Here is a 40761-nt window from a genome sequence, read left to right as displayed (position 1 = left end):
CTAGAGCATTTTGCTTTTGAAATTATTCAATTTCAAAAGCGGCGCTGCCATCATTTCGCGTCCAGAACGCGGTCTGGACGCTCATTCGGCGCGGGCGTCCGCTCCCGCGGCCGCCAGAGCGGTTGCCGTTTTCAACAGCAAACCGCTCTATCCCTGACATTTCCGCTTCAGGGTTTCGGCCACGGTTCTGCCGAGCTCATGGCAGGCCTTGAGCACGTCACGATCCGGCTGCCAGGCGCATTTCACGGGCTCCGCGGGCATTGTCATACCCATGGAGGCCAACTGCTCCTGAAGATATTTGGGGGCCTCGCCCGACCAGCCATACGAGCCGAAAGCGCCGCCCACGCGGTTTTGCGGGCGCAAGCCTTTCATATACGCCAACTGGGCGGCCACCAGGGGCAGCACGCCGTTGTTGTGGGTGGGGGAGCCGGCCAGCACCGCGCCGCAATCCGCGAGCTCGGTCATCACGGCGCTGTGGTGGTTGTGTTTTACGGACATGAGCCGCGTGGGCACGCCGTTTTCCTCCAGGCCGCTGCAGACTGCATAGGCCATGCTTTCCGTGGACTGCCACATGGTATCGTAAAATATCAGGGCGCGCTGCTGCGGCTTCTGCTCGGCCATGCGGCGATAGAAGTCCACAATGAAGCGCACGGCCTTGGCGCCTCTGTGGATCAGGCCGTGATCCGGGGCGATCATGTCGATGTCGAGCTTTTCCAGGATGGGCAGGGCTTTCAGCACCATGGGCGAATACGGCAGAACAATGTTGTAGTAGTATTCTTTGATACGCTTCTCAAATTCGGCGTCATCGCCGAAGTCGTCGGTAAAGCGGGCGCTGCTTGCAATGTTCTGCCCGAAAATATCGTTGCTGATCAGGAGCTTGTCTTCCGGGATATAGCTTACCATGCTGTCGGGCCAGTGCAGCATGCGGGTCTCCTGGAAGACGATATTGCGGCTGCCGATATTCAGGGTTTCACCGCTTTTTACGGCCTGCACGGGCCAGTTTTTGCCTGCGAAATATCCGGCAAAGGACTTGAGGCCCGCCTGAGAAACGAAGATTTTTTCGGGTTTGACGCGCTCCACAACCTCAGCCAGAGCACCGGAGTGATCCAGCTCCATGTGGTTGCACACAATGTAATCCACTTTTTCAGGCTCAAGGGTCTTGGCCAGACGGCAGAGCAGCGTGCCCGCGCAGCCGGGAGCCACGGTATCCACGAGGACATTTTTTTGATCCTTGATCAGATAGGCGTTGTATGTGCTCCCGTCCGGCGAGCGGGAGTAGCCGTGGAAATCGCGGTGATCATAGTCAACGAAGCCAACCCAGTAGATATTTTTTTTGATTTCAACAGGTTGCATGTGCAGTCTCCCTGGAACAGATTACTGTCGAGAAGGTATGCCTCAACTGTAACGTTACTCCGCTCGAAAGTTACATTGCGCTCAAAGGCACAGGTGGCGCGTCGCTACGCTTTTTCACAAAAAGCCCCGCCTTCCCGGAATACCGGCAGGGCGGGGAAGGAAAAAAGGTCGGAAAATCAGGGGTTGCCTCTCAATTGCTTCTTGCTTTCGCCGTAGCTTGGCGAGCTTTACGGATAAAGACAACAATGGGCCTGCACAGAGCTTTGTCAAAGAAATCGCTGTCGTTATCCGTAGCATTCCCGCTCTTTCAGCCGGGACAAGCCTTTGTCGCAACGGCTGAAGCGAGTGCCATAGCTCTGCTCAGAGACAGCCCCTAGGCCGGACTGAATTGATCCTTGCTCACGCCGCAGACAGGGCAGACCCAATCGTCGGGCAGTTGATCGAAAGGCACATTGTCATGTTCAGCCGGATCATATTCATAACCACAGACACTGCAGACATACTTTTCCATGGGGTTCTCCTTGGGGCATGGCGCGGAAGGCCCGCGCCTCATTCTTTTCAGGCGAATATACGCCGCAGGCCGCCGGCGCGCATGCCGCGCCCGGGGCCCTCCACAGCGCAGGCGCTAGTTTTCGGCCTTCCACAAGCCGTGCAGGTTACAGTATTCGCGGGCTGTCACCCTGTTGGCGTCAAGTTTGAAGAAGGCCTCAGGCTCCTCGCCGGGGCGCAGGAACCTGGTATAGCTGCGATCGTCGGCCAGAAGCTCGATCCATTCAATGTAGTGTTTTTCTTCCATGGGATGCGGGGCGCTGCCGATTTTGACCCTGTAGCCGCCGTCCACCCGCTCAATCACCGGCACATGCTTTTCCAGCGCGCCGTCGGTGGCGCCTTCCTTCATCAGTTTCATGGGTTCGCCACAGCAGGACATCTCTGCGCCGCCGCCATGCAGGACTTCCACAATATTGCCGCAATGGGTGCATTTATAAATTTCAAGATGTTTAGGCATGGTCTTCCTCACTTGTCCCGGCCCGTTGGGGGGGGCAAATATTTTAAGCTATGTGGGCGGGCACATGCCCGCTGAGCGTGTTTTTCCGAAAAGCGGCTCCCGGCAGGCGCGGGAACTTTTTCGCCCTTTTCGGAATCGACTCTCAGTGTGTAAAAAATCCCTTGCGTTGTAAAGCTTTTTTTATGCCTGGAGCGTTTTGCTACTTTCATGAGCAAAATGCTCTAGGGCTGGTCTGCCGGAGACGGCAGAGCCGGAGCCGCGGGGCTCATGGGCGGCGCGTTCAGCCCAAGGGGCTCTCCACTGCGCTTTTCAGGGGCATCTTGTTGCGCGGCGGGCGGTTCGGCGGCAATGGCCGCTGCGTGCGGCCGCTGTTTGCGGCGCACGCCCAGGACATTGGGCAGCAGGGCCTTGATGTTGCCCGTGACCAGAAAATCCGCGGCGCTGCGTCCGGCCAATTCGCGCCTGAGCGAGGCGGAGCGCACCAGCAGCCCGGCCTGGGCTCCGCCTTCCACATACATGACGGTGCGCACGTTGAGCGGCAGATGCAGCAACTGCTGCGCAAAAGTGTAGGCTTCCACCGGCTCCCGGCAGTGCAGAAAAAGGATCTGGCCGTCGCCGTCCTGGGCCACGGCCGAAATGGAATAGAGCGGGCCGCCGGGCGACCACAGGATGCGGCGCTCGGCATTGATCATCCGGTAGTTCTGGATCACCAGGCTGTACTGATCAATACGTTGCCGCCAGAGAGGATCGTCCCGATCCAGAATGGCGGCGGCAGGCAGGCGCGCGTCATCGGGACCGGCCACGAAAAAGGCCCCGAAGCGCCGCACCAGACGCTTGTTGTTGACGTGCTCCCCGTGGCGCATATAGCCTGTGCTGGTGCTGCCGTCAGGCAGATACATGCTGGCGTTGATGGCCGCTGTGAGATCGTACTGCTCGCCCCAGTCATGCAGGGCGCGGGCCGGGCGGCCGTCCCGGGACGCGGCGCAGAGCAGGAAGTCAAAGCGGGCCGGATCAATGCGCAGGGCGCTCAGGCGGGTCTCGTTTTCATTAAGCTGGAATTCCCCGAAGCTCAGGCCCGGCTCAAGCTCGATCCAGGCGGCCCGCCCTTTGGGGTCAATGCCTTTCTGGCCCGGCTCCTGAGCCGCGTCCGACATGGTCTTGAAAGCGGGCTTTGCCGGGGGCGGCGCGTACTCCTGCACGGCAAGGTTTTGTGCCTGACCGGGGGATGCGTCCGCCGGGACCGCGCCGGGATTCCCGGCAGGCAAAGCGGCGGTCTGCGGCGAAGGTTGAGGCTCGGCCGCCGCAATCGTAAAGAAGCAGCACAACAGGAGCAGGGCAGCGTCCCGGCATGCGGCGGCGAATCGGCGCAAGACTCCGCGGCCTTGCGCGGGGCTCGGCGGCTTTACGGCGGAAAGGCTGGCATCCCCGTATCTTGAGGATGGTATGCGACGCGCTTGCATGTCCTTCACTTACGACTAGGACTGGCGTTTGGCAAGAACTCCGGCACAAAGCAGCTTGACATATCAGGTTATCTTGATATATTGGAACCCTCACAGCAGACGGGGCTTTCCGCGCCTGCGGCCCGTTGCAGCGAGCTCATGGTCACAGCGGACGACGGCCGGTTCAAGGCGCGTGCGGGGTGGCCTTGCAGCAGGGCGCTTCACGCCGGAAACGGCTTGAGCGCCCGGCAAGGCGTGCAGGCAAATCAGTGCCGTAAACTACGGGCAGGCGGGCATACAAGCGTTGCATCCTGCAAGGGGGAACCATGCATATAGGCAAGCAGATCCAGGCGGCCAAAGCGCCTTTTTTTTCTTTGGAATTTTTTCCCCCTTCCGATGCGGCGCAGATGCCGGGCTTTTACAGGACGGTGGAGCAACTGCGCGCGCTGGAGCCGCTTTTTGTGTCCGTGACCTACGGCGCGGGCGGGGCGCGTCAACAGAATACCCTGGCCGTTACGGCGGAGCTTGCCCGGCGCGGTTTTACGGCTATGGCCCACTTGACCTGCGTGGGGGCCGAGCCCGAAGGCATTGCCGGATTTTTGCGGGATCTGCGCGCCGCGGGCGTCGACAACGTGCTGGCGCTGCGCGGCGATCCGCCTGTGGGCGCGACCTGGGACTGGAAGGCCGGGCATTTCCGCCATGCCGCGGATCTGGTGGCCTTTGCGCGCGAGCAGGAGCCGGATATGGGCATCGGCGTGGCCGCCTACCCCGCGCCACATCCCGAATCCCCGTCGTTTTCCGCGGATCGTGAGTATACCGCTGAAAAAGTGCGCGCCGGGGCCGATTTCGCCGTGACCCAGCTTTTCTTTGACGTGCGCGAATATGAAGCCCTGGTGGAAAATCTGCACGCGCACGGCCTGGATGTGCCGGTGCTGCCGGGCATTTTGCCTATTCAGAGTTTTGACTCGCTGCGCCGCGTGCTTTCACTCTGCGGGGCCAATATTCCCGGCAGGCTCTATCTGGATCTGGAGGAGGCAAACCGCAAGGGCGGGGCCGCTGCTGTGCGCGACGCGGGGCTGGATTTCGCCGTGCGTCAGATCTGCCGCCTACTGGACTGCGGCGCTCCGGGCATTCATCTCTATACCTTGAACAAGGGCGATCTCTGCCTGCAGATTGCTGAGGAAGTGGGACTGTAGAGCGTTTAGAGCATTTTCTCTTTGAAAATGCTCTGCTGACGCGAAAGCGGCAGCCGCCGCAACGCGGCGTACATTCAGGCGAAAACCGCGTTTTTCGCCTGAATGCCACCTTTGACTTTCATAAAAAGTCAAAGGTAATCTGCTCCAGGGCCTGCCTCTCTTGTCATTTGGTAAAAAAACAAAAAAAAGTCTAAAGTTTTTACGTTGAGGGACGAAAATACCAACAGGGACGGAAAAAGCCATGACCGACGCCAGCACCTCACAGAAACGCATGATGCTGCACTGTTACGAGCAGCAGTTGCTGGCGGCGCGTCGTCTGGCCCGCTTCCGGGTACAGCGGCGTCTGGCGGAGGGCAGAGACCCCCGAGAGCCGGATCCGGCGATCAAGCGCCGCGTCTATGTGGAAAAAGTGGCGCAGGAGCTCTTTGACACCCTGATTTTTACCGGCAGCGACAACCCCGTGGTGGAGGAAATCCGCCGGGAGCTGGGCAAAACCGTAGGCCAGGACGTGCAGTTTGCCTACCCGCCGGGCGGAAAACTCTGCATCGTGGGCAAAGGTCCCGAAGGCCCGCGCCCTTTGTCGGAAGAGGAGCAACGCCGCACGCGCCACGCCCTTTGGCGGATTACGCGCCAGAAGGTCGACCAGAGCATGCTGGATGAGCCCGCCAGGGACTGAGCCGGCGGGGAGCGGCCGTGACGGCGCACAGTCCGAAAGCGGCACTGCGGAAAAAGCGCAAGGTCCGGGCCTGCGGATGCATGGCAGATATTGCGGAGAAAATCGTATGGAAATCAAATGCAACAGCAGTCCGCTGCTTGATCCGTATGCCGGCACGGAAAAAACCGGCCAGGCCCGCTCGCGCCCTGCGACGGAAAATGCCGCCGACGCCGCCAGGGGCGATACGGTCAGTGTCTCGCAGGACGCGCTTTTGCTCACGGAGGCCCGCCGCGCGGCCCAGAATGCGCCGGACGTGCGGGCCGACAAGGTCGAAGCCCTGCGCATTCAGGTGGCCGACGGCGCCTACAAGCCTGACAGCAGGCTGATTGCGGCCGGACTGATCCGCGAGGAGCCCGGCCTGTTCCGGCTGTAAGCCGTTTTTGCCGCCTGACCGGTGGGAACGGGCAGAGCAACATCCCCTTGCCGGACGATATTTCTTGTGTCGCAAACCGCGCCGCGCCCGAATCACATGGGACGGAGCGGTTTTTTGTATGAAAAAAGTCGTGAAGGTCATCCCCGGCCGGAACAGGCTCTGTGCGCAGTCGGCTGCTGAGCGCCATATCCGGCGGAAGCATGGGGCGCACCCGGTCAGGGCCGCGCATCAGCTTGGAGCGCTTGCGCCTTTGCCTGGGCAAGAGGCTCCTGCCCCCCTTTGTTTTTTCGGCAAGCCCGTGTACCATGACCTTGCCGCGGCGTGTTGCGCCGCGGAGGAGAGCGCATGTCTTTTCTGGCGTATGTGACTGTGCCGCATGAGGCCGAGGCCCGCGCCCTGGCCCGCCTGCTGGTGGAAAGCCGCCTGGCCGCGGGCGTGAATCTGCTGCCCGGAGTCATCTCCGTCTACCGCTGGCAGGGCAAGGTATGCGAGGCCGGGGAATGGCTTTTGCTGGCCCAGGTCAGCCGCGCGGCCTTTCCGGAGTTCTGCGCGGTCGTGCGGCGCGCGCACAGCTATGAAGTGCCCTGTATTGCGGCCCTGCCCCTGGAGGCCGGGCACCAGCCCTTTTTGCGCTGGATTGAGGAAAACAGCCTGCCGCCCGCGGAATAGCGCGCCGCGCGGATCTACAGCGAGGAATCCATGGCCATTTATATTTCAGGCTCCCTGGCTTTTGACCGCATCATGACCTTTCCCGGCAATTTTCAGGATCATATCCTGATGGACAAGCTGCACATGCTCAACGTCAGCTTCATGGTGGACGGCATGGACGAGCGCCGCGGCGGCTGCGCGGGCAATATCGCCTATTCCCTGGCCCTGCTGGGGGAAAAGCCGGTCATCGTGGCCGCGGCCGGGCGCGACTTCGTGGCCTATGCCGAAGCCCTGAGCAAACTGGGCCTGCCTCTGGACGGCATCCGCCGCGACGCGGACGTGTTCACGGCCCTCTGCTACATCACCACGGACATGAACAGCAACCAGATTACGGGTTTTTATCCGGGCGCCATGAGCCTGCCTGCGGACTACAAGTTTCCCGGCCTTGACCCGGATCGGGATCTGGCCATCGTCTCGCCCGGCAATGTGGAGGACATGCGCCGCCTGCCCGCGTTCTACCGCGAGAAGGGCGTGCCCTACATCTATGATCCGGGCCAGCAACTGCCCGTGCTTTCCGGCCGGGATTTGCTGGCCGCCGTGGAAGGCTCGCTGGCCTGCATCACCAATGATTACGAGCTGAACATGATCTGCAAGGCCACGGGCAAAACCGAGGATGAACTGCTGGGCCGCACGCTCTGGCTGGTCACCACCCTGGGCGCGGAAGGCGCGCTGGTGCGCGGGGCCGACGGCACTGAGCTGCGCATCCCCCCGGTGCCGCCCCAGCGGGTCGTTGACCCCACAGGCGCGGGCGACGCCCACCGCGCGGGCCTGCTTCTGGGCCTGGCGCGTGGTCTGTCCATGCCCGATGCGGCCAGGCTCGGCTCGGTGAGCGCCAGCTTTGCCCTGGAAAAAATGGGCACCCAGGAACACAACTTCACCCCGGCCCAATTCCGGGAGCGCTACGAGAGCGTGTTCGGGCCGTTCCCCCAGAGTCTGCCGGCTTAGAGCGTTTTGCTCATGAAATGAGCTAAACGCTCTGGCGACAGCGTTCGCTGGCGCCCGCGCATACGGGATACGACCATGCTGTATATATTTTTGATGGTTCTGGCAGGCGGAATGATCGCCGCGCAGTCGCCGATTAACGCGGCGCTCAGCCGTACTGTGGGCGTGCTGGAAAGCAGTCTGCTGTCTTTTGCGGGCGGCACGCTTTTTCTGGCTCTGGCGGTACTCTGCTTTGGCCGCGGCCATCTGCTGCGCGTGGCCGAGACGCCGCCCTGGCAGTGGATCGGCGGCATTCTGGGCGCAATCATGGTCTTGTGCACGATCCTCGCCGTGCCGCGCATCGGCGTGCTGGCCACAGTGCTGGCCATGATTTTTGGCAATCTCGTGGTGGCTGCCGTGATCGACAATTTCGGCTGGTTCGGCCTTGCGGTGACGCCTTTCGGCTGGCGACGCCTGCTCGGCTTTGCGCTGGTGCTGGCCGGGCTGCTGCTGACGCTCCGGCGCTGACAGAAGCCTAAAGCATTTTTTGATTGAACATATTCATTTTCAATCAAAAAACGCTCTAAAGGGCAGGCAGCAGCAAGGTCTCCAGCTCGCAGTCCACAGGCACTTCGCGCGAGCTGAATACCTTGTCCACCCGCACCGTGCCCGCGGGCGCGTTGCGCAAGGGCTTCACATGGCGCGCTTCCGCGTACAGGATGCGCGCCCTGGCCGCGTCGCGCTGCCAGCTTTTGCAGGCGGCCAGAGCTCCGGCCTGATCCAGAGTGCGTTCGGGCACGTCCTGGCCGCCGTGGGCCCGGCGGATGATCACATGCGCGCCGGGTCCGTTCTCGGCATGCAGCCAGATGTCATGAGGCGCGGCCAGCCTGAGCGCCGCCAGATTGCCCTTTGCGTCGCGGCCGCGCAACAAGGCGAAGCCGTCGGCGCTCACAAAGAGCTGCACATTTTTAGGCAGAGTCCTGCCCGGCGTCGGGGCGGGCGTTTTGCCCGCGCTTTGCGTCTTGGCGCCCGGCATTGCAGCGTCGTGACTTCCCGGCAGGAGTTCGCGGCGCGCGCGGCGCAGGGCCGCGGCTTCTTCTTCCAGAGCCGCTCGCCGGGCCGCCAGATGTTCCAGGCCCCGCTGCCCTCGCCGGGCGCGATGAAAAAGCGCTTCCATTTCCTCGCGTACCGTGCGGCGAGGGTCCAGGCGGATTTGCCGCATGGCGGCCTGCCCCGCCTCGCGGGTCGCTTCTTCCGGGCCTGCGCTTGCCGCGCCCACCGGAACGTTGAGGCTCGCAGCGCGCAGATCCGCGGGCCAGCGCCAGAGATTTTCACGCAGGGCCAGCGCGTCTGCCCTGGCCGCCAGCATGGCCCCAAGGCGCTTCTCTTCCTCATCCAATTTGCACAGCAAACGCGCGAGCTTGCGGCTGCGGCGGTCCAGAGGCAGGGCCGCTGCGGCTGCGTTTTCCTGCGCCAGACGTTCCAGCACAAGGCTTTGCCCGGCCCGTTCCAGCAAGTCCAGAATCCGGCAGCCCTGGACCGCGCTCGGAGGCATGTGCGGCGGGAAGGCTGTGCCCTGCGCATTTTCAGGCGCTCCGCTTTCCGCGCAGAGCGGCTCCAGACCTTCCCGCAACGCCGGGGGCAAAGGCCAGGCGCTTACGGCGCGAACGCTCATTGCTGCCGGGCCTGGGCCGCTCTCGCCGCCTTTCTTGTGGAAGGGCGCGCCATAAAGAAAAATATCGCCGCCGCCCGCGCGCAGATCCTCCAGCAGGGCCCATTGTTCAAGCTTTTCAAGATGCGTCAGCGTGCGGCGCAGGGCAGGCGTGAGTACCGGCCATTGCCGCCAGTTCGCGCAGGCTTCGTCCAGATTTTCCGGCGCGGGCCAGGCGGGGCGATCTTCTGCCGGGCTTTCCTGCGCTTCGAGGAAATGCAAGGACGGCCCCTCGCGCAGATCCAAAAGCAGCCAGAGAGATGTGCCGGACGCAGCGCCCTCGCCGTGTCTGCCGCCAGAGGCGTCGCCCAGGAGCAGCCAGAGCCGGCGCGCGCAGAATTGCGTCACGCAGGCCGCTATGCGGCGCTCCGCCGCGTATTTGCGCAGGCGCATGATCCGGGCTGTGGGCGCGTGCCCGGCGCTGATCCGTTTTTCGGTCAGGAAGCAGAAGGGTTCCTTGCGGCCGAAGCGCAGGCAGAGCTGGCATTTGCGGCCCGCCTTGAAAAGGGTCAGGGTCAGCAGGCCCGGCGCGGGCTCCTGAAGTTTTTCCAGGCGCGCGCCGGTGAGCCGGGGCACAAGATCTTCGCAGAAGCGGCGGAAAAGATGGGCGTCCATGCGGCGACACTACAGGGGAAGAGGCCGGGCGGCAACAGCGGCATGATCTGTTTTTGCCGCGGCATTGATCATGAAAAATTCCGCCTGAACAGCAGGGTGAGCATCGAGGGATAAGAATTGCAGGCTTACGGAACGGCGCAGCTCAAGGATAGCGCAAAACAGCACGGATCCGGGCTGCGCCGTTTTGCTGATACGATCCGGATGGCAAAAGGCGCGTGTGGCGAGCTCGCTCTAGAGCATTTTGCTTTTGAAATTATTCAATTTCAAAGCGGCGAAAGCGGCGCTGCCATCATTTCGCGTCCAGAACGCGGTCTGGACGCTCATTGCTTCAGCCGTTGCGACGAAGGAAGCTACGGATGAAGACAGCAACTGGTTACTGCGACAGCCAGCCAACGCAACCGCTGTCGCTATCCGTAGGCAAGCAAAGCTTGCTAACGGCTACCGCCGGCTCTGGCGCCAGCGAACGCTGCCGCCAGAGCGTTTAGCTCATTTCATGAGCAAAACGCTCTAATCGCCGCGAAGGTGTTCGTCCTCTTCCTGCTTGGCCTTGCAATTGATGCACAAACGCGTCACGGGCCGGGCTTTGAGGCGCGGGATGCTTATTTCTTCGCCGCACTCCTCGCAGATGCCGTATGTGCCATCGTCAATGCGCTGCAAGGCGGCCTGAATTTTGCGGATCAGGCGGCGTTCGCGGTCGCGGATGCGCAGGGTGAAGGCGCGATCGGACTCGGCCGTGGCCCGATCCGCCGGGTCGGCGAAGACCTCATTGCTGTCGGTAAGCTCCTCCAGCGTGGAGTCGCCCTTTTGTTGGGCTTCCTCCAGCATCTCGGAAAGGAGCTTGCGAAAAAATTCAAGGTCGTTATGATCCATATATAAGCCCTCCAGCCGGTACGATAGCAGTTGAAACATGCCGTTCAGACTGTATCCTTATTTCTGAGCTGTAATAGTCCCATATAGCTTCAAGCCTTGCCTTTGTAAAGATCCTGGCCGTTCTGAAGGATGCGCTTTCAGAGTGAAATTTCTTTTACAACCATGTAAAATTACAATGAATTTTTTAAGAAAAGCATCGCAAAGGCGAAGCCCTCGCCGTTCTGACACGGGCAGTCCGTCACAACCGGCGGCCGCAATCAGCCTTGACACAACGCTGCGCGCTCCGGGCGCCTGTTTCCCGCGCCTGTAGAGCCGCCCGCATTTCGGCCCGGATTTCCGAACGCACCTCTTCCCAGGCGGGCTCGCGCCAGAGATCGGCGTGGCCTTGAGGGCGTCGGGGCATGACTGCCAACTCCCGGCCGTCGTCGCGCCAGCGCGCGCGCAGCATGACAGGCGCGGCCACAGCCACGGCCTTGGGCGCATAGGAAGCCGTCAGGGCGGCAGCCTCTTCCAGCACGGGCGGCGGCCAGGTTGCGCCGTCGCGGGCCAGGGCCAGAGGGCCGGGCAGATTCGTGAGCGTGATCAGCGCGTCCCCAGGCCTTGCGGCTGCGGCCAGGCGCTGATTGTCCGCACTGTTGCGGCCCACGCTGAGCCAATACTCGCCTTGGGGCGCGCTACGCCAGAACTGCCGCCCCAGATTGGCCAGGGCGAAATCCGCCGCTTCGGGCTGCGCGCGGCGAGTGAGCACGGGCCAGTAACGCCGGGCGTTTTCCCTTTCCGTAAGACGGCAGCCGCCGCCGGGCGTGGGGATTGTTTTCAGGCCGTACTGCGCGGCCAGGGCCAGTTGTTCGCTGCGTCCCCGCCCGGAAATACCCAGCAGGCGCGAGCGATCCACCAGGCCCTCCACCTCGGCCGGAATAGGAGGCAAATGCTGCGCGCAGAGCGGGCGCAGCAGCACATCACTTACGCCCGCGTCGCGCATGATCACATGCAACGTATCGCGCCGCTGCGACATGGGGCGCTGCCCGAGCACCTCGCCCGTGGCCAGCACGCGCCCGCCCACAGCCTGCATGTACAGGCGGGCCCGCCGCAGGAGCAGAATTTTGCAGTCCACGCAAGGGTTCATGACCTTGCCGAAACCGTAAACGGGCCTGCGGCGCAGCAGGGCCGCGAAATCCTCGCTCACATCCAGGCTGCAAATGTCCAGGCCGTAGAGTTCCTGCCAGTTTGCCACGGCCGCCGCGTCGCCGAAAAAGGGCGAGGTACAGTGCAGGCAGCGCACCGCAAGCCCCTGGCTTTGCAGGAGCCTGGCGGCCAGGATGCTGTCCAGGCCGCCGGAAAAGAGCACAATGGCGTCAGGGGTGTCAGTCATGCAGGGCGTTGTACGCGAAGGGAGAGGCAAAGGGCAAGACCCTGACGGCAGTCTGCCCTTACGCCGGACGCGTCCGTAAAAATCCATTCACGGGCCGGGAGACGTTGATTTTCTGCTCTTGATACTTATCTCTGACAGATTAGCCCGCAAAGACGGGCGGCCCGCGGGCCGCCAGGGAATTGCACGCAACAAGGCCGGCGCGCGCGAAAAGCCCGGAAAAGCCGGAGAGCCGGCAAAAGCCGCTTCGCTGCGAGGGATTCACCTTTAGGATGATTTTCTAAAAAATTCGTTTTGAATTTCAGATGGTTGCAATATCATTTTTAGAGCGGTTTGCTGTTGAAAACGGCAACCGCTCTGGCGGCCGCGGAGCGGACGCCCGCGCCGAATGAGCCTGAAAACCACGCTTTTCAGGCGCTTGTCCCGCTTGCGGGGAAATGATGGCAGCGCCGCTTTTGAATATTGAATAATTTCAAAAGCAAAATGCTCTAGTGAAGGCGTGAAAGTCTCCCCGCTGCGGCCTTGTTGCCTTGCGTCGCAGCCTTTGCTAGTATGGTGCGCTTGAATATCTCTTACCCGGAGCAACACGAACATGGCCAAAAAGCCTGCCCTGACCCCTGAAGACGCCCGTGCCGAAGCGTTGGGCACCGCCTTGTCCACCATTGAGCGCAAATACGGCAAGGGCGCGGTGATGAAACTCTCCGACGAGGCTCATGTCAGCGTGCCCGTGATTCCCACGGGTTCCATCGGCCTGGACCTGGCCCTTGGCGTGGGCGGGATTCCGCGCGGACGCATCTCCGAAATTTTCGGGCCCGAGTCCTCGGGCAAAACCACCCTGACCCTGCATATTATTGCCGAATGTCAGAAAATGGGCGGCACCTGCGCGTTTGTGGACGCCGAGCACGCCCTGGACGTGGGCTACGCCAGGCGCCTGGGCGTGAATACCGACGAGCTGCTCATTTCCCAGCCGGATTACGGCGAGCAGGCTCTGGACATCGCGGACATGCTGGTGCGATCGGGCGCCGTGGATCTGGTGGTTGTGGATTCGGTGGCCGCCCTGATCCCCCAGGCCGAGCTGGAGGGCGACATGGGCGAAACCCAGGTCGGCGGTCACGCCCGGCTCATGTCCCATGCCATGCGTCGCCTGACCGGCACCATTCACAAGTCCCGCACCTCGGTGATCTTCATCAACCAGATCCGCATGAAGATCGGCGTGCAGGGCTACGGCAGCCCGGAAACCACCACCGGCGGCAACGCGCTCAAGTTCTATTCCTCGGTGCGTTTGGACATCCGCCGCATTCAGACCCTGAAGGACAAAGAGGAATCTTTCGGCTCGCGCACCAAGGTCAAAGTGGTCAAGAACAAGATGGCTCCGCCGTTCCGCAGCGCTGTTTTCGACATTCTCTACGGCCAGGGCATCTCGCGTTCAGGCGAGTTGCTGGATCTGGGCATTGAGGCCAAGATCATCGAGCAGAGCGGCTCCTGGTTCGCCTTCGGGGCCGAAAAGCTGGGCCAGGGCCGGGAAAAGGTGCGCGCCCTGCTGGACGAAAATGCAGATCTGCGCAATCAGATCGAAGCAAAGGTCATTGATTTTCTGGGCATGCACCCCAAGGAATTCGTGCCCACCTCCGAGGATCTGAAAGAAAGCGCGGCTGCCGCTGACGCGGCCTTGCCGGGCACGCCTGAGTACGAGTAATTGCCCGGGCCGGAAAGCGCGCTTTCCGGCCCATGCTCCTTCCTGAAATCCTGACGGGTTTCGGGACAATCCCCTTCCGGCGGAGCAGCCGGCGCGGGCCGCGGGCCCGGGTGACCGCTCCGGCCGGACCCAGCTTTGCCAAGGAGCCCCTTATGCTCACCGCCACGGAAATCCGCCGCCGCTACCTGGACTTTTTTCACCGCCACCAGCACGAAATCGTGCCTTCCGGCCCGCTGATCCCGCCCGATGATCCCAGCCTGCTGTTTACCAACGCGGGCATGGTGCAGTTCAAAAAGCTCTTTCTGGGAGAGGAAAAACGCGCCTACAGCCGGGCGGCAAGCTGCCAGAAATGCCTGCGCGTGTCCGGCAAGCACAATGACCTGGAAAATGTGGGCCGCACCGCGCGCCACCATACCTTTTTTGAAATGCTGGGCAATTTTTCCTTTGGCGATTACTTCAAGCGCGAGGCCATTGCCTGGGCCTGGGAATTTGTCACTGAAGAACTGCAATTGCCCAGGGAAAAGCTTTGGGTCACGGTCTTTCGCGAGGATGACGAGGCTGCCGCCCTCTGGCGGGAGATCGCGCAGCTCCCGCCGGAGCGCATCGTGCGCATGGGCGAAAAGGACAATTTCTGGACCATGGGCGATACAGGCCCCTGCGGCCCCTGCTCGGAAATCTACATCGATCAGGGCGAGGACATGGCCTGCGGGCCGGACTGCGGCATCGGCAAGTGCGACTGCGACCGTTTTCTGGAAATCTGGAATCTGGTCTTCACCCAGTTCGACCAGGCGGCCGACGGCAGCCGCGCGCTGCTGGCCGCGCCCAATATCGACACGGGCATGGGGCTGGAGCGCATCGCCGCCGTCTGTCAGGGCAAACGCTCCAATTTCGACTGTGATCTGTTTCAGGAAATCATTCAGTATGCGGCCGGGCTCGCGGGCGTGACCTACAGCTTCAGCGCGCCGGACGCCAACGACGTGGACACGGCCTTGCGCGTGATTGCCGATCACAGCCGGGCCGCGGCTTTTCTGATTGCCGACGGCGTGCTGCCCTCCAACGAGAGCCGGGGCTATGTGCTGCGCCGCCTGATCCGGCGGGCCCTGCGCTTTGCCACGCTCATGGGCGTGCACGAGCCCTTTCTGCACAAAGTGGCCCGCAAGGTCACGGAAGTCATGGCGGATGCCTATCCCGAACTGTCGGCCAACGCGGCCTTCATTGAGCGCGCGGTTTTCGAGGAAGAGCAGCGCTTCTCCCTGACGCTGGAAAAGGGCCTGCATCTGCTGGACGAGGAATTGCAGCGGCTCGCGGCCGCGGGGCTGACGCAGATCCCCGGCGATTTCTGTTTCAGGCTGTATGATACCTACGGTTTCCCCCTGGATATCGTCACGGACGTGGCGGGCCGGCGCGGCTTCACTGCCGACGCGTCCGGCTTTGAGGATTATATGCGCGAGCAGCGCCAGCGGGCCCGCGATCATCAGAAAAAAGGCGGTCTGCTGGGGCAGGGCGCGGGCGAGGGCGGCGAAGCGGCCAAAGCTCTGGCGCGTTTGGCTGCCGATGGCCTGCAAAGCCGTTTTGTGGGGTATGAAAGCCTTACGGCCGAGAGCCGGATCATTGCGCTTTTGGATCTCCACGGCCAACCCGCAACCATGCTGGGCGAAGGGCAGAAGGGTTTCGTGGTGACCGCCCAAACTCCCTTTTACGGCGAGGGCGGCGGCCAGGCCGGAGATCTTGGCCTGCTCTCCTCCGCGTCGGGCCAGGCCAGGGTGCTGACGGCCCGCAAACCCGCGCCGGAGCTCATTGTGCTTGAAGTTGAAACCTTCCGGGGCGAACTGCACGCGGATCAGGAAGCGCGCCTTGCCGTGGATGAAGACAGCCGCCAGGCCACGGCCCGCAACCATACCTGCACGCATCTGCTGCACGCGGCCCTGCGCCGGGTGCTGGGCAGTCACGTCAGGCAGGCCGGTTCTCTGGTGGACAGCCACCGCCTGCGCTTTGACTTTTCGCACATCGCGGCTCTGAAGCCCGAGGAACTGGCCGCGGTGGAGCGCGACGTAAACCGCGCCATTCTGGCGGATCTGCCGGTGACGGCGCGGGAAATGCCGCGCGAGCAGGCCCTGGCCGCGGGGGCTATGGCCCTGTTCGGCGAAAAATACGGCGAGACCGTGCGCGTGCTCAGCGTGGGCGCGGAGGATGCCCCGGAATCCGTGGAACTTTGCGGCGGCACGCATTTGAGCCGCACCGGCCAGGCCGGTTCCTTCCTGATCCTGGCGGAAAGCGGCGTGGCCGCCGGAACCCGCCGCATTGAGGCCGTCACCGGCTGGAACGCCTATGGGCTGGCCGTGGAGCAGCGCGCGGAGCTGAGCGATCTTGCCGCCCTGCTCAAAGCCCGTCCCGGTCAGTTGCGTGAGCGCCTGCAAAGCCTGCAAACGGATCTCAAAAAATTGCGCAAAGCCTCGGAAAAAGCCGCGGCCGCTCCGGCCACGGGCGCGGATCTGCTGCGGCAGATCGAGGAAATCAACGGCGTGCGCGTGCTGGCCGCGCGTCTGGAAAATGTGCCGATCAAAGCCCTGCGCGAGATCATGGACGACGTGCGCTCGCGGCTGACGTCGGGGGTGGCCTGCCTTGCCAGCGTCGAAGACGGCAAAGTGGGTTTGTTGCTCCATGTTTCCAGGGATCTGCACGGGCGTTTCACGGCCCCCGCTCTGATCAGGGAAGTGGCCGCGCCAGTGGGCGGCGCGGGCGGCGGACGCCCGGATCTGGCCCAGGCCGGAGGCAACAGGGTCGAGGGCCTGGATCAGGCCTTTGCCGCGTTGAAGGCCTTGATCGGCAACTAGCAGCAAGCAAAATATATATTGTTTCACCGGAGCCGGCGCGTGTGTCGCGCGCTGCGCTTCGCAACCCCAGGATACCCTCAGGATACCCTTATGATAGGCATTTCCAAATTGTACTGCGGGCAGGTAGAGCCTTCGGACGCGCTGCGCTACGGCCGCGAATCCGGCAAACTGCCTTCGCATCTGCTGCAGTTTTCCAGGGACAAAAAGCCGGTCATTGTCTGGAACATGACGCAGCGCTGCAATCTGAAGTGCGTGCATTGCTATGCGCATGCCGTGGAAGTGGACGGCACGGACGACATCAACACCGGGCAGGCCAGGGCCATGATCGACGATCTGGCGGCCTTCGGCGCGCCGGTGATGCTTTTTTCCGGCGGCGAACCTCTGGTGCGCAACGATCTGGTGGAGCTGGCCAGCCACGCCACAGCCAGGGGCATGCGCGCGGTGATCTCCACCAACGGCACGCTGATCACCCCGCAGAAGGCGCGCGAGCTCAAGGCGGTGGGCCTCTCCTATGTGGGCATTTCGCTGGACGGCATGGAAGAAGTGCACGATCATTTCCGCTGCGTGCCCGGCGCGTTCAAAAAGGCCTTGCAGGGCATTGCCAATTGTCAGGCCGAAGGCCTGAAAGTGGGCCTGCGTTTTACCATCAACAAGCGCAATGTGGCGGAAATCCCCGGCATCTTCCGTCTGCTCAGGGAATTGGAAGTGCCGCGGGCCTGCTTCTATCATCTGGTGTATTCGGGCCGGGGCTCGGCATTGATCAAGGAAGATCTGGATCATGCCGAAACCCGCGCCGTGCTGGATCTGATCATGGATGAAACCCGCGCGCTTTTTGAGGCGGGGCATCCCAAGGAAATATTGACCGTGGACAATCACGCCGACGGCCCCTACGTCTGGATGCGCCTGAAGCGCGAGGATCCCAAACGGGCCGAGGAAGTTTTTGAGTTGTTGCAGTACAACGAGGGCAATAATTCGGGCCGGGGCATCGGCTGTATTTCCTGGGACGGCAAGGTACACGCGGATCAGTTCTGGCGCGGGCATGTCTTCGGCAACGTGCTGGAGCGGCCTTTCTCGCAGATCTGGGATGACCCGTCCATTGAGCTGCTGCACAAACTCAAGAACAAGAAGGCCCATGTGAAGGGCCGCTGCGCCAAATGCCGCTACCTCAACATCTGCGGCGGCAACTTCCGGGCCCGGGCCGAAGCCTTTTACGGGGACGAATGGGCGCAGGATCCGGCCTGCTATCTTACCGATGAAGAGATCGGCCTGTAGGCATCCGGCCATCAGCTCCCTCAAGGAAGTGTGGATTATGACGACTCCATTCCATCGCGGCCGCCGCCTGCGCCGGACCCCGGAACTCCGCAATCTGGTGCGCCAGACCGGGCCTTTGCCGGCGGAAGACCTGATCATGCCCTACTTTGTGGTGGAAAGCGAAGACAAATCCTTCCGCAAAGAAGTCCCTTCCATGCCCGGCCAGTTCCAGCTCTCTCTGGGCGAGCTGGAAAAACAGGTGGAAAAGGCCGTGGACACAGGCCTTGCGGCCGTTCTGCTTTTCGGCATTCCGGCCAAAAAGGACGAAAAGGCCAGCGGCGCCTATGCCGAGCAGGGCATTGTGCAGCAGGCCGTGCGGCGTCTCAAGAAACGCTGGCCCAGGCTTCTGGTGATCACCGATGTCTGCCTGTGCGAGTACATGAGCCACGGCCACTGCGGCGTGCTGATGCCGGACGGCGCGGTGCTCAATGATCCCACCCTGCCCCTGCTGGCCAGAACCGCGCTCAGCCATGCGGCCGCCGGGGCGGACATGGTGGCCCCCTCCGACATGATGGACGGGCGCGTGGCGGCCATCCGTCAGGCTCTGGACGAAGGCGGTTTCAGCATGACGCCCATCATGTCCTATGCCGTGAAGTACGCTTCCGCCTATTACGGGCCCTTCCGCGACGCGGCGGAGTCGGCTCCGGCCGCCGGGGATCGCAAATCCTATCAGATGGATCCGGGCAACGCCCGCGAGGCCCTGATTGAAGCGCGCGCGGATCTCGCCGAAGGCGCGGATGCGCTGATCGTCAAGCCCGCCGGGCCGTATTCCGACATCATCCGCCTGGTGCGCGAGCATGTGGACGTGCCGCTCTGCGCGTATCAGGTCAGCGGCGAGTACGCCATGATCCGCGCGGCCGGGCTCAATGGCTGGATCGACGAGCGCGCGGTCATGCTGGAATCCTTGCTCGGCCTCAGGCGCGCGGGCGCGGATATGCTGATTACCTATTTCGCCGAGGAAATACTTCGGCAAAGGCTGGCGCGCTGATGCACGAACATGATCGCCTCGGCGGGCATCCGGGCACAGGGCCGCGCGTTCTGGAGGACGGCAGCCCGGCCTGCCGTCTGGTGGCTTGGGAAGTGACGCGCTCCTGCAATCTGGCCTGCAAACACTGCCGGGCCGAGGCCCATCCCGATCCCTATCCCGGCGAGCTGTCCACACGCGAGGCAAAGGCGCTGATCGATACGTTCCCGCAGGTGGGCAATCCGATCATCATCTTCACCGGCGGGGATCCCATGATCCGGCCGGACGTTTACGAGCTGGTGGCCTATACCCATGCCAGGGGCCTGATCTGCGCCTTTTCGCCCAACGGCACGCTGATCACTCCTGAAAACGCCAAAAAACTCAAGGCCGCCGGTGTTGATCGCTGCTCCATTTCCATTGACGGGGCCGACGCCGCAAGTCATGACGCCTTCCGGGGCGTGCCCGGCGCGTTTGACGCCAGCCTGCGCGGCATCGGCTATCTCAAGGATGCGGGCCTGCCCTTTCAGATCAACACCACCGTGACCCGCAACAATCTCGCCAGTTTCAGGAAGATTTTCGATCTCTGCGAGCGCATTGGGGCCGCGGCCTGGCATATCTTTCTGCTGGTCCCCATGGGTCGGGCCTCAGGCCTTGCGGATCAGGTGATCACGGCCCAGGAATATGAAGACGTGCTGCACTGGCTCTATGATTTCCGCAAGGGCACAAGCATGCACCTGAAGGCCACCTGCGCGCCGCATTACTACCGGATCATGCGCCAGCGCGCGCATGAGGAGGGCATTGCCGTCACGCCGGAAACATTCGGCATGGACGCCATGACCCGCGGCTGCCTGGGAGGCACGGGCTTTTGCTTCATCAGCCATACGGGTCAGGTGCAGCCCTGCGGCTATCTGGAACTTGATTGCGGCAATGTGCGCGAAACGCCTTTTCCGCAAATCTGGCGCGAGAGCGCGTATTTCCGGCAATTCCGCGATCAGTCCTGTTACAAGGGCAAGTGCGGCGTGTGCGAGTTTCACAAGGTCTGCGGCGGCTGCCGCGCCAGGGCGCAGAGCATGGACGGGGATCACATGGGGCAGGAGCCCTTGTGCACATACATACCCGCCAGATTGCGCTGAAGAGCCGCAGGCCGGCCAGAAATACGGCACTCTCGCCGGCCCTGCCGACCGGCGCAGGCATGCGGGCCTGGTTGAGAGCATTTTCAAAGAGAAAATGCTCTAGGATCGGCAAGAACGCAACAACAGCAACGCAGGACCGCAGAATGCAAGAGCACCCTCCCGCCGCGCAGGGCCAGTTGGACAGCCTGGACAGGCAATTGCTGGACATTATTCAGACGGACTTTCCTCTTGATCCGCGCCCGTACGCGGTACTGGGGCAGCGCTTGGGCATTTCCGAGGAGCAGGCCCTGGAACGCGTGCGGGCCTTGCGCGTCAAAAAAATCATCCGCCGCCTGGGGGCCAATTTCCAGTCTGCCAAACTGGGCTTCGTGTCCACGCTCTGCGCCGCCAAAGTGCCTGATGCAAAGCTGGAAACATTCATCAGCGAGGTCAATGCCCAGCCGGGTGTGACGCACAATTATTTGCGCGATCACAGCTACAATGTCTGGTTTACGCTGATCAGCCCCTCGCGCGAGCAGGCGCGGAAAATTCTGGACCAGATCAGCGCGCGCACCGGCATCGTCATTCTTGACCTGCCCGCCACAAAATTCTTTAAAATCCGCGTGGACTTCCGTATGCAGGAAGAAGAGTAGAGCAGTTTCACTGTGAAACTGCCCTGCCGACGCCAGCGCGCCGGCAACGCTCCCGGCGGCAACGGGCAGAGCGAAGCCGTGCCCGCAGCGGGCGCATGTGCCGACAGCTTCGCCAGGCCCTTTTGCGCGCCCTGCGTTTACTTTTCGGAAAAGAGAACCAGGGCAATCAGCTCCAGATCGTCTGGCCCGTCATTGAGCAGGGCATGTTCTTCGCCGTCACGGCACACGGTCACGTCGCCGGCCCTGACCGTGGTTTGAGTGCCGTTGTCGTCGTACAGGCCCTGGCCTTTGAGGATGAAAAAAACCTCAAAGTCGCCGTTGTGGCGGTGCCTGCCCACCGCGTCGCCGGGCCGCAGCAGCACATGATTGTACAAGCGCCCGTGATTCTCAAGCTCATCCGCGTTCAGGAGCTTGGTGAAATGGGCCATACCCGGCCCGCCGAACATGATTTTATCCAGTTTTTCCCGTTGATCTGCGCGACGGATCATCTCTTTCTCCTTTGTTGTGTCAGGGTTTGGACGCGCTCCAGGCCGGATCCGCTTTGCCGCAAAAAATGCCCTACGCGGTCTGCGACATCTCCTTTTCTGCCGCCTCCCCGGCCGTGCTTTGTCTGTCCGGATCAGCGCTTTTTCCGGCGGGGGCGTCCGCGGTTTTGCGGCGCATGGGCCTGCGCGGCGGGCGTCTGCCCCCGGCGCGGCGATCGGGCGCGACCCTGGCAGGGCGGCCAGACCGGGGCATCTCCCTGACATGCACGTCCAGTTGCGGGAAAGCCACTTCAATCTTGTGCTCTCTGAACTGCCTGTCGATTTCCAGGCGGATTTCCGAGGTCGTGGAGAGGCCCACGTCATAATCACGCACCCAGAAGCGCAAGGTGAAGTTCAGGCTGCTGGCCGCGAAATCGTCAAACGTCACTGACGGCGTGGGGTATTTGAGCACATTCTCGTGCGCGTTGGCAATGGCAAGCATCAGCTTCATGACCAGGGCCGTGTTGGAGCCATAAGCCACGCCCACCACAATGTCGCGCCGCACCGTGCGGCTGTTGCGCGTCCAGTTGATCAGGCGGTTGGACACAAATTCGGAATTGGGCACATAAATGAGGGCGTTGTCAAAGGTTTCGACCGTGGTGGCGCGCACGCTGATTTTGCGCACCTTGCCGGTGATCGGGCCCACTTCCACCACGTCTCCGGCCTGTAGCGTGCGGCTGAAAATCAGGATCAGGCCGGAAAGAAAGTTGTTGACGATGGTCTGCATGCCGAAGCCGATGCCCACGGAAAGGCCGCCGGCCACAATGGCCAGATTGCTCAGTTCCATGCCCAGGGCCCGCAGCGCGAACAGGCCGAAAATGGCCCACACCGCATAGGTGAAGGCCGTTTGCATGGGCGGTATCAGCGTGGCGTCGATTTGCAGGCCCTGCCTGGGCAGCCCGGCCAGAAAGCGCGTGCCCATGGCCACGGCCGTGCGCGCAAGGTAAAAAACGCTGATGATCAGCAGCACCTGAATGATATTGAAGCGGGTAGCGCCCACATTGACGCCTTCAAGCACATAATGGCCCAGCAGATACATGCCGCCGGGCAGGGTTCCCACCCAAAGGGAGACGCCCACCACGGCCACCACCAGCACCACAGGCGCGGCCAGGGCCACCAGCAGATGCGAGACTGCCGCGCGCGCTCCTTCCCTGGGCAGATGCTCGTTGATGTTGCCGATCAGGGCCATGCCGCCCAGACAGAGCTCAAGGGCCAGGGAGCAGGAGACAAAGAGCAGATAAAGAATCATGCTGTAGATATGCAGGCCCAGCAGCGCCAGCACCAGACAGATCCAGAGGATGATCGTGTCGCTGTCCAGGACGGCGGACTCCAGTTGCAGAGGGCCGAAACTCTCCTTTGTGCGGCGGCGCGCGCGCAGCAGGGCGACAATGACCAGGCCCAGCCAGATCAGCAGCACCAGAGGTTTGATCAGGGGCAGGTAGAGCAGGGCATAGGCGCAGAAGGTGAGCGGCATGAGCCGCCAGAACGGCGCGCGGACGCGGCCCACTTCGGGATACTTGAGCAGGCGCAGATCCCAGGCCAGAAAAACCTGACCCGCGATAATGCTCAAATTGCCCAGCGCCAGAAAAAGACGGTAAAACTCGCCCGTGGCGGACACGGAGCTGCCCAGCAGGGCCAGGCCCAGGCAGAGCCAGGGCAGGCTGACGCGGAAAATATGGCGTTTTATGGGGCTGGAATTCTTGCTGATCCAACGCCGGTAGAGCATAAGGACGAGCAGGCCGACAAAGAAGAGTCCGAGCAGAAAACGCAGCACGGCCGTGCCCCACTGCTCCGCGCTCGCCGGCATTTCCACGGGCAGGCGCAAGGTCATGCCCTGTAGCGAATAGCTCATCTGCTGGCCGAAATCCGACCAGACCGTGGCGCTCAGCCAGGGCACCGGACTTTGCAGGTAATAGTCTTTCCAGAGCAGCGGCAACCTGGCGCCGATCTCCTTCTGGACCTGCTCCAGCTTTGCGAGCAGGGCCAGAGAAGGCGCCAGCGCCGAATTATATTGGGCCAGCACGGCTGTGAGCCGCAGGCGGGCCTGGGCAATGTCCCTGGCATAGCTCTGCATCTCCTTGCTCACCCGCCCGTCGTGCAGATCGCCCGGCAGGCTGTCGCCCAGATAGCTTACGCGCTCCAGCAGAGCCTGGGCTTCGGAACGGGCCAACAGGACCGGCTCCAGCATCTGCCGCACCTTCAGGGTGGCGACCGTGATCCGGCGGCTCACGGCCTCCATGGGGTTGGGCCAGTTTTTGAAGGTATTGGCCAGCACCAGCAGGCGGCGGGCTTCTTCCTCATACGGCTGAACTTTTTTTGTGAGCTGGGTCGCCTGGTTGTTGAAGTTCTCGCTCATTTTCGCGGCGGTCTCATCGATTTCGGTGAGCATGCTGCGTTGCCCGGCCCAGACTTGCTCCCAGGGATCATGCTCCGGCGCGGCGGGTTGTGCCGCAGCCTGGGTTTCGGCCTGCGCCGCGTCGGCTGTTTTTTCCCCGCCCTGTTCCGCGGCGGCCGCGGCAGGGGGATCGGCAGCAGCGGCCGCCGGGTCGGAAGCGCGGCTGGCGGCCTGGGAAAGAAGCGGCAGGCCCGTCAGGCCCCATACCAAAAGCAAGATCAAAGTAAACTGGCGCATAGTATCCTCAAAGACCGCACAAGACGCGCGGATGAAAGAATTTTGGAGCGCGGTCGCGCAACGGGATCCGGCACAGCATGCCGCAAGCTCATTGCCGCGCCCGGCAAAACACTTGTGTGCAACAGCGCAAGAACCGTGGACCGCGAAGGCGCAGGCGCAATGTATTTTCGCCGTTACGCGCCGGAGCGAGCGTTTCAAAAGTAATATGCACCAGAGATGCGCGCCGCGATATGTCGCAGTGCAACCTCTGTGCAACGGCCCCGGCCTTTATAGATACGCCAAGAGGCGGATATTGAAAAGCCGTGGCGCGCGGCGATCTTTACAAGGCAGACGCATGGCGTCATACTTCCGGCATGGAAGCCGTCAATTCCCTCACCGGCCCGGCCGGGCTCAAAGCCGGCCAGGCAGTGATTCCCGTGGCGCTGCTGCATTGCCCGGACTATGCTGCGCCCGATCTGGCCCGCATTGCGGCCCAGGCTCTGGAAGCCGGGGAGGTGCGCGTCAGTGCGGGCGCGCGGGTGCTGGTCAAGCCCAATCTGGTCACGGCCCAGGCCCTGGCCTGCACTGATCCGCGCGTGGTCGCGGCGGCCTGCGCCTGGCTGCTGGATCAGGGCGCGCGCGTGCAGGTGGCCGATTCCCCCGGCTTCGGATCGGCGGCCTCCGTGGCCCGTGCCGTGGGCCTGGCGCAGGAGCTCAAGGCCCTGGGGCTTGCGGTCAGCTCTCTGGACAGGCCTGTGCCCTTGCGGCTTGACACGGGAGCCTGCTTCAAGGTTGCGCGGCAGGCCCTGGAGTGCGATCTGATTTTGTCCGTGCCCCGGGTCAAGGCTCACGGCCAGATGCTTGTCACCCTGGCCGTGAAGAATCTCTTCGGCTGCGTCAGTGGTCTGCGCAAAGCCCTGATCCACGCGCGCGAGGGGCGGCAGCCGCGTTATTTTGCGGATTGTCTGGCGGCGCTCTGGGCGGCTCTGCCGCCTGTGGCCGGGCTGGCCGACGGCGTGAGGGCCATGCACGTCACAGGGCCCAGCCGGGGCAGGCCATTCGCGTTGCGGCTGATGGGCGCGAGCGCCTCGGCCGTGGCTCTGGACAGGGCCCTGTGCGCCGTGCTGGGCCTGGATTTCGGCGCCACGCCGCTGGGCGCGGCCCTGGAGCGGCGCGCAGCCGCGGGAAGCTCCCTGTTTTATCCTCTGCTCCAGCCTGGGGGCTTTGACGCGCGGGGCTTTGAGCTGCCCGGCGAGCTCGCGCATACCTCCTTTCACCCGGCGCGCTGCGTCAAAAGTTGCGCGCGCCGCATCTGGGCCCGGCTTGCCGGAGCGCGCTCCAAAGGGTGAAGCCCGGACGGGCGCAGCGCGCCTTTGCAACGCCGCGCCCGGCGGGACCGGCCACAGCGCGGCCTGCCGCTTTTTCAGGAAGATCCCGATCTTGTTTTGTAAAAGGAGATTGCCATGCCCGTGATTCTGCCCGGCCAGACAGATCTGTACGCCCTCACCGACGCGCGCCTTTCCCTGGGCCGACCGCTGGCAGATGTGGCCCAGGCCCTGCTGGACGCCGGAGTGCGCATCCTGCAATATCGCGAGAAAAAGCTCAAAGCCGGGCAAATGCTTGAGGAGTGCCGCCTGCTCCGCCGCCTGACCCGTGAGGCCGGAGCCTGCTTCATCGTCAATGATCACATCGACATCGCCATGCTGGTGGAGGCCGACGGCGTGCATATCGGCCAGGAGGATCTGCCCCTGCCCGAAGTGCGGCGGCTGGTGGGGCCGAAAATGATCATCGGCCTGTCCACGCATACGCCGGATCAGGCCCGGGCCGCAGTGGCCGCGGGCGCGGATTACATCGGTGTGGGGCCGATCTTCGCCACGCAGACCAAGGAAGACGTGGTGGACCCCGTGGGCTTCGGCTATCTGGATTGGGTGGCGGCGAATATCAGCGTGCCTTTTGTGGCCATCGGCGGGATCAAGGCGCAGAACATCGGCGAGGTTGTGCGCCACGGCGCGCAATGCTGCGCTCTGGTCTCGGAGCTGGTGGGCGCGCCGGATATTCGGGAAAGAGTGGCGGCCGTGCGCCGGGCCATGCGCGCCTGAGCGCGCCCGACGCGGCAGGCGAAAAACACGCCGCGTTTTTAGAGCATTTTGCTCATGAAATGAGCTAAACGCTCTGACAGGGCGAAGCCATGCCCGCCAACGGCTGACGCGCGTGGCGGGCATGGCTTCGCCCTGTCAGGCCGCGATCATTGCAGCGCCTGCCCCACTGCCTGATGGTAACCCCGCAGCCTCTGCTTTTCCTGGCGCGAGCGTTGCAGGCTTGCGCGGACAACCTCCCGCGCTTTGGCGGCTGTGGCCGTCAGATGTTCTTGCAGTTGCGTGAGTTCAATAAGGCGGTTGCGGTATTGGTCGGCGCAGCCGGATTCCAGCACATGCCACGCCATGCTGGTGACTTCGTTGCGCTGTTCCGCCAACGCGACGGCCCTCTCGTACGCTCCGTCTTCCAAGGCCGCCATTTCCTGACGGGCAAGATCCAGAGCCTGATCCAACAAGCATACTCCCTGGCCCATGAGCACTCCTTTCTTTCGTCCTGCCAGAGCGTTTCGCTCATGAAATGAGCAAAACGCTCTATTGGGCGACTCTCTTTGCTATCTGCCGGTGCAGATCCTCGCTGACGACCCGCCATGTCTCGCAAAGCGGCAGGAATTCATATTCCAGCAGATCGGCAAGCAAAATCCAGTCTTCGTTTCCCAGTACCTCGCTCATTTCGGAAAGCAGCGCGGAAAGATTCTCCACTTTCTGAGCAAAGGCCTGATCGTCGCCGCTGAAATAACGCTCGCGCAGCACGCCGAGCATGCTCATGAAATCACGGGTCACGTCCAGCAGATCCTGGAACAGTTCCAGGGCGTCCGTGTCCGAAGCTTCACGGAACAGGCGCGCCACATGCCGCGCGCCGTGCCCCATCATCCGGGCAACTTTATTCATTTCGGCGGCGATATCCACAGCCAGCTCGCTGGCAGGCCGCGAACGCACTTCCACCGAGGTGATCGAATCGCAGGCAATGTCTTCGGCCTGGTGCGGGTAGATTTCCGAAAAGCTTTCATTATTCACGAAAACATCGGTCACCACCCGGTTTTCCATCTTTTCATCGTCCATCAGGTTGGTCAGCATTTCTTCCAGATTGGCGAAGTTGGAAATCTCTTTGCCGCTTTTGCAACCGTCAACAATAATCATACAACCCTCCTTGCTCCCCACGGGGAATTATTTGCCGATACGTTGCGTGACAATGGTTATGCAAGTCATGTGCCAAGAAAGAGAATCTGCCGCCATCAGGCATGGATGCTGGAGATCCGCCGCTCCCGCGGTGGAAAGGGCATGGTGGGACGGCAGAGAAAAGAGAAGGCAGGGCGCAACGTTTTTTTGTTCAGCCGCTTTGCCGTTTCCGGCAGGACAAGAGGGGGCGCAGCGCGGGGCCGGGCCTGTCACAGCCGTATGCCCGGCGGGCAAAAGAAGTTAACGGGCCTCAATCACAAGACCGGCGACTTGAAGGCGTCTTGCGGCTCAGGCCGCCACAGCCGCGGCCCAGCGTCGCACATGGCCGGAAAGGCGCGTCACCAGCGTCAGCAGCTCGTCCAGACGCCCGCCGCGCTCCATGCACAGCACGCGCCAGAAATGCCCCAGGGAGGACAGCGGCGGGCAGGCGTCCAGAAGGCTCTGGAGACGCTCGCAATTGCGCAGAAAAAGCTGCCCGGCCCGGGCGCTTTTGCCGGTGAGTCGCCCCTGCTCGGCCAGCAGATCAAGCAGTTGCGCGGCCTGGGACAATACAGGCGCCACTGTTTCCCTGAATGCCGCGGAATAGGGCAAAGCGTCGGAGGCAACAGGCATGCGGGCGTTGAGGGGCTCGGACGTTTCTCCGGGTCGCGCTTGTGCGCTTTCCAGACTGTCAAGGATCTGACGCCAGAACAGGCGTTGCTGGCCGAGCCAGAGGCTGCGGTCTTCCTGCTCATGGCCGGAAAGACTGCGCACGCGGGCAAAGCAGTGCGCATCCGTCTCCGTCACCCAGACGCGGACTTCCCGGCAGATCGCGGGGGTCAGGCCGGCCTGCCAGTTCCCTTGGGTCAGATAGCCCAGGGCCAGATCCCCGGCGCTTTGCGGGCTGATCCGTTCCAGACAGCGTTGCCCGTGCGGGCAGGCGCTGTTGTACGGGCAGGGATGGCAGGGCAGGGCCGGTTCCAGGCAGCAGCAGCCGGGCAGATAGGGGCCGGTGTCCCAGGGTTGGGCCGTGGCCAGAAAAAAGGCCAGGCAGGGCAGCCCCAGACCCGCGGCCAGATGCATGGTGCCGGTGTCATTGGTGACCAGCAGGCGCAGGCGGCTGAGCAGGGCCGCCAACTGCGGGATATCGGTCTTGCCCACGGCGTCCACAAAGGGGCCTTGAGCCCGGGCCGCGTAAGCCCTGGCCAGCGGGCTCTCGGCGGTCGCGCCCAGCAGTACCGGGCAGAGGGCCTGCTCTTGCCAGAGCCGGTCGCCCAGGGCGGCAAAAGAACTTGTGGGCCATTGCCGCCGGGATTCGCTGGCCCCCAGTTGCAGGCCCACAAAGCCCGCGATGCGGACGCCGGGACTTGCGGGCAGCCTGAGCGGCCGCGCCAGAAGGGTATCGGCAAAGGCCAGGGACGCGCCTGCGGGACGCTGGAGCGCACATGTGCCCGCGCCGGCCCTGGATCCGGGAGCGGGTGCGCCCACCATGCGGAACATGTCCGCCAGATTGAAGGGCGCGTTCAGGCGCTGCAATGTGGCGCCGTTCAGAAAAGCGGCCCAGATGCCGCCGCTGAAGCCGAAACCGTGCGCATCCATGCCGAAACCCAGCACAGCGTCCGGCGACGGAGCCAAAAGCCTGGTCAGCAGCCTGCCCGGCAGGGTCGGCGTCAGATTGACCACGCGCCGGGGCGCGGCCTGCTCGCGGATGCTTCGGGCAAAGTCGAGCAGCCGGGCCGCGGCCTTTTGCCAGCATTTGTCCAAATCCGCCATAAGCCCGGCTCCGGGCAGGGGCCAGGCCGCGTCCAGATGGCGCAGCAGGGGCAGGGCGGCGGCAAAATTGTCCAGGCAGACCAGACCCACCGTATGGCCGCTGCCGTGCAGATCGTGGATCAGGGGCTGGCATTGCAGCAAATCGCCGAAGCGGGTCAGGTTGACGATCAGGGTGTCCACGCTCATGCGGGATGCCTCGCGCCGCTCAGGCCAGAGCTGTGCGGCTGCCGCCGTCCAGCATGTTCAGGGCCAGCATCTTCTCCTGTTTGAAGCGATTGCTCACCGCGGCCTGCACCTCCCTGCTGGACGAGCCGAATTGCCCGGCGCGCAGCGCATACACATGACTGATCAGTTTGCGCTCATAGGCCGGATCCGTGGGCTTGCCGCTCATCCTGTCGGCCCTGTCGAAAATCCGGGCAGCGCCTGCCGGGCCGTGCTGCACGGCCGTGCTCCAGATCACTTCGCGCATGGCGGGCGAGAGTTTGTCGGCCTCAAGGCCCGTGCGCTCCACGATGGCTTCCAGCGCGGGTTTATAATGGCTCTCACGGATAAAGGCTTCCTGCAGGGCCTCAAAACGATCGGGCTGCTCGCGGGCAATGGCCCGCCAGGTGTCGGGCATACCGCCCCGGCGGCTGCCCGTATTGGCCGGGCCGCTCCTGCGCAGGCGCTGCGAAAGATCGGGGGCCGCGCCGTCCAGAAATTCCAGAAAGTTTTTCATGCTGCCCACGCGCGAGGCGATTTGATACTTGCCGTAGGATGTGCCGCCGTTGCGATCATAGCCCACGGCCGCGACCCCGTCCCCGCCGGACTCAAAGCGGGCGGAAAGCTGCCCCAGACCGGGACTGTCCGCCTGTCCGCCGCGTGTGGAGCGCGCCCTGTTCGTCGCTGCGGTTTTGCGGGGCCGGGTATGAATGAAATCGCCCACGCTCAGCCCGCCCAGGCGCGCGTCAAGATTGCGCGTCAAGGAACGCAAATGCCGGGCCGTGCCCAGGTTGCGGGCCAGATCCAGGGGGGAATCGCCGCCGGAAAGATTTTGCATCAGGCCGTCCAGAGCCTGCGTGCGGCGCAGATCCGACTGGGCTTTGGAAAAGACCTGGGCGCGCGCCAGATCGCTGGGCGAACGCCCGGCCAGCACGGGATTGCGCAATTGCAGGGTATTGACGGCCTCCTGCGGCCGCTGGGCCGTGGCAGGGAGCTTTTGCCCCGCCGCGCTTTCCTCCTGCCCGGCCATCAGCGCGGCAAAGGGCGAAGACGCATTGGCGGCCCCGGCAGCGCGGCGCGGCGCGGCCGCGGCCGGATTAACATGCTGGTCGGCCGGGGGCCTGATCAACAAGGTGGAATGTGACATGCGTTCCTCCTGTGGCGGATTGCGGGAGCGGAACGTGCGGGCCCATTGCCGCCCGGATGCCCAAAAGATCCGGGATCCAATGCGCGCCTGTCTGTGAAGCGCAAGGCCTTCCAGCCCGTGGCAGCCGGGCGAGGCGTTGCTGCGGGCCTCCGCTTAAATCCTGCCGCACGGCCCAAGAGTAGCAAGGACAGTGCCAATGCGCGTCCACAGCAGCATTGCGGGCCTGGTGAGGCAGGCCGCGCCGTTTTTTCGACGGGCCGGGGGCTGGGGCAGGCCGCTTGTGAGAAGGCTCGCGCCGGCTTGGGCTTTCTGCCTGGTTTCTGAGGACGCGGCTGAAGCTGAACCCGCGCCGCGATCCGACTGCGCACTCTGCGAGAAGCAGGGCCATAAAAAGCGGCTGCCCTTTTGCGCAGCAGGACAGCCGAAAAAAGGATTTTGGCGGAGGCGGGTCAGCGCGCCGGGGCGGGGCCGGGCGAGGGCACGGCGTCGCGGCCCGCGATTTTGAGCGCCGCGCCCAGCTCGCGGGCCAGAACTTCCGTAAAATATTCAGGCAGTTCGCCGTTGAGCTTGATCTCGTGGCGTACCAGCAAGGCCAGCCGCATGTGGCTGCTGGCCACGGCATTGCGGCGGGAGATATTTTTCAGGTTGGCCTTGTGCGCCCGGCGGGCATTGGGCACGCGCCGCTGCACAAGCAAAACGTCGGTCAGCAGGGCCGTGCCGCCTGTGCCGGAAAGCCGCGAGGGCGCGTCATATCCGGCATCCACCACGCCGCGCAGGCTGTCCGGGTCCACCGGGCCAGCGTCCAGCACGGTGATCTGGATGATATGGCCCGCCTGGCTGGGGTTGCCGGTAACGGTAAAGCCCTTGCCGCTCACACAGGCTTCGACCCGGGATCGCAGGCCCAAGACCCGGTTGCTTTTGTCGCGCACGTTTATATATACAACATCGGCAATATCCTCGTCGCCGCCTGCGCTGCTCAGTTCGCCGCAACGCAGTACCTCCACCTGGGAGGCGTCTCCCTCGCCCCGGCGGACGCAGGCGCAGAGCAGACACAGGCTCAGAAGCAGGAAGAGAAAAAATCGCAGTTTGGGCATACGCCTCCTTCTTTTTCCAGACGCCGCGCCGCGTTTGGCGGCAGTGCATCGTATCGCAACGGCCGGGGGCAGTCAAAATGCGTCTTAGAGCGCTTAGCTCCTTTCATGAGCAAAACGCTCTAAGGATGCAGCGCATTGAGAATTTCGAGGCTCAGCTTGTCCTCCAGGGCAGGCAGGCTGTCTTCCCGCTCCATGTCCGCGCCTTCGGCGCTGACCGTCACCCGGCGCAGCTCGGCGTCAGTGGGCTCGCGGCCGTCGCGGCTGATGCCCACCCGGGCCCGCAGGCCCCAGACCTTGCTTTTGCCGTAGCTGTCCAAAAGGCTTACGCCCAGGCCGAGCAACGCGCCGCCGCCCGCGCCCCAGCCCGCGCCGCTGCGGCCGTTGACGTCCACGGCGCTGCCCAGCAGCATGCCGAGCATGGCGCCGGTGGCCGCGCCGCCCAGAGCCTTGCCCGCGCTGATCGGTGCGTTTTTGGAACCCAGGGGGTAAATGTCTTCAATGCGTACCCGCACCAGGATGTCGGCCTGCCTGGCCTCCTCGGTGGGGCTCAGGCCTCGCTCGCTCTGCAGATAGGCCGTGAGCATGGATTGCAGATCGTCATTCAGATTCGCGTCCCCGCCGCTGACCGAGACGTGCAGGCTCTGGCCCGGCCTGGCAGGCGTTTGCGGCAAAGGCTCCGAGGGGGCCTGAGGCAAAGGCTGCGACCCGGCCCCCTGGCCGGAAGCCGGAACCGCGTCCCGGTGGCCGGCGCACGCGCCCGCCAGGACGCAGAAGAGCAACAGGCAGAGCAAGGTCGGAAAAGGAAAGGACATCTGACGCACGCGCATTTTTTCTCCGCGGCCGCGGGAAAGTCTGGAGTCCAACACGACCGTATTGTTTCCGTAGCGCAGAAGAGCGGAGCTGTCCAGACGCCCTGCGGCTGCGCTGCGGCGGCCACGCTGCCCGGCGCACTTGACGCGGGCATGTTTTGTCGTATCTTGCCCCTACACTGTCTGCGCCTGGCGCGGCCACACGGGCCGCGCCGCGTCAGCCATTACCGTTGAGGACAATGCATGGGCAAGCAGTTGATTATCGTGGAATCCCCGGCCAAGGTAAAGACCATTAAAAAGTTTCTGGGGCCGCAGTATGTGGTGCAGGCCAGTGTGGGCCATGTGCGCGATCTGCCCTCCAGCACCCTGGGCGTGGACGAGGCCAACGACTTCGCTCCCCATTATGAAGTCATTGAAAACAAAAAGCATGTGGTCAACGAGTTGCGAGCGGCAGCGGCCAGGGCCGATACGGTCTTTCTCGCGCCGGACCCGGATCGCGAGGGGGAAGCCATTGCCTGGCATGTGGCCGAGCTGATTCGCGACAAAGCCAAAAACATCAAGCGCATCCAATTCAACGAGATCACCTCCAGAGCCGTCAAGGAGGCTCTGGAACATCCGCGCGAACTGAACGCCGCTCTTTTTGACGCCCAACAGGCCCGGCGCGTGCTGGATCGGCTGGTGGGCTACAAGATTTCGCCCCTGCTCTGGAAAACCATCAAACGCGGCATTTCCGCCGGGCGGGTGCAGTCCGTGGCCTTGCGCCTGATCGTGGATCGCGAGGCCGAGCGCGAGGCTTTTAAACCTGAGGAATACTGGCTGTTCAAAGTCCTGCTTGCCGCCGCAGCGCCGCCGCCCTTTAAGGCGGATCTGGCCAGAATCAACGGCAAAAAGGCGGCCATTGCCAACCGCGAAGCTGCGGACGCGCTGGAAGCCGCCATCAGGGGCAAGCCGTTCGTGGTGGAAAGCGTTGAGGAAAAAGAGCGCGAACGGGCTCCCCAGCCGCCGTTCATCACCTCCACCTTGCAGCAGGCGGCCAATCAGCGCCTTTCCTACACGGCCAAGCGCACCATGAACATCGCGCAGCGTCTTTACGAGGGCGTGGAACTGGGCGACAAGGGGCTGACCGCGCTGATCACCTATATGCGTACCGACTCCACGCGTATTGCCGATGAGGCGCGCAAGGCGGCCCGGGACTTTATCAGTGACACGTTCGGTCAGGAGTATCTGCCCAAAAAGGCCCGGATCTACAAGGCCAAGGGCGGAGCCCAGGACGCGCATGAAGCCGTGCGACCCGTGGATGTGAGCATCACGCCGGAGATGGTCAAGCCGCATCTGCCGCCGGATCAGTACAATCTTTACCGGCTGATCTGGTCGCGCTTCGTGGCTTCGCAGATGGCCGGGGCGCGCTTCCACGACACTGTGGCGACCATCGCCTGCGCCCATACCCAGTGGCGGGCCAAGGGCGAGCGCCTGCTCTTTCCCGGTTTTCTCGCGGCCTGGCCGCGCGGCAAGGAGGAGGCCGACGCCGAGCTGCCGCCCCTCCAGGCCGGGCAGACCCTGACCCTGAACAAGCTGGAAAAGGAGCAGAAATTCACCCAGCCCCCGGCCCGCTACAGCGAGGCAAGCCTGGTGCGCGAGCTGGAGGAGCTTGGGATCGGGCGGCCGTCCACCTACGCGGCGATCATCTCCACCTTGCAGGATCGCGATTATGTGCATCTGGCGGAACGCCATTTCGTGCCCACGGATCTGGGCCGGGTGGTCTGCCGCCAGCTCACCGAGCATTTTGCCAGGCTCATGGACGTGGGCTTTACGGCCCAGATGGAGGAGGGCCTGGACAAGGTGGCCGAGGGCAGCGAAAACTGGGTAAACCTGCTGCGGGCCTTTGCCGCGGATTTTAATCCCACTCTGGACGCGGCGGCCAAAAACATGCAGAGCCTGAAGGGCGGCATGCCCACGGATCTGCCCTGCCCGGACTGCGGCAAGCCGCTGCTGATCAAGTTCGGCAAGGCAGGGGCCTTTCTGGCCTGTTCCGGCTATCCGGAATGCCGCTACACCAGCAATTTCGCGCGCACCGAGGACGGCCGGGTGCAAGCCGTGGCCTCCGAAAAGCCGCAGTATGAAAAAGTGGGCCAATGCCCGCGCTGCGGCAAAGATCTGGTGATCAAAAAATCCCGCACCGGCAGCCGCTTTATCGCCTGCACGGGCTATCCGGCCTGCGATTACGCCGCGCCTTTTTCCACCGGCGTGCCCTGCCCGCGCTGCGGCAAGGGCACTCTGGTGGAAAAGAGCAGCAAGCGCGGCAAGCTTTTCTATTCCTGCGATCAATACCCGCAGTGCGATTTCGCCCTCTGGGACAAGCCCGTGCCCGGCCCCTGCCCGCGTTGCGATTCGCCCTATCTGGTGGAGAAAAAGAGCCGGGACGGGCTCAGGATTCTTTGCCCGGTCAAGGGCTGCGGCTATGTGAAGGAGGACGGCGATGCCTGAGATCCATCAAGAAGAGTCGCCGCTGGCGGGCCCGGAAAGCCCGCAAGCCCGGGATGCGCGGGTTGATCCGTCCGCTGCCGTGGGCGGGGATTTTTTTGAGGCGCGCGTGGCGGCATTGCTCGAAGCCGGGCGCAAGGCCGTGCTGCTGACTGTGATTTCGCGCCAGGGCTCGGCTCCGCGCGCCGCCGGAACCCGCGCCCTGCTTACGGAAGACGGTTTTGAAGGCACCATCGGGGGCGGGGCTCTGGAGGGCCGGGCCCTGGAAGCGGCCCGGCAAAGCCTGGCGGCCGGCATTTCCGCCCGCGTTTCCTGCGATCTCACCGGCCTGTCGCCGGAAAGCGACATGATCTGCGGCGGCAGCATGGAAGTGCTTTGCGAGGCGCTCATGCCGCAACAGGCTGCGGTCTTCGCCCTGGCCGCGCATGTTTTGCGCGCAGGCGGCAGCGGCGTCTGGACTGTGGATGTCAGCCGCGAAAGCCTGCCCCGGCGCTGCCTGCATCTGGAGAACCTGCCCGCGGAATTTGCGGGTTTGGCTGATTCCCCGGCTGTGCGTCAGGGATTGGAGGCCGCGGCGCCGCTGCTGGAAAAGCTCGGCAATAAGCCCGGATTGCTCGCAGGCGGGGATCGGGCCATGTATGTGGAGCCCCTGAGCGCCCCGCCCGTGCTCCTGCTCTGCGGCGGCGGCCATGTCTCGCTGGAGGTGGCGGCTTTGGCCCGGACCTGCGGTTTTGTGGTGGACGTGGTGGACGACAGGCCGGAATTTTCCGATCCCGCGCGTTTTCCCATGGCCCGCCGCTGTGTGACCCTGCCGGGCTTTGAAGGGCTGGTGGAGGCCTGCGGCATTGGCCGCAGGCATTATGTGGCCATTGTCACGCGCGGCCACAGCTTTGACCGCGAGGTGCTCTCGCAGGCCCTGGCAAGCCACGCCGCCTATATCGGCATGATCGGCAGCCGCGCCAAGCGTGAGCAGGTCTATGCGGCCCTGCGGGAGCAGGGCGTGCCCGACGCGGAGCTGGCAGCCGTGCGCTGCCCCATCGGCCTGCCCGTGGGCGCGGAAAGCCCGCAGCAGATCGCGGTGGCCGTGGTGGCCGAATTGCTGGCCGCTCGGGCCGGAACCTTGCATCGCCTGCGTTTTGAAGACTAGAGCATTTTCACTTTGAAAATGCTCTGCTGACGCGAAAGCGGCAGCCGCCGCAACGCGGCGTACATTCAGGCAAAAACCGCGTTTTTCGCCTGAATGCCACCTTTGACTTTCATAAAAAGTCAAAGGTAATCTGCTCCAGGGTCAGCCCTGGTACTGCCTTGAGCCCCCCGACACTGCCGAACGGCCGGTTTGCCTGGCCGCGAGGCGCAAAAAACCGCGCCGGAATGAAATTCAGGCGCGGGGAACTCTCTGGGGCGAAAGATGGGACTTGAACCCACGGCCACCTGGGCCACAACCAGGTGCTCTACCAACTGAGCTACTTCCGCCACGGGAAGGCTGTTATACGCAGAGGCGCTTTTTTTGGCAAGCGATTTTTGCCGCTTGCGACTCTGGATTTTATCTAAAAAAAAAGCTACAAAGTTTCGTATCCCGGATTCTGGGCAGGTTATCTTTGAAAACCTTGCCCTTATGCGCGGTTTTTGCGGATATGCCGCGCAATGAGCCTGCCGCAAGCCGCAGTGACTTGGCGGCAGGCGCGCGGGCGTATTCCGCTCCCCGTCATTCTCACGGCCGTGCACGGCCCGGCAACCGGCGTTCCCGGCCGCGCGTCGGCAACCATGCCCCGAGGACATATGGATAAACTGGTCATTGACGGCGGCATACCGCTTACCGGCAGCATTGAGGTCAGCGGCTCCAAAAACGCGGCCCTGCCCATATTGTTTGCCGCCATTCTGGCGTCGGATTCCGTCACATTCAGCAACGTGCCGGATCTGCGCGACATCCATACCACGCTGAAGCTTTTGCAGATGCTGGGCTGCGCCTGCGAATACGCGGACGGAAAGGCCTGCATCACGCCCGGCACGCTTTTGCCCGAGGCTCCCTATGAGCTGGTCAGCACCATGCGGGCTTCGGTGCTCTGCCTGGGGCCGCTGTTGGCGCGCATCGGCCGGGCCCGCGTGGCGCTGCCCGGCGGCTGCGCCATCGGCGCGCGCCCCGTGGATCAGCATCTCAAGGGCCTGGAGCAGATGGGCGCGCGCTTCGATCTGGAGGAAGGCTATATTCTGGGCCGCTGCCGCAAGCTCAAAGGCGCGCATGTCACCTTTGACATGCCCACTGTGGGCGGCACGGAAAATCTGCTCATGGCCGCGGTTCTGGCGGAGGGCGAAACCATTCTGGAAAATGCGGCCCGCGAGCCTGAAGTGGTGGACCTGGCGAATTTTCTCCTGGCCTGCGGGGCGCGCATCCAGGGCCAGGGCAGCAGTTGCATCCGCATCCAGGGCGTCAGCGAGCTGCGCGGCGCGCCCTACGCGATCATGCCGGATCGCATTGAGGCGGGTACCTTTCTGGTGGCCGCGGGCATCACGGGCGGCGAGCTTCTGGTGCGCAACTGCCCCTTTAAAGAGCTGGAAGCCGTGATCCTCAAGCTGCGGGATATGGGCATGGAGATCACGGCCACGCCCGAAGGCGTGCTGGCCAGATGCGCCTGCCCCCTGCGCGGCACAGATCTGAAAACGCAGCCTTATCCCGGCTTTCCCACGGACATGCAGGCCCAGGTCATGGCCCTGATGTGTTCCGCCCAGGGGGCCAGCGTGGTGGAAGAAAGCATTTTTGAAAACCGCTTCATGCATGTGCAGGAATTAGTGCGCATGGGCGCGCAGATCAAGATTTCCGGGCATACGGCCATGGTCCGGGGCGTCAGCCAGCTTGCCGGGGCTCCGGTCATGGCTTCGGATCTGCGGGCCAGCGCCTCCCTGGTGCTGGCCGGGCTGGCCGCGCGCGGCACAACCCATGTGCGGCGCATCTATCATCTGGATCGCGGCTATGAACGCATTGAAAACAAGCTCAACGCCGTGGGCGCGCGCATCCGCCGCGAAAAAGAATAATTCCACGCATTGCCGGGAGGACAGCATGCCACGCTTGGCCCTGCTTCTGCTTCTTGCGGTTCTGACCGTTCTGAACGGCTGCGCCTATGGCGCCTATGGCCTGTATGACGATCAACGCCTTATGGACACGATCACGGACGACAAGGCCCTGGCTTCCAGCATCAAGACCGCGCTGTTGGAGGCCAGTTTCAGCGACGGCTGGTCCATTGCCGTGTATTGCTATTACGGCAACGTCTTTCTGGTGGGCGAGGTGCCGCAAAACATGCAGGCCAAAGCCCTGGCCATCGCCCGGCGCTATAAGCCGCGCTCGATCACGCCGCACTGGTTTGCCCCGGCCAGGAGCGAGGCAAGCGATTTCGCCCTGGCCACGTCCCTGCGCACGGCTCTGATCGGGGCCAAAGGCCTTTCTTCCACGCGCATTGACACGGAAGTCAATGCCGGGCGGGTGGTCTTGCTGGGCGTCGTCAAGGATAAGGCGGAAAAGCAGATCGCCATCCGTACGGCGCGGGCCGTCAAGGGCGTCACCTCTGTGACCAGCTATTTGATGCTGCCCCAGCGCTCCGGGGCTGTGCCGGACATGCCCGGGCCCAAGGCCGCCGGCAGCGGCAGGGAAGGCGTACAGGCCACCGGGCTGCCGCCGAGCCCGTCCGGGACAAAGGGGAACAAGGCCACTCAGCCCGCGCAGCAGCCCGCAGCCCCTGCCCACGCAACGCAAGCGCAGAAAAGCTAGGATCAGCCCTCATTAGAGCATATTTATTGCTTTTGAAACGCTTGATCCGGCGCTTCACGGCGCAAGTACATTTCGCCTGCGCCTGTCTCTGCTGTCGCCATCCGTAAGGCGGCACAGCCGCCAACGGCTGACGCTCGCGGCGGGCATGGCTTCGCCCTGCCAGAGCGTTGAGCTGATTTCATTAGCAAAATGCTCTAAAAAATTCGTTTTGAGTTTCAGATAGTTATAATATCATTTTCATTGAAAGCGTGAATGTCTCATTATTGGCCCGGCTTGCCAAGAGCCGGAGTTTTGCGTAAGAGCAAAACCCACGGAGCGTGGCGCAGCTTGGTAGCGCACCTGCTTTGGGAGCAGGGGGCCGAAGGTTCGAATCCTTTCGCTCCGACCACGGTTTCATAACGGAGTATCCGCCCATCGGCGACACATCCGTTTTTGTTTGCCGCCGGGACGCGCGCCGCCTCTCTGTGATTCTGCGGGTCCGGTTCGAACTTCTTCCCTGGCGCGTTGCGCCCGCCTCTCTCACGGGCCGGGCGCGCGCAAAAGACTTTACCTCTGACCCGTCCGCAGCTAGCATCTGTGCATGATCGCCACCGCACGCCGCGCGATTTTTCTGGATCGCGACGGCACCCTCAATCACGACTCAGGCTATGTGCATCGCTGGGAGGACTGGCGCTGGCTCCCGGGCGTGCCCGATGCCCTGGCCCGCTTCAAGGCGGCGGGCTGGTTGCTGGTGGTGGTCAGCAATCAGTCCGGCATCGCGCGGGGTCTGTTCGGCGAGCGGGAGATGCAGGCTCTGCATGCGCGGATCAATGCGCAATTGCACCCCTTGGGCGCGGCCGTGGACGCCTGGTACCATTGCCCGCATCTGCCAGAAATCAGCGGGCCGTGCGCCTGCCGCAAGCCTGCGCCGGGCCTTTTGCTGCGGGCCGTGCGCGAATGGGATATTGATCCGGCAGCGTCCTGGATGATCGGCGACCGCCTGCGCGATGTCCAGGCCGGGCGCGCGGCCGGATGCCGCCCGATTCTGCTCCGCACGGGCTGGGGAGAAAAAGAGGCTGCCGGGCTGGCGCGGCAAGTCGGGCCGCCCATACCGGTTTTGCCGGATTTGGCCGCGGCCTGCGCGTACATTCTCGGGCAAAAGCCGTAAACCGGGCCGGCCTGCAGCAGCGCGCCCCTTGCGGGTCGTCTGGCAAGAGCCGGCCGCTCCGCGCAAAAAGGCGGGATACGCTTCTGCGCTGCGGAGGGAACGCGCCAGAGCGTTTTGCTCATGAAAGTAGCGAAACGCTCTGGCAGGGCGAAGCCATGCCCGCCGCGAGCGTCAGCCGTTGGCGGCTGTGCCGCCTTACGGATGGCGACAGCAGAGACAGGCGCAGAGGAAATTGACTTGCGCCGTTACATTACGCGCCGGAGCGGGCGTTTCAAAAGCAATATGTTCTAGAGCATTTTGCTTTTAACTTTTTACATAGCCACAGGATTTAAACCATCCTTCAGCGTCTTTTTGTGTGATACAACTTAATGCTTTTCCAATGGATTTGTACAGTTCATCACATGTTTTTGCTTTCATACCCCGAAGTAATTGTTTCACTTTGCTCCACATCTTTTCAATGGGATTTAAATCCGGGCTGTATTCTGGAAGGAAAATATACTTGCAGCCTTTTTCCGTTATCAAGTTTTTGGCTGTTTTTGACTTATGGACATTCAAATTGTCCATTATAACAATATCGTTAGCTTTAAGCGTTGGAAGAAGAAATTTTTCAATATAAGCATTGTACATCTTTCCATCCAGTGCCCCATCAAAAACAACACTGCAAGTTTCTCCCGTTACCCGGATTGCTGAAAGTATGCTTATCCTTTCCCAACGTCCGTCTGACGCATGATCATGGCAACGTTGGCCATTTCTGGCTCTGCCGTATAATCTCGTCATATTGGTTTTGGCACCGGTTTCATCAATAAATATCAATCTATTACATGAAGCTTTTTGCTGGAACAGTTTCCATTCCTCACGTTTCCTTCTTACATCTTCGCGTTCTTGTTCGCTGGCCTTGAGAGTTTTTTTATATTTGTAGCCAAGTTTAACAAGCAGACGGTGGATGGCAGCCAGGCAACAGGATTTATTAAAATGTTCTTTAATTTCCTGGAGAGTATTAACTAAATAATGTTTTAATGTCATCCAGAGTTCCATTCACATGAAACCTGGCAAAAAGAGCCATCGTCAAGTCAACCATGTGCAGACTTCGTGAAACAACGACCGACTTTCGGCGGAA

General features: G+C 62.8%; 37 protein-coding genes and 2 tRNA genes. 21 read left to right on the top strand and 18 right to left on the bottom strand.

Annotation, left to right across the window (positions count from 1 at the left end; all coding sequences use genetic code 11):
* Positions 1-147: 147 nt before the first annotated feature.
* The 4 genes from G7Y51_RS08640 to G7Y51_RS08625 form a co-directional block, all read right to left on the bottom strand.
* The gene (locus G7Y51_RS08640; protein ID WP_165176543.1) at positions 148-1353 is read right to left on the bottom strand and encodes an FprA family A-type flavoprotein; all 1206 of its coding nucleotides are present in this window, start codon (positions 1351-1353) and stop codon (positions 148-150) included.
* A gap of 373 nt (positions 1354-1726) precedes the next feature.
* Positions 1727-1864 (bottom strand): rubredoxin, encoded by a 138-nt coding sequence (locus G7Y51_RS08635; protein WP_165068593.1) that lies wholly within the window; start codon positions 1862-1864, stop codon positions 1727-1729.
* A 114-nt stretch (positions 1865-1978) separates the two neighbouring features.
* Positions 1979-2359 (bottom strand): desulfoferrodoxin, encoded by a 381-nt coding sequence (locus G7Y51_RS08630; RefSeq protein ID WP_165176541.1) that lies wholly within the window; start codon positions 2357-2359, stop codon positions 1979-1981.
* A 221-nt stretch (positions 2360-2580) separates the two neighbouring features.
* Complete coding sequence (locus G7Y51_RS08625) at positions 2581-3729, bottom strand: phosphodiester glycosidase family protein (protein WP_241160182.1); 1149 nt, start codon at positions 3727-3729, stop codon at positions 2581-2583.
* A 395-nt stretch (positions 3730-4124) separates the two neighbouring features.
* Here G7Y51_RS08625 and G7Y51_RS08620 point away from each other — a divergent pair, with 395 nt between their 5' ends.
* From G7Y51_RS08620 to G7Y51_RS08595, 6 genes are all read left to right on the top strand, one after another.
* On the top strand, positions 4125-4994 hold the full coding sequence (locus tag G7Y51_RS08620; protein WP_165176539.1) for a methylenetetrahydrofolate reductase: 870 nt from the start codon (positions 4125-4127) through the stop codon (positions 4992-4994).
* 241 nt (positions 4995-5235) lie between these two features.
* Positions 5236-5670: a DVU0524 family FlgM-associated protein gene (locus tag G7Y51_RS08615; protein WP_165176537.1), complete on the top strand. Its 435-nt coding sequence runs from the start codon at positions 5236-5238 to the stop codon at positions 5668-5670.
* 106 nt (positions 5671-5776) lie between these two features.
* Positions 5777-6082 carry a flagellar biosynthesis anti-sigma factor FlgM gene (gene flgM, locus G7Y51_RS08610; RefSeq protein ID WP_165176535.1) on the top strand — a complete coding sequence of 102 codons (306 nt, stop codon included), beginning with the start codon at positions 5777-5779 and terminating at the stop codon, positions 6080-6082.
* 345 nt (positions 6083-6427) lie between these two features.
* The gene (gene cutA, locus G7Y51_RS08605) at positions 6428-6751 is read left to right on the top strand and encodes a divalent-cation tolerance protein CutA (RefSeq protein WP_165176533.1); all 324 of its coding nucleotides are present in this window, start codon (positions 6428-6430) and stop codon (positions 6749-6751) included.
* A gap of 30 nt (positions 6752-6781) precedes the next feature.
* Positions 6782-7735: a carbohydrate kinase family protein gene (locus tag G7Y51_RS08600; RefSeq protein WP_165176531.1), complete on the top strand. Its 954-nt coding sequence runs from the start codon at positions 6782-6784 to the stop codon at positions 7733-7735.
* Positions 7736-7810: 75 nt separating this feature from the next.
* On the top strand, positions 7811-8239 hold the full coding sequence (locus G7Y51_RS08595) for a DMT family transporter (RefSeq protein WP_165176529.1): 429 nt from the start codon (positions 7811-7813) through the stop codon (positions 8237-8239).
* 55 nt (positions 8240-8294) lie between these two features.
* Here G7Y51_RS08595 and G7Y51_RS08590 read toward each other — a convergent pair whose 3' ends face one another.
* Positions 8295-10037 carry an NFACT RNA binding domain-containing protein gene (locus tag G7Y51_RS08590; RefSeq protein WP_165176527.1) on the bottom strand — a complete coding sequence of 581 codons (1743 nt, stop codon included), beginning with the start codon at positions 10035-10037 and terminating at the stop codon, positions 8295-8297.
* Positions 10038-10154: 117 nt separating this feature from the next.
* Here G7Y51_RS08590 and G7Y51_RS08585 point away from each other — a divergent pair, with 117 nt between their 5' ends.
* Positions 10155-10397: a hypothetical protein gene (locus G7Y51_RS08585; RefSeq protein ID WP_165176525.1), complete on the top strand. Its 243-nt coding sequence runs from the start codon at positions 10155-10157 to the stop codon at positions 10395-10397.
* 147 nt (positions 10398-10544) lie between these two features.
* On the opposite strand, the gene dksA is transcribed toward G7Y51_RS08585, so the two are convergent.
* From dksA to G7Y51_RS08570, 3 genes are all read right to left on the bottom strand, one after another.
* On the bottom strand, positions 10545-10907 hold the full coding sequence (gene dksA / locus G7Y51_RS08580; RefSeq protein ID WP_165176523.1) for an RNA polymerase-binding protein DksA: 363 nt from the start codon (positions 10905-10907) through the stop codon (positions 10545-10547).
* A 238-nt stretch (positions 10908-11145) separates the two neighbouring features.
* On the bottom strand, positions 11146-12279 hold the full coding sequence (locus G7Y51_RS08575) for a tRNA(5-methylaminomethyl-2-thiouridylate) methyltransferase (RefSeq protein WP_165176521.1): 1134 nt from the start codon (positions 12277-12279) through the stop codon (positions 11146-11148).
* Positions 12280-12543: 264 nt separating this feature from the next.
* Positions 12544-12870, bottom strand: coding sequence for a hypothetical protein (locus G7Y51_RS08570; RefSeq protein WP_165176519.1), 327 nt, complete (start codon positions 12868-12870; stop codon positions 12544-12546).
* On the opposite strand from G7Y51_RS08570, the gene recA reads away from it, so the two are divergent.
* The 6 genes from recA (at position 12869) to G7Y51_RS08540 (ending at position 20846) form a co-directional block, all read left to right on the top strand.
* A complete protein-coding gene (gene recA / locus G7Y51_RS08565; protein ID WP_165176516.1) occupies positions 12869-13972 on the top strand; it encodes a recombinase RecA in 1104 nt (367 codons plus the stop codon). The genes G7Y51_RS08570 and recA overlap by 2 nt on opposite strands.
* Before the next feature lie 152 nt (positions 13973-14124).
* Positions 14125-16806 (top strand): alanine--tRNA ligase, encoded by a 2682-nt coding sequence (gene alaS, locus G7Y51_RS08560; RefSeq protein ID WP_165176547.1) that lies wholly within the window; start codon positions 14125-14127, stop codon positions 16804-16806.
* Positions 16807-16896: 90 nt separating this feature from the next.
* Positions 16897-18078 (top strand): 12,18-didecarboxysiroheme deacetylase, encoded by a 1182-nt coding sequence (ahbC, locus tag G7Y51_RS08555; protein ID WP_165176513.1) that lies wholly within the window; start codon positions 16897-16899, stop codon positions 18076-18078.
* Between the two features lie 37 nt (positions 18079-18115).
* A complete protein-coding gene (hemB, locus tag G7Y51_RS08550; protein WP_165176510.1) occupies positions 18116-19105 on the top strand; it encodes a porphobilinogen synthase in 990 nt (329 codons plus the stop codon).
* The gene (gene ahbD, locus G7Y51_RS08545) at positions 19105-20214 is read left to right on the top strand and encodes a heme b synthase (protein ID WP_165176507.1); all 1110 of its coding nucleotides are present in this window, start codon (positions 19105-19107) and stop codon (positions 20212-20214) included. The genes hemB and ahbD overlap by 1 nt, the downstream gene beginning before the upstream one ends.
* Before the next feature lie 143 nt (positions 20215-20357).
* Complete coding sequence (locus G7Y51_RS08540; RefSeq protein ID WP_165176505.1) at positions 20358-20846, top strand: AsnC family transcriptional regulator; 489 nt, start codon at positions 20358-20360, stop codon at positions 20844-20846.
* Between the two features lie 137 nt (positions 20847-20983).
* Here G7Y51_RS08540 and G7Y51_RS08535 read toward each other — a convergent pair whose 3' ends face one another.
* Positions 20984-21334 carry a cupin domain-containing protein gene (locus tag G7Y51_RS08535; protein ID WP_165176502.1) on the bottom strand — a complete coding sequence of 117 codons (351 nt, stop codon included), beginning with the start codon at positions 21332-21334 and terminating at the stop codon, positions 20984-20986.
* A gap of 70 nt (positions 21335-21404) precedes the next feature.
* Positions 21405-24002, bottom strand: coding sequence for a mechanosensitive ion channel domain-containing protein (locus G7Y51_RS08530; RefSeq protein ID WP_165176499.1), 2598 nt, complete (start codon positions 24000-24002; stop codon positions 21405-21407).
* Between the two features lie 302 nt (positions 24003-24304).
* Between G7Y51_RS08530 and G7Y51_RS08525 the strand changes: the two genes are divergently transcribed.
* Complete coding sequence (locus G7Y51_RS08525) at positions 24305-25330, top strand: DUF362 domain-containing protein (RefSeq protein ID WP_241160181.1); 1026 nt, start codon at positions 24305-24307, stop codon at positions 25328-25330.
* Between the two features lie 114 nt (positions 25331-25444).
* Positions 25445-26080, top strand: a complete 636-nt coding sequence (gene thiE, locus G7Y51_RS08520) for a thiamine phosphate synthase (protein ID WP_165176496.1) — start codon at positions 25445-25447, stop codon at positions 26078-26080.
* A 146-nt stretch (positions 26081-26226) separates the two neighbouring features.
* On the opposite strand, the gene G7Y51_RS08515 is transcribed toward thiE, so the two are convergent.
* The 6 genes from G7Y51_RS08515 to G7Y51_RS08490 form a co-directional block, all read right to left on the bottom strand.
* Positions 26227-26550 carry a hypothetical protein gene (locus G7Y51_RS08515; RefSeq protein WP_165176493.1) on the bottom strand — a complete coding sequence of 108 codons (324 nt, stop codon included), beginning with the start codon at positions 26548-26550 and terminating at the stop codon, positions 26227-26229.
* A gap of 58 nt (positions 26551-26608) precedes the next feature.
* On the bottom strand, positions 26609-27214 hold the full coding sequence (locus G7Y51_RS08510) for a hypothetical protein (protein WP_165176491.1): 606 nt from the start codon (positions 27212-27214) through the stop codon (positions 26609-26611).
* Between the two features lie 327 nt (positions 27215-27541).
* Entirely contained in the window at positions 27542-29191 is a 1650-nt protein-coding gene (locus G7Y51_RS08505; protein ID WP_165176489.1) for a glycosyltransferase family 9 protein, read from the bottom strand.
* A 19-nt stretch (positions 29192-29210) separates the two neighbouring features.
* Positions 29211-30353 (bottom strand): hypothetical protein, encoded by a 1143-nt coding sequence (locus tag G7Y51_RS08500; RefSeq protein WP_165176486.1) that lies wholly within the window; start codon positions 30351-30353, stop codon positions 29211-29213.
* 449 nt (positions 30354-30802) lie between these two features.
* Positions 30803-31447 carry a complement resistance protein TraT gene (gene traT / locus G7Y51_RS08495; RefSeq protein WP_165176484.1) on the bottom strand — a complete coding sequence of 215 codons (645 nt, stop codon included), beginning with the start codon at positions 31445-31447 and terminating at the stop codon, positions 30803-30805.
* A gap of 119 nt (positions 31448-31566) precedes the next feature.
* The gene (locus G7Y51_RS08490; RefSeq protein WP_206214286.1) at positions 31567-32274 is read right to left on the bottom strand and encodes a hypothetical protein; all 708 of its coding nucleotides are present in this window, start codon (positions 32272-32274) and stop codon (positions 31567-31569) included.
* 225 nt (positions 32275-32499) lie between these two features.
* Between G7Y51_RS08490 and topA the strand changes: the two genes are divergently transcribed.
* Together topA and G7Y51_RS08480 are read left to right on the top strand one after the other, a co-directional pair.
* Positions 32500-34740: a type I DNA topoisomerase gene (gene topA / locus G7Y51_RS08485; protein ID WP_165176480.1), complete on the top strand. Its 2241-nt coding sequence runs from the start codon at positions 32500-32502 to the stop codon at positions 34738-34740.
* Positions 34733-35884: an XdhC/CoxI family protein gene (locus G7Y51_RS08480; protein WP_165176478.1), complete on the top strand. Its 1152-nt coding sequence runs from the start codon at positions 34733-34735 to the stop codon at positions 35882-35884. The genes topA and G7Y51_RS08480 overlap by 8 nt, the downstream gene beginning before the upstream one ends.
* A gap of 250 nt (positions 35885-36134) precedes the next feature.
* Here the strand turns inward: G7Y51_RS08480 and G7Y51_RS08475 are convergent.
* A tRNA-His gene (locus G7Y51_RS08475) sits at positions 36135-36210 on the bottom strand.
* Between the two features lie 306 nt (positions 36211-36516).
* Between G7Y51_RS08475 and murA the strand changes: the two genes are divergently transcribed.
* The 4 genes from murA to gmhB all read left to right on the top strand — a co-directional run bounded on the left by murA (position 36517) and on the right by gmhB (position 39644).
* A complete protein-coding gene (gene murA / locus G7Y51_RS08470; protein WP_165176476.1) occupies positions 36517-37767 on the top strand; it encodes a UDP-N-acetylglucosamine 1-carboxyvinyltransferase in 1251 nt (416 codons plus the stop codon).
* Positions 37768-37792: 25 nt separating this feature from the next.
* Positions 37793-38497 (top strand): BON domain-containing protein, encoded by a 705-nt coding sequence (locus G7Y51_RS08465; RefSeq protein ID WP_165176474.1) that lies wholly within the window; start codon positions 37793-37795, stop codon positions 38495-38497.
* Between the two features lie 311 nt (positions 38498-38808).
* Positions 38809-38885 (top strand) — tRNA-Pro (locus G7Y51_RS08460).
* Between the two features lie 192 nt (positions 38886-39077).
* Positions 39078-39644 (top strand): D-glycero-beta-D-manno-heptose 1,7-bisphosphate 7-phosphatase, encoded by a 567-nt coding sequence (gene gmhB / locus G7Y51_RS08455; protein ID WP_165176472.1) that lies wholly within the window; start codon positions 39078-39080, stop codon positions 39642-39644.
* Positions 39645-39947: 303 nt separating this feature from the next.
* Here the strand turns inward: gmhB and G7Y51_RS08450 are convergent, their stop codons facing one another.
* Positions 39948-40679 (bottom strand): IS630 family transposase, encoded by a 732-nt coding sequence (locus tag G7Y51_RS08450; protein ID WP_165176470.1) that lies wholly within the window; start codon positions 40677-40679, stop codon positions 39948-39950.
* Positions 40680-40761 lie beyond the last annotated feature (82 nt).

Source organism: Desulfovibrio sp. ZJ369 (genome assembly GCF_011039085.1).
Taxonomy (GTDB): Bacteria; Desulfobacterota; Desulfovibrionia; order Desulfovibrionales; family Desulfovibrionaceae; genus Desulfovibrio.
Note: the sequence above shows the minus strand (reverse complement) of the source record. Positions and strands in the feature narration are given on the sequence as shown.

Bases quoted from the DNA above. Each gene is read 5' to 3' on its own strand.
- G7Y51_RS08640 (WP_165176543.1), bottom strand. From the start codon at position 1,353: ATGCAACCTGTTGAAATCAAAAAAAATATCTACTGGGTTGGCTTCGTT.
- G7Y51_RS08635 (WP_165068593.1), bottom strand. From the start codon at position 1,864: ATGGAAAAGTATGTCTGCAGTGTCTGTGGTTATGAATATGATCCGGCT.
- G7Y51_RS08630 (WP_165176541.1), bottom strand. From the start codon at position 2,359: ATGCCTAAACATCTTGAAATTTATAAATGCACCCATTGCGGCAATATT.
- G7Y51_RS08620 (WP_165176539.1), top strand. From the start codon at position 4,125: ATGCATATAGGCAAGCAGATCCAGGCGGCCAAAGCGCCTTTTTTTTCT.
- G7Y51_RS08615 (WP_165176537.1), top strand. From the start codon at position 5,236: ATGACCGACGCCAGCACCTCACAGAAACGCATGATGCTGCACTGTTAC.
- flgM (WP_165176535.1), top strand. From the start codon at position 5,777: ATGGAAATCAAATGCAACAGCAGTCCGCTGCTTGATCCGTATGCCGGC.
- cutA (WP_165176533.1), top strand. From the start codon at position 6,428: ATGTCTTTTCTGGCGTATGTGACTGTGCCGCATGAGGCCGAGGCCCGC.
- G7Y51_RS08600 (WP_165176531.1), top strand. From the start codon at position 6,782: ATGGCCATTTATATTTCAGGCTCCCTGGCTTTTGACCGCATCATGACC.
- G7Y51_RS08595 (WP_165176529.1), top strand. From the start codon at position 7,811: ATGCTGTATATATTTTTGATGGTTCTGGCAGGCGGAATGATCGCCGCG.
- G7Y51_RS08590 (WP_165176527.1), bottom strand. From the start codon at position 10,037: ATGGACGCCCATCTTTTCCGCCGCTTCTGCGAAGATCTTGTGCCCCGG.
- dksA (WP_165176523.1), bottom strand. From the start codon at position 10,907: ATGGATCATAACGACCTTGAATTTTTTCGCAAGCTCCTTTCCGAGATG.
- G7Y51_RS08575 (WP_165176521.1), bottom strand. From the start codon at position 12,279: ATGACTGACACCCCTGACGCCATTGTGCTCTTTTCCGGCGGCCTGGAC.
- recA (WP_165176516.1), top strand. From the start codon at position 12,869: ATGGCCAAAAAGCCTGCCCTGACCCCTGAAGACGCCCGTGCCGAAGCG.
- G7Y51_RS08570 (WP_165176519.1), bottom strand. From the start codon at position 12,870: ATGTTCGTGTTGCTCCGGGTAAGAGATATTCAAGCGCACCATACTAGC.
- alaS (WP_165176547.1), top strand. From the start codon at position 14,125: ATGCTCACCGCCACGGAAATCCGCCGCCGCTACCTGGACTTTTTTCAC.
- ahbC (WP_165176513.1), top strand. From the start codon at position 16,897: ATGATAGGCATTTCCAAATTGTACTGCGGGCAGGTAGAGCCTTCGGAC.
- hemB (WP_165176510.1), top strand. From the start codon at position 18,116: ATGACGACTCCATTCCATCGCGGCCGCCGCCTGCGCCGGACCCCGGAA.
- ahbD (WP_165176507.1), top strand. From the start codon at position 19,105: ATGCACGAACATGATCGCCTCGGCGGGCATCCGGGCACAGGGCCGCGC.
- G7Y51_RS08540 (WP_165176505.1), top strand. From the start codon at position 20,358: ATGCAAGAGCACCCTCCCGCCGCGCAGGGCCAGTTGGACAGCCTGGAC.
- G7Y51_RS08535 (WP_165176502.1), bottom strand. From the start codon at position 21,334: ATGATCCGTCGCGCAGATCAACGGGAAAAACTGGATAAAATCATGTTC.
- G7Y51_RS08530 (WP_165176499.1), bottom strand. From the start codon at position 24,002: ATGCGCCAGTTTACTTTGATCTTGCTTTTGGTATGGGGCCTGACGGGC.
- thiE (WP_165176496.1), top strand. From the start codon at position 25,445: ATGCCCGTGATTCTGCCCGGCCAGACAGATCTGTACGCCCTCACCGAC.
- G7Y51_RS08515 (WP_165176493.1), bottom strand. From the start codon at position 26,550: ATGGGCCAGGGAGTATGCTTGTTGGATCAGGCTCTGGATCTTGCCCGT.
- G7Y51_RS08510 (WP_165176491.1), bottom strand. From the start codon at position 27,214: ATGATTATTGTTGACGGTTGCAAAAGCGGCAAAGAGATTTCCAACTTC.
- G7Y51_RS08505 (WP_165176489.1), bottom strand. From the start codon at position 29,191: ATGAGCGTGGACACCCTGATCGTCAACCTGACCCGCTTCGGCGATTTG.
- G7Y51_RS08500 (WP_165176486.1), bottom strand. From the start codon at position 30,353: ATGTCACATTCCACCTTGTTGATCAGGCCCCCGGCCGACCAGCATGTT.
- traT (WP_165176484.1), bottom strand. From the start codon at position 31,447: ATGCCCAAACTGCGATTTTTTCTCTTCCTGCTTCTGAGCCTGTGTCTG.
- G7Y51_RS08490 (WP_206214286.1), bottom strand. From the start codon at position 32,274: ATGCGCGTGCGTCAGATGTCCTTTCCTTTTCCGACCTTGCTCTGCCTG.
- topA (WP_165176480.1), top strand. From the start codon at position 32,500: ATGGGCAAGCAGTTGATTATCGTGGAATCCCCGGCCAAGGTAAAGACC.
- G7Y51_RS08480 (WP_165176478.1), top strand. From the start codon at position 34,733: ATGCCTGAGATCCATCAAGAAGAGTCGCCGCTGGCGGGCCCGGAAAGC.
- murA (WP_165176476.1), top strand. From the start codon at position 36,517: ATGGATAAACTGGTCATTGACGGCGGCATACCGCTTACCGGCAGCATT.
- G7Y51_RS08465 (WP_165176474.1), top strand. From the start codon at position 37,793: ATGCCACGCTTGGCCCTGCTTCTGCTTCTTGCGGTTCTGACCGTTCTG.
- gmhB (WP_165176472.1), top strand. From the start codon at position 39,078: ATGATCGCCACCGCACGCCGCGCGATTTTTCTGGATCGCGACGGCACC.
- G7Y51_RS08450 (WP_165176470.1), bottom strand. From the start codon at position 40,679: ATGGAACTCTGGATGACATTAAAACATTATTTAGTTAATACTCTCCAG.